At 66.6% G+C, this 42105-nt stretch carries 41 protein-coding genes (1 of these 41 running past the window's edge); 19 read left to right on the forward strand and 22 right to left on the reverse strand.

Features of this window, described 5'->3' with window-relative positions; genetic code table 11:
- Positions 1 to 691: the 5' portion of an MFS transporter gene (locus ACQR1D_RS27530; protein ID WP_315803254.1), read on the reverse strand. 548 nt of this gene lie to the left of the window's left edge; 691 of the gene's 1239 nt are visible here — the first part of the coding sequence; its start codon is at positions 689 to 691; the stop codon falls past the left edge of the window.
- A gap of 169 nt (positions 692 to 860) precedes the next feature.
- Between ACQR1D_RS27530 and ACQR1D_RS27535 the strand changes: the two genes are divergently transcribed.
- The 9 genes from ACQR1D_RS27535 (at position 861) to ACQR1D_RS27575 (ending at position 9958) form a co-directional block, all read left to right on the forward strand.
- Positions 861 to 1325: a hypothetical protein gene (locus ACQR1D_RS27535; protein ID WP_434894180.1), complete on the forward strand. Its 465-nt coding sequence runs from the start codon at positions 861 to 863 to the stop codon at positions 1323 to 1325.
- Between the two features lie 70 nt (positions 1326 to 1395).
- Positions 1396 to 1686: a hypothetical protein gene (locus ACQR1D_RS27540; protein ID WP_434840229.1), complete on the forward strand. Its 291-nt coding sequence runs from the start codon at positions 1396 to 1398 to the stop codon at positions 1684 to 1686.
- Positions 1687 to 1696: 10 nt separating this feature from the next.
- Positions 1697 to 3109, forward strand: a complete 1413-nt coding sequence (locus ACQR1D_RS27545; RefSeq protein ID WP_434840228.1) for a TolC family protein — start codon at positions 1697 to 1699, stop codon at positions 3107 to 3109.
- A 13-nt stretch (positions 3110 to 3122) separates the two neighbouring features.
- Complete coding sequence (locus ACQR1D_RS27550) at positions 3123 to 4457, forward strand: multicopper oxidase family protein (protein ID WP_434894179.1); 1335 nt, start codon at positions 3123 to 3125, stop codon at positions 4455 to 4457.
- A 43-nt stretch (positions 4458 to 4500) separates the two neighbouring features.
- Entirely contained in the window at positions 4501 to 4962 is a 462-nt protein-coding gene (locus ACQR1D_RS27555) for a cupredoxin domain-containing protein (protein WP_434894178.1), read from the forward strand.
- Positions 4963 to 5095: 133 nt separating this feature from the next.
- Complete coding sequence (locus ACQR1D_RS27560; RefSeq protein WP_434840225.1) at positions 5096 to 5392, forward strand: copper-binding protein; 297 nt, start codon at positions 5096 to 5098, stop codon at positions 5390 to 5392.
- A gap of 164 nt (positions 5393 to 5556) precedes the next feature.
- The gene (locus tag ACQR1D_RS27565; protein WP_434840224.1) at positions 5557 to 5850 is read left to right on the forward strand and encodes a DUF1330 domain-containing protein; all 294 of its coding nucleotides are present in this window, start codon (positions 5557 to 5559) and stop codon (positions 5848 to 5850) included.
- A 356-nt stretch (positions 5851 to 6206) separates the two neighbouring features.
- The gene (locus tag ACQR1D_RS27570) at positions 6207 to 8438 is read left to right on the forward strand and encodes a tetratricopeptide repeat protein (protein WP_316237623.1); all 2232 of its coding nucleotides are present in this window, start codon (positions 6207 to 6209) and stop codon (positions 8436 to 8438) included.
- A gap of 350 nt (positions 8439 to 8788) precedes the next feature.
- The gene (locus ACQR1D_RS27575) at positions 8789 to 9958 is read left to right on the forward strand and encodes a TAXI family TRAP transporter solute-binding subunit (RefSeq protein ID WP_316237624.1); all 1170 of its coding nucleotides are present in this window, start codon (positions 8789 to 8791) and stop codon (positions 9956 to 9958) included.
- A gap of 83 nt (positions 9959 to 10041) precedes the next feature.
- On the opposite strand, the gene maiA is transcribed toward ACQR1D_RS27575, so the two are convergent.
- Both maiA and ACQR1D_RS27585 read right to left on the reverse strand, forming a co-directional pair.
- Positions 10042 to 10713 (reverse strand): maleylacetoacetate isomerase, encoded by a 672-nt coding sequence (gene maiA / locus ACQR1D_RS27580; protein WP_434881241.1) that lies wholly within the window; start codon positions 10711 to 10713, stop codon positions 10042 to 10044.
- 33 nt (positions 10714 to 10746) lie between these two features.
- Positions 10747 to 11094: a MerR family transcriptional regulator gene (locus tag ACQR1D_RS27585; RefSeq protein ID WP_316177507.1), complete on the reverse strand. Its 348-nt coding sequence runs from the start codon at positions 11092 to 11094 to the stop codon at positions 10747 to 10749.
- 85 nt (positions 11095 to 11179) lie between these two features.
- Here ACQR1D_RS27585 and ACQR1D_RS27590 point away from each other — a divergent pair, with 85 nt between their 5' ends.
- Positions 11180 to 12190: a zinc-dependent alcohol dehydrogenase family protein gene (locus tag ACQR1D_RS27590; RefSeq protein ID WP_434894177.1), complete on the forward strand. Its 1011-nt coding sequence runs from the start codon at positions 11180 to 11182 to the stop codon at positions 12188 to 12190.
- Positions 12191 to 12415: 225 nt separating this feature from the next.
- Here the strand turns inward: ACQR1D_RS27590 and ACQR1D_RS27595 are convergent, their stop codons facing one another.
- Together ACQR1D_RS27595 and ACQR1D_RS27600 are read right to left on the reverse strand one after the other, a co-directional pair.
- Positions 12416 to 12931, reverse strand: a complete 516-nt coding sequence (locus tag ACQR1D_RS27595) for a cytochrome family protein (protein ID WP_315803236.1) — start codon at positions 12929 to 12931, stop codon at positions 12416 to 12418.
- Between the two features lie 82 nt (positions 12932 to 13013).
- Positions 13014 to 13181: a hypothetical protein gene (locus tag ACQR1D_RS27600; RefSeq protein WP_315803235.1), complete on the reverse strand. Its 168-nt coding sequence runs from the start codon at positions 13179 to 13181 to the stop codon at positions 13014 to 13016.
- Positions 13182 to 13917: 736 nt separating this feature from the next.
- Here ACQR1D_RS27600 and flhA point away from each other — a divergent pair.
- Positions 13918 to 16050, forward strand: coding sequence for a flagellar biosynthesis protein FlhA (gene flhA / locus ACQR1D_RS27605; protein WP_315803234.1), 2133 nt, complete (start codon positions 13918 to 13920; stop codon positions 16048 to 16050).
- Positions 16051 to 16411: 361 nt separating this feature from the next.
- Positions 16412 to 16612, forward strand: a complete 201-nt coding sequence (locus ACQR1D_RS27610; protein WP_315803233.1) for a hypothetical protein — start codon at positions 16412 to 16414, stop codon at positions 16610 to 16612.
- Between the two features lie 131 nt (positions 16613 to 16743).
- Here the strand turns inward: ACQR1D_RS27610 and ACQR1D_RS27615 are convergent, their stop codons facing one another.
- The 4 genes from ACQR1D_RS27615 to fliI form a co-directional block, all read right to left on the reverse strand.
- Positions 16744 to 17778, reverse strand: coding sequence for an anti-sigma factor (locus ACQR1D_RS27615; protein ID WP_434894176.1), 1035 nt, complete (start codon positions 17776 to 17778; stop codon positions 16744 to 16746).
- A gap of 53 nt (positions 17779 to 17831) precedes the next feature.
- Positions 17832 to 18380: a sigma-70 family RNA polymerase sigma factor gene (locus ACQR1D_RS27620; RefSeq protein WP_315714037.1), complete on the reverse strand. Its 549-nt coding sequence runs from the start codon at positions 18378 to 18380 to the stop codon at positions 17832 to 17834.
- Positions 18381 to 18533: 153 nt separating this feature from the next.
- On the reverse strand, positions 18534 to 18953 hold the full coding sequence (fliJ, locus tag ACQR1D_RS27625) for a flagellar export protein FliJ (protein ID WP_315714036.1): 420 nt from the start codon (positions 18951 to 18953) through the stop codon (positions 18534 to 18536).
- Positions 18954 to 19062: 109 nt separating this feature from the next.
- Complete coding sequence (gene fliI, locus ACQR1D_RS27630) at positions 19063 to 20385, reverse strand: flagellar protein export ATPase FliI (RefSeq protein ID WP_315803231.1); 1323 nt, start codon at positions 20383 to 20385, stop codon at positions 19063 to 19065.
- Between the two features lie 440 nt (positions 20386 to 20825).
- Between fliI and ctrA the strand changes: the two genes are divergently transcribed.
- Positions 20826 to 21527 carry a response regulator transcription factor CtrA gene (gene ctrA / locus ACQR1D_RS27635; RefSeq protein ID WP_012046382.1) on the forward strand — a complete coding sequence of 234 codons (702 nt, stop codon included), beginning with the start codon at positions 20826 to 20828 and terminating at the stop codon, positions 21525 to 21527.
- A 1300-nt stretch (positions 21528 to 22827) separates the two neighbouring features.
- Here ctrA and ACQR1D_RS27640 read toward each other — a convergent pair.
- From ACQR1D_RS27640 to ACQR1D_RS27665, 6 genes are all read right to left on the reverse strand, one after another.
- Entirely contained in the window at positions 22828 to 24915 is a 2088-nt protein-coding gene (locus ACQR1D_RS27640; protein WP_434840213.1) for a phospholipase D-like domain-containing protein, read from the reverse strand.
- Positions 24916 to 25410: 495 nt separating this feature from the next.
- Complete coding sequence (gene hydA / locus ACQR1D_RS27645; protein WP_434840212.1) at positions 25411 to 26814, reverse strand: dihydropyrimidinase; 1404 nt, start codon at positions 26812 to 26814, stop codon at positions 25411 to 25413.
- Between the two features lie 19 nt (positions 26815 to 26833).
- Positions 26834 to 27562 carry a maleate cis-trans isomerase family protein gene (locus ACQR1D_RS27650; protein ID WP_316177496.1) on the reverse strand — a complete coding sequence of 243 codons (729 nt, stop codon included), beginning with the start codon at positions 27560 to 27562 and terminating at the stop codon, positions 26834 to 26836.
- Positions 27563 to 27902: 340 nt separating this feature from the next.
- Positions 27903 to 28673, reverse strand: a complete 771-nt coding sequence (locus ACQR1D_RS27655; protein WP_434840211.1) for an ABC transporter ATP-binding protein — start codon at positions 28671 to 28673, stop codon at positions 27903 to 27905.
- 2 nt (positions 28674 to 28675) lie between these two features.
- The gene (locus ACQR1D_RS27660; RefSeq protein WP_316177492.1) at positions 28676 to 29485 is read right to left on the reverse strand and encodes an ABC transporter permease; all 810 of its coding nucleotides are present in this window, start codon (positions 29483 to 29485) and stop codon (positions 28676 to 28678) included.
- A gap of 1 nt (position 29486) precedes the next feature.
- Complete coding sequence (locus tag ACQR1D_RS27665; protein ID WP_434840270.1) at positions 29487 to 30494, reverse strand: ABC transporter substrate-binding protein; 1008 nt, start codon at positions 30492 to 30494, stop codon at positions 29487 to 29489.
- A gap of 204 nt (positions 30495 to 30698) precedes the next feature.
- Here ACQR1D_RS27665 and ACQR1D_RS27670 point away from each other — a divergent pair, with 204 nt between their 5' ends.
- From ACQR1D_RS27670 to ACQR1D_RS27695, 6 genes are all read left to right on the forward strand, one after another.
- Complete coding sequence (locus ACQR1D_RS27670) at positions 30699 to 31454, forward strand: GntR family transcriptional regulator (protein ID WP_316216659.1); 756 nt, start codon at positions 30699 to 30701, stop codon at positions 31452 to 31454.
- 69 nt (positions 31455 to 31523) lie between these two features.
- Entirely contained in the window at positions 31524 to 31928 is a 405-nt protein-coding gene (locus tag ACQR1D_RS27675) for a DUF350 domain-containing protein (protein WP_434894175.1), read from the forward strand.
- Positions 31929 to 31930: 2 nt separating this feature from the next.
- Entirely contained in the window at positions 31931 to 32326 is a 396-nt protein-coding gene (locus ACQR1D_RS27680; protein WP_316216658.1) for a hypothetical protein, read from the forward strand.
- A 339-nt stretch (positions 32327 to 32665) separates the two neighbouring features.
- Positions 32666 to 33826, forward strand: a complete 1161-nt coding sequence (locus tag ACQR1D_RS27685) for a glutathionylspermidine synthase family protein (RefSeq protein WP_434894174.1) — start codon at positions 32666 to 32668, stop codon at positions 33824 to 33826.
- 108 nt (positions 33827 to 33934) lie between these two features.
- The gene (locus ACQR1D_RS27690) at positions 33935 to 34327 is read left to right on the forward strand and encodes a response regulator (RefSeq protein WP_434894173.1); all 393 of its coding nucleotides are present in this window, start codon (positions 33935 to 33937) and stop codon (positions 34325 to 34327) included.
- A gap of 36 nt (positions 34328 to 34363) precedes the next feature.
- Positions 34364 to 35497, forward strand: coding sequence for a DUF2252 family protein (locus ACQR1D_RS27695; RefSeq protein ID WP_434894172.1), 1134 nt, complete (start codon positions 34364 to 34366; stop codon positions 35495 to 35497).
- A 12-nt stretch (positions 35498 to 35509) separates the two neighbouring features.
- Here ACQR1D_RS27695 and ACQR1D_RS27700 read toward each other — a convergent pair whose 3' ends face one another.
- The 7 genes from ACQR1D_RS27700 to ACQR1D_RS27730 form a co-directional block, all read right to left on the reverse strand.
- Positions 35510 to 36997 carry an HWE histidine kinase domain-containing protein gene (locus tag ACQR1D_RS27700; protein WP_434894171.1) on the reverse strand — a complete coding sequence of 496 codons (1488 nt, stop codon included), beginning with the start codon at positions 36995 to 36997 and terminating at the stop codon, positions 35510 to 35512.
- A gap of 11 nt (positions 36998 to 37008) precedes the next feature.
- Positions 37009 to 37305, reverse strand: coding sequence for a circadian clock KaiB family protein (locus ACQR1D_RS27705; RefSeq protein WP_012046401.1), 297 nt, complete (start codon positions 37303 to 37305; stop codon positions 37009 to 37011).
- Positions 37302 to 39056 (reverse strand): circadian clock protein KaiC, encoded by a 1755-nt coding sequence (kaiC, locus tag ACQR1D_RS27710; protein WP_434894170.1) that lies wholly within the window; start codon positions 39054 to 39056, stop codon positions 37302 to 37304. The genes ACQR1D_RS27705 and kaiC overlap by 4 nt, the downstream gene beginning before the upstream one ends.
- A gap of 235 nt (positions 39057 to 39291) precedes the next feature.
- Positions 39292 to 40161, reverse strand: coding sequence for a CheR family methyltransferase (locus ACQR1D_RS27715; protein ID WP_316237638.1), 870 nt, complete (start codon positions 40159 to 40161; stop codon positions 39292 to 39294).
- Complete coding sequence (locus ACQR1D_RS27720; RefSeq protein WP_316177476.1) at positions 40158 to 41348, reverse strand: protein-glutamate methylesterase/protein-glutamine glutaminase; 1191 nt, start codon at positions 41346 to 41348, stop codon at positions 40158 to 40160. Before ACQR1D_RS27720 ends, ACQR1D_RS27715 begins: the two co-directional genes overlap by 4 nt.
- A 74-nt stretch (positions 41349 to 41422) precedes the next feature.
- Entirely contained in the window at positions 41423 to 41788 is a 366-nt protein-coding gene (locus ACQR1D_RS27725; RefSeq protein WP_006613312.1) for a response regulator, read from the reverse strand.
- A 68-nt stretch (positions 41789 to 41856) separates the two neighbouring features.
- On the reverse strand, positions 41857 to 42105 hold a 249-nt coding region (locus tag ACQR1D_RS27730), incomplete at its 5' end, for a chemotaxis protein CheW (RefSeq protein WP_434840541.1).

Below are 42105 nucleotides of genomic sequence, written 5' to 3' on the forward strand. Positions count from 1 at the left end.
TGAGCAGCACGGTCAGCGCATTGGTCGAGATCGGCAGCTCCAGTTGCGGCGGCGCCGCGCCGGCATGGTTCTGCGCGCCGGCACCGTCCATGCGGGCGCGCAGCACCAGCAGCAGCGCGCTCATCGTCACCGCGCAGAAGACGCCGAGTGCGACATGGCTGGCGCGCCAGCCGATCTGCTGCACGCCCCAATTCACCAGCGGCGGCCACACCGTGCCGGCGACGTAGTTGCCGGAGGCGACGATGGTGACGGCGAGGCCGCGATAGCGCACGAACCAGTGCGACGCCTCCGCCATCAGCGGCGCGAAGGTGACGGATGAGCCGAGACCGATCAGGAAATACACCGCCTGAAACTGCCACAGCGTCACCGACGCGCCGGCGAGCAGATAGGCCGCGGCGGTCGTGGCGATGCTGAGCGCCATCGCGGTGACGATGCCGAAGCGGTCGGTGATGCGGCCGACGATGACGCCGCCGAGGCCGAAGCCGAACATCGTCAGCGTATAGGCCAGCGAGACCGCGCCGCGGCTGGCGGCGAACTCGGCCTGCACGACCGGGAGAACGACGACGACGGTCCACATCCCCGCGCCGCCGATGGAACCGATGACGAGCGCAAGCGCCAGCCGCGCCCAGGCCTGGCGCGAGTCCGGAATGAAGTGAGGCGCTTCCTCGAATCTTGTCTGGGGTCCGTGCACGATGGCAGCAACTTCGTTGCCGCACCGCATCAGGTCAAGCCACATTGCTGCGGCATTGGGCATGCAGAAGCAGCGCAACAGGAGGGACCTGCACGATCACGGTTCGGCCCTCTTGGCGGCGCGACACTTTGTCATTAGGTTGCGCCGGAGTGGAGAGATTTGGGCACGCATGTCCCTGGGACTGACACGAAAGATGCTGATGGTGGCAGGACGGCTGCTCGTCCTGGCCTACATCATCTGTGTGGTCAGCCCGGGTGTGGCGCTCGCGCTCGGTAGTGGGGCGCCCTGTCTCGACGAGCCCGTCGTTGCCGCTGTTGTCTCCCCTCATGACGCGGCTCGCCACGGGATGGTCATGACGGCGATGCCGCAGACCATGGCGGCGCACGCCCATCATAACCATCACCCTGTCGCCGACGCCGCGATGCACGCTCCGGCTCCCGCGCCGTCGCACCACGATCATGGCAAGATGCCGGGCCCCTGCTGCGCCATGATGTGCGCGGTGGGTCTGGCTGCCGCGCTGCCGGCGGTCGCCCTCCCCGCCTCGCTCGCCGCCGCCAGCGTGACGCCGCGCGACGAAGGCCTGCCCGGTCGCACGCCGCAGGGCCTGTATCGCCCCCCCATCGTCCGGGTCTGAGCGAAAAACGCCGGCTTCGCGCCCAGGTGGCGCGGCCGCTCGCGATTCATCGACAGACCAAGGATACCTCATGTTGTCGCAATCCATGGCGACGCCCGCTGCCGCATGTCCGGCGCGGCGCGGCCTGCCATTCTCCATCGTCGCCAGCGGATTGACACTGCTTGCCGCGACGAGCCTCGCCGCCTGCCAGCCGCGCACGGTCGCATTGGCCGGGGCTGATCCGGCCGATCCGGCGGCGAGCGTCGCGCCGGTGCGCGTGTCGGGGGTCGTCGGGCCCTACACGCCGCTGCGCCCGGCGGCGCCGGCCGCCTGGGGCCAGCGCACCGACCCCGGCGCATCGCGCGCCGAGCCGAGCCGCTAGGGAGCGCCGCATGCAGGGGATCATCAGGCTCGCGGCGCTCGCCGCAGCACTTGCGCTCGCAGGCTGTGCCTCGTTCTCGCCGGACGGCGGCATGAGCGCCGTTGCGGACATCACCGGCCATACCACCGGCAAGGAGGTCGCCTCCGTGAGAGGCGATGACGACGCTGAGCGCGTCCGCGCTGCGACGCGCCGCCTGCTCGCCCGGCCCTTGTCGGCCGATGCCGCCGTGCAGGTCGCGTTGTTCAACAACAAGGGCCTGCAGGCCGTCTACAACGCGCTCGCGCTCAGCGAGGCTGACATGGTCGAGGCCAGCCTGCCGCCGAACCCGACCTTCTCCCTGATGCGCATCAGCGGCGACGGCGCGCTGGAGGCCGAGCGCCAGGTCGCCGGCGACATCCTGGCGCTCGCCACCTTGCCGCTGCGCTCGGAGATCGCGCGTGAGCGCTTTCGCCAGGCCCAATTGAAGGCGGCGCTGGCGACCTTGCGGCTCGCCGCGGAGGTGCGCCGCGCGCATGTGCGCGTCGTCGCCGCCAACGAGCTGGTGTCGCTGCTGGTCGAGGCGCAATCGGCCGCGGAGGCGACCGCGAAGCTCGCCTCCAAGCTCGGCGAGACCGGCGCGCTCAACCGGCTCGATCAGGCGCGCGAGCAGGTGTTCTATGCCGAGACCACCGCCGAGCTCGCCACCGCGCGCCGCGCGGCGGGAAGCGCGCGCGAGCGGCTGATCCGGCTGATGGGGCTGTGGGGCGACGAGCTCGCTTTCCGCCTGCCCGACCGGCTGCCGGCGCTGCCGCGCCGCCCGCTGAGCCAGCCCTTCGTCGAGGCCGATGCCGTCGGCCATCGCATCGATCTACAGATCGCCCGCCTCGAACTCGCGGCGCTTGCCGCCTCGCTGCAGCTCACCGACGCCACACGCTTCGTCACGCTGCTCGATCTCGCCGGCGTCGACCGCAAGACCATCGAGCCCGACGGCCGCACCATCCGCGAACGCGGGTACGACGTGCAGTTCCAGATCCCGATCTTCGACGGCGGCGAGGTGCGCGTGCGGCAGGCGGCCGAGACCTACAACATCGCCTTCAACCGCCTCACCGAGCGCGCCGTCACCGTCCGCTCCGAGGCGCGCGACGCCTATCGCAGTTACCGCGCGGCCTTCGACATCGCCGGCCACTACGCCCGCGAGGTGCTGCCGCTGCGGCGGATCATCAGCGAGGAGATGCAGCTGCGCTACTCCAGCATGCAGGTCGACATCTTCGCCCTGCTGCTCGAGGCGCGGCAGCGCCTGGCCTCGCGCCGCGCCGCGATCGATGCGGTCAGAGACTTCTTCCTCGCCGAGGCCGAGCTGTCGGCCGCGGTCAATGGCGGGGGCACCGGCGGCGAAGACGGTGCACAGCAGACCGCGAGCGCGATCGCGCCAAGCAACGACTGAGAGGAGAGCCATCATGTTGTCACGCCGAACCCTGCTCGGCTCCGCGGCGCTGGCCGGCGCCTCCGCCGTCTCCGGCCGCGTCCAGGCTGCTTCCATTCCGGAGGCGCCGACCATGGACAAGGCGGTGATGCAGCCGCCGCTGCATCCCAGCGCCGGCCCGGACTATCAGCCGGTGGTCACGCTCAACGGCTGGTCGCTGCCGTTCCGCATGAACGGCGACTGGAAGGAATTCCATCTCGTCGCCGAGCCGGTCACGCGCGAGTTCGCGCCTGGCATGACCACGCATCTGTGGGGCTACAACGGCCAGTCGCCGGGTCCGACCATCGAGGCGGTCGAGGGCGACAAGCTCCGCATCTTCGTCACCAACAAATTGCCGGAATACACCACCGTGCACTGGCACGGCGTGATCCTGCCCTGCGGCATGGACGGTGTCGGCGGCCTGACCCAGCCGCACATCAAGCCCGGCAAGACCTTCGTCTACGAGTTCGAGATGAAGCATGCCGGCACGTTCATGTATCACCCGCACGCCGACGAGATGGTGCAGATGGCGATGGGCATGATGGGCATGATCGTCGTGCATCCGCGCGACCATGTCCCGCCGCCGGCCGACCGCGACTTCGTGTTCGTGATGTCGACCTACCGCATCGAGCCCGGCAGCTATCTGCCGAAGGTCAACGAGATGACCGACTTCAACATGTGGACCTGGAATGCGCGGGTGTTTCCCGGCATCGACCCGTTGCCGGTGCGGCTCGGCGATCGCGTCCGCGTCCGCATCGGCAATCTCACCATGACCAACCATCCGATCCATCTGCACGGCCACAAGTTCAAGGTGATCGGCACCGACGGCGGCTGGCTTCCGGAAACGGCACAACTGCCGGAGACGACGACCGACGTGCCGGTCGGCGCGGTGCGCGTGTTCGACTTCATCGCCGACAATCCCGGCGACTGGGCGTTCCACTGCCACAAATCGCATCACACGATGAATGCGATGGGCCACGACATGCGCAACCTGATCGGCGTGCCGCGCAAGGAGCTGGCCGCCGCTGTCGGCAAGCTCGCGCCCGACGGCATGGTGATGGGCAACACCGGCATGGCGATGGGCAACATGGAGATGCCCTCGCCCGACAACACGCTGCCGATGATGACCGGCAGCGGCCAGTTCGGCGGAATCGAGATGGGCGGTATGTTCACGGTCGTGAAGGTGCGCGAGGGCCTCGCCCGCGACGACTACCGCGATCCCGGCCCGTATCAGTTCCCCAAGGGCAGCGTGGCCTATGAGGTCGCGAGCGTGCCGGAGCCGCCACCACGAACCGGGAGTGCCGCGACGCAGATCCGAACACAACGCTGACGACAGATGCACTAAACGCCACACAACGAGCTGGAGACTACGAATGAAGATTCCGACCGCGATCGGCGCGGCGCTGGCCACCGCCATGATCATCGCCGCACCGGCCCGTGCCCATGAGGCGCACGGATCGCGCGGCTATTCCGCCGGCGAGCCGGGCGATCCCAAGCAGCCGTCGCGCACCATCGAGGTGCTGCTGAGCGAGATGGAGTTCACGCCGGCGCGCATCGAGGTGAAGCGCGGCGAGCAGATCCGCTTCGTGCTGCGCAACACCGGCAAGGAGGATCACGAGTTCCTGCTCGCCACCAAGGCCGAGAACCTGAACCACGCCGCGGTCATGAAGAAGCATCCGCACATGGAGCACGACGAGCCCAACGGCACCCGGCTCGCGCCGAACAAGACCGCCGAGCTGCTGTGGCGGTTCACCAAGCCGGGAACGTTCGAATATTCCTGCCTGATCCCCGACCACCGCGAGTTCGGCATGACCGGCCACGTCACCGTCAAGTGACGGCAGGTTCGTAGTTCGTAGGGCGGATCAGCGAAGCGTAATCCGCCATTCGGCACCCCCTCAGAAACGCGGCGGATCACGCTTCGCTGATCCGCCCTACGCATCGAGTCAATTGAAGCAGAAGGAACGACACATGAAGACATTCGCTCAGCTCACGACCGCTGCCGCGCTGGCCCTTGCGCTTGTTGCCCCCGCCTTCGCCGCCGAGGCGATCAGCGGCGACGTCAAGAAAGTGGACGAGGCCAACGCCAAGATCACGCTCCACCACGGCCCGGCCAAGAGCCTCGGCATGGACGAGGCCATGACCATGGTCTACCGCGTCAAGGACGCCGCGCTGCTGAAAGGCCTCAAGGCCGGCGACAAGGTGAAGTTCGAGGCGGTCGAGGACGCCTCCGGCTACACGGTGACCAAGATCGAGAAGGGCAAGTAGGCGGCAGCGATTCGAGCCATCCCTCTCTCCACCGCCATTCCGGAGCGCGCGGCAGCGCGAGCCCGGAATGGCCTGCGGAGGGATCCGGTCACGCACCGGCGGGCGGATGGGTTTGCACTCCAAGTTTGGATCGTATGATCGCAGCTCCCTGCGTGGAGCATGTCATGAAAGCCTATCTCGTCCTCGATCTCGCCGTTCACGACTTCCCGGCGTTCAAGACCTACATGGAGAAAATCCCCGCCTTCATCGCCAGGCATGGCGGCCGCTACATCGTCCAGGGCGCGGTGCCAACGCCGGTCGAAGGCGGCTGGATGCCAGAGCGCATCGTAATCCTGGAATTCCCGTCGCGCCAGCACGCCACCGACTTCCTCGCTGATCCCGAGATCCAGGACCTGTTCGCGGTCCGGCACCGCACCACGGCCAGCCGGCTGGTGCTGGTCGATGGGTGCACCGAGTGAGCGCGCGTTGCAATGTTGTGCCGGACGGCAGTGCCCGGCTAGGGCGGCGCCCTCTCGTCGGCGTGACATCGGCAGCGGGCGGATGACGCGGCGCTGATCCGCCCTGCGCGACCTGCCACCGTCGTTCTCCGGGCATTCGCGGGCGCAAAGGCTCCTCCCCGCCACCCCGTTAACCATTTGCTAACCATGGCGCGGGCAAGCTTTGCCGCGTCGCGCCCGCGCGTGGCCGGCGACCGGACGACCACAGGACATCCTGGGCTTTGCTGCCGCCGGGCATGGCGGCGGCCCGGTTGCCGGCCGCAGCGCGTCGCTGCATCCGACGCCCTGCCGTCCTGTCTGTCCGGAGACCCAAGTCCTTGAGCACCGTCGGTTCGCGCGCCTTCCAGAAGGCGCGGCAGGAAAAGAAGCAGAAGAAGCTCGTCGAGACGCAGTTGGCGGCGGCGTACAAGGCGTTCCAGGCCGGGCGCCAGGCGGAGACGCAGGCGCTGTGCGCGCAGCTGCTGCAGGAGGTCCCCGGCTGCTTCGATGCCATGCATCTGCTCGGCGTGTCGCTGGTGTCGTCGGCGCGCTTCGCCGAGGCCACCGCCTTCCTGACCCAGGCCGTGGCGATGGAGCCGAATTCCGCCGACGCGCAGTCCAATCTCGGCTGGGCGCTGATCAATTGCGAGCGCTACGCGGAGGCGCGCGCCGCGCTGGAGCGATCACTGGCGCTGCGGCCGAACGCGCCGATCACCCTGCGCAACCACGCCATCGCGCTGCTGCGGCTCGGACAGGGCGAGGCCTCGCTCGCCGCCGCGACACGCGCCCTCGAGCTCAAGCCCGACGACGTCGACGCCTGGTGCAATCGCAGCGTCGCCGAGCTGATGCTGCGGCGCTGGGACGCCGCCGCCGCCAGCGCCGAGCGCGCGCTGGCGTTCAATCCGAACCATTTCGAGGCCACGGTCAACAAGGGTCTCGCGCATCTCGAGTTGCACCATTACGAGCTGGCGGAAGCGACCTTGAATGCGGCGCTGGCCGCACGCCCGGCCCATGCCGAGCTGCGGGCGCATCGCGGCCGGCTCTACATGATCTCCGGCCGCACGGCGGAAGCCGAGGCCGATTTCGATGCCGCCGTGACGCTCGATCCTCATCTGCAGATCGGATGGCAGGGCAAGGCGCAGATCTGCATCCTCAACGGCAACGTCGCGCAGGCGATGGCCGCCTGCAAGCGCGTGCTCGACACCAATCCGAAGGCGCAGGTCGCGCTCACCCTGCTCGGCGCCTGCCGCGGCCGGCTCGGCGACGTCACCGGCGCCATCGCGCAATTCGACCAGGCGCTCGCGGTGCAGCCCGACTATGACGAGGCGATCACCAAGAAGATCTTCTATCTCGACTTCCTGCCCGGCGCCGATTTCGCCGTCCAGCAGGCGGCGCGGCAATATTGGTGGATGGCGGTCGGCTCGAAATTCCCCCGCCGCAAGCTTGCGCCGCGCTCGCTCGATCCCGACAGGCGCATCGTCGTCGGCTACGTCTCGGCCGATTTCCGCATGCATTCGGCGGCCTTCGCCTTCCTGCCCGTGCTGCGCGGCCACGACAAGACGCAGGTCCAGGTCAACTGCTACTCGACCTCGCCGCGGCACGATTCCTACACCGCGACGTTCCAGTCGATTGCCGACGTCTGGGTCGAGGCCTCCAGCCTCTCCGACGACGAGCTGGCCGACCGCATCCAGGCCGACGGCGTCGACATCCTGGTCGATCTCTCCGGCTACACCACGGGCACGCGCATGCCGGTGTTCGCGCGCAAGCCGGCGCCGATCCAGGTCACGGCCTGGGGCAGCGGCACCGGCACCGGCCTTGCCACGATGGACTACTTCTTCGCCGATCCGGTCACGGTGCCCGAGAGCGTCCGGCCGCTGTTCGCCGAGCACGTCCACGACCTGCCCTCGGTGATCACGATCGATCCGGTGCGCGACGTTCCGCCATCGCCGCTGCCGATGCTGACGAACGGCCACGTCACCTTCGGCGTCTACAACCGCATCGACAAGATCTCCGACGCGGCGATCGCGCTGTGGGCACGGCTGCTCGCCGAGATCCCGGACGCGAAGCTCGTCATCAAGCATCTCGCGCTGAACGATCCCGCGGTGCGCGACGGGCTGCTCGCCCGCTTCGTCGCCCAGGGCGTGCCCGAGGCGCGCATCCTCTGCCTCGGCGCCAGCGAGCGGATCGAGCATCTCAAATCCTACGAGCGCATCGACATCTCGCTCGATCCGTTCCCGCAGAACGGCGGCATCTCGACGTTCGAATCGCTCTACATGGGCGTGCCGGTCGTCGCCAAGCTCGGCGCCGGCGCGGCATCGCGCGCCGCGGGCGGCATCCTGACCGCGGCCGGCCTCGCCGACTGGGTCGCCGGCGATGACGACGGCTACATCCGGATCGCCAAGCGCTTTGCCGCGCAGCCCGAGCTGCTGGCAAAGCTGCGGCCCGAGCTGCCCGGCCTGGTCGCGCGCTCGCCGGCCGGCGACGTCGCCAACTACACGCGCTGCGTCGAGGCCGGCTACCGGCAGTTCTGGCGGGACTATTGCGCCAAGGCCGGCAAGACCGGCGCCTGATCGCGCCGGCATCGCCGAGGTCGGCATCTCGCAGCAGGCCGGGAAGCTCCGCCGCACGAACGTCCAGCGACAAACGGCCCCACAACCGCAAGCTGCACCGGTTTCCACTGTGCCATTTCGGCCGGGTGCGATCAGGCGACGACTCGCGGACTGATACCGCGGCGTTTCTCCGTCCAGACCGAGGCGCAATCAAGCCTATGGCTTTTTGGTGGCGATGATGCGCCTCGCAGCAGACCCGGCTGCGACCAACCGGCGAGTAGTAGACCTCATTCGTCAACCAAGGAGATAATGCGCGAAAATCGGCCGTGCCTCACGATCGCCGTGTGGCCGGCAACGGAGGAATTTGGGGCATGCGGGTCGCGGTGTTGAGTTGCGTCGTTGCGGCGGGATTGAGTCTGGCGGCACCTTTGCTGCCAGCCATGGCACAGACGGCGCGGACCGGAAGGCCGGCGGCGGCGACGGCCGTCGCGGCCGGCGAAGGCGGCAAGCTGCAGGAGTCCAACGAATGGACGGTCGGCATCGCCGGCGGCCTGCTCGAAGGCACCAACATCCGCTTCGCCGCCGAGATGGCCAAGGTGCTCGACGACCGGCCGAACCTGCGCGTGCTGCCGATGGTGACCTACGGCGCGCTGGGGAACATCGAGGACCTGCTCTATCTGCGCGGCGTCGACGTCACGATCACCTCGGCCGACGTGCTCGACGAGTTCGTCCGCAACGGCACGCTCGCCAACATCAAGAGCCGGATCCGCTACATCTGCTCGTTCTACATCAACGAGATGCATGTCTATGTCCGCCCGGAGATCAGGACGCTGGAGGATCTCGCCGGCAAGAAGGTCTCCTTCAACACCGTGGGCAGCGCCGCCAACCTCACCGGCGGCATCGTGTTCGACCGGCTCAAGATCGGCGCGGAGAAGGTGTTCATCAACAATTCGCTGGCGCTGGAGAAGATGCGCAGCGGCGAGATCGCCGGCGTCGTCCACGTCACCGGCAAGCCGACCGATCTGTTCGCCAAGTTCAAGCCCGAGCCGGGCTTCCACTTCCTGCCGATTCCGTTCGCGCGCAGCCTGCAGGACTACTACGTGCCGACCAAGCTGACCTCGCAGGACTATCCCAATCTGCTCAAGCCCGGCGAGAGCGTCGAGACGATCGGCGTGCCGCAAGTCCTGGCGGTCTACAACTGGCCGCCGGAGACCGAACGCTACCGCCGCGTCGCGCGCTTCGTCGATTATCTGTTCAAGCGGTTCGACCAGTTCAAGCAGCCGCCGTTCCACCCGAAATGGAATGAGATCAACCTCGCCTCCTCACTGCCCGGCTGGACCCGCTTCCGCGCCGCGGAGGAGCTTCTGGCCAGCACGCGCCCGCCGCAGGCCGACGGCGCCGCCGTCAAGCAGCAGTTCGACGCGTGGATGAGCACGCGGGCGCCGACCGGCGGCCGGCGGATGAGCGAGGACGAGACCAGGGTCCTGTTCGAGCAGTTCCGCGACTGGATGAAACGGGACGGCAGCCAGCCGGCGCGATAGCGCTGCTGGTGGTGGCGTAGAGCATGATCCGGAAAAGTGGAAACCGGTTTTCCGAAAGGATCATGCTCAACAAAGAGAGGAGGCTACGACGCCGCCGGCTTGCCGCGCAGCGCTGCCGGCGTGTCCGGCTGCGCCAGCGGATGGGCGGAGGCGAAGGCCGGCAGCGCCATCGCCGCCTCGAACACGCGCTGCACCGTCGGCGTCGCGCCGAGGTCGAGGCCTTGATTACGCGCGAAGACGGCGTGGCCGGCGAGGCAGATGTCGGCCATCGTCGGCGCATCGCCATGGCAGAACCGGCCGGTCGCGGCATGGCCGGCGAGCTGGGCCTCGACTGCGGCCAGCATCTCCGCGGCCCAGTGCCTGAGCCAGGCCGCGCGCGCCGCGTCGTCCACGTGCAGCACCTCGGTGAGATAGCGCTGCACCCGCGGCGTCGTCAGCGGATGCGCATCGCAGGCGATCATCGCCGCCAGCGCCCGCACCCGCGCGCGCCCCTTGGCGTCGCCAGGCAGCAGCGCAGCGCCAGGACAGGCCTCGTCGAGATAATCGAGGATCGCCAGCGACTGCGTCAGCACCGTGCCGTCATCGAGCACCAGCGCCGGCAGCGCCATCTGCGGGTTGAGCGCGGCATAGCCGCCGCCACGATGCTGCTGCCGGTCGATATCGACCGCCACCTGCTCGTAGGCGACGCCCTTCAGGTTGAGCGCGATGCGGACGCGAAAGCTCGCGAGCGACCGCCAGAACGAATAGAGCTTCATACGGGCTCTCCTGGGCAGGCGGGTGAATGGCGATCAGTTCACGCTCGATAGAAAGCCTGCGAGGACCGTCCGACTCTGGCTGAGCGCCGCGATGCGTTGATCGATGAGGCCGACCTGCTGCGCCAGCACGCGTCGCAGATTGTCGCAAGGCCGGAAGTCCGGACGGGTGTTGCGCACGCACGGGAGCAACTGCTTGATCGTCTCGAGGGTCAACCCGGCGGCGCCGAGCAGTTTGATCCGGCGCACGGCTTCCTCGTCCGCCGGCCCGTAGTCGCGATAGCCGGACGCGGTCCGTTGCGGCGCAAGCAAGCCCTCGTCCTCGTAGTATCGCAGCATCCGGATGCTCACTCCCGTCCTCCGGGAGAGTTCGCCGATCTTCATCTGAAACCCTCTTGACCCTGACAGTGCTGTCAGACCTTACAGATCGTGCTCATGCAAGTGGAGTCCACTTGTGAAGGGAGCAACGATGAAAGCCTATCATTTGAAGGGCCATGCGGGCGCGGGTCGCCTGGTGCGCACCGAAATCATCAAGCCCGAACCCGCCAGCGGCGAGGTCCGCATCCGGGTCGAGGCGGCAAGTCTCAACTACCGCGACCTCCTGATCCTGGACCGAGCAGGTGAAGGCGGCTTCGACGGCCGCGTTCCGCTGTCCGACGGCGCAGGCGTCGTCGATGCCGTAGGCTCCGATGTCGATCGATGGCGCCCGGGCGACCGCGTGGCCGCATCGTTCTTTCGCGATTGGATCTCCGGGCCGTTCAAGGCGAGCTACGTTCCGTCGTCGCTGGGCGGCAGCACGATGGATGGCATGCTGGCGGAGTACGTGGTGCTGCCGGCAACGGCGCTGGTCGCGGTGCCGGCGCACCTGACGTCGATCGAAGCCGCGGCCCTGCCCTGTGCCGCCGTGACGGCCTGGCACGGCCTCGTCACCCGAGGCGGGATGGGCGAGGGCGCCACCTTGCTGGTCCAGGGAACCGGCGGCGTCGCCCTGTTCGGCCTTCAGTTCGCCACCGCGCTGGGCGCCCGCGCGATCGTCATCTCGTCCTCGGACGAGAAGCTCGCCCGCGCCAGGGCGCTCGGCGCCTCGATCCTCATCAACTACCGCGACACGCCCGATTGGGATGTCGCGGTGATGACAGCGACGGATGGCGAAGGCGCCAGTCATGTCCTCGAACTCGGCGGCCCCGGCACCTACGACCGCTCGCTGCGGTCGGTCGCGTCAGGTGGCAAGATCGTCCAGATCGGTGTCTTGACGGGGTTCGGCCCCAAGCCCGATCTCGCCCGCCTGCAGTGGGAGAACGCCGACATCATCGGCGTCACCGTCGGCTCGGTCGAACATTTCACGGCGATGAATCGCTTCCTGTCCGAACACGCGATCCACCCGATCGTCGATCGGATCTACGACTTTGATGACGCTCCCGAAGCGTTCGCCCATCTCCAAACCGCCTCGCACTTCGGCAAGATCGTTTTGAAACTATGAGCGAGAGGATGTGAGCGCTGCGCCGATCTGCGACGCCGGAAAGCGCATCGCCGCGGAGTTGCCACCTGCCGACAAAGACCGGCCGGAAATCTCTTCCGGTCAGCCTCAACCCAGGCGACAAACCGAGAGGGGGATCACGCTTCGCTGATCCGCACGCGCGTCCCTTGGCCCCCGGCCGGCAGCAACAACGGACGACTCTGATCCTGTCTCACTGTCCGCCCGCGATCACTCCGAGCCGGGCGTGAAATCCTGGTCGGCAACGCTGGCGGTCTGCGGCACCTTGATGACCACGGCGGCGCGATTGAGCGCCTGGTGGCACGAATTGCAGGCCGCCGTAAGGTCGGCATAGGAGCGCTCGAAACGGCCGATGTCCTTCTGCTTGATGGCCTGCGCCAGTTCGTCGAAAGGCTGCTGCGTCACGGCCGTCGTCATGTCGGCGAACGAATTGCCCTCGACCAGCGGCTGCGCCCGGCCGACGCGATTGAACGCGCCCTTGAGATTGCCGAGCTCATAGGCACTGAACGCCCAATTGCCGCTATGGCCGGCGATCCAAAGCCTGAGGTGGCGCGGCTGGATGGTCGCGATCATCAGGTCGCTGATGGTCGGGAGGTAGGCCGGCGCTGGGGGAGGTGTCGGCGTCTCCGCCTTGGGCGCAGCGACCCCGATGAGCGATGCAAGCCCGACGAGGCCAGCGGCTGTCACTGTAAGCCGCAGACGACGGCGGAGCTTCGTTGGATGCATCTTCGGTTCTCCTGAATTTAATTTAGAAGACTTCTAAAGAGCGACGTGCCTCACCGCCAATCGCAAACGCTGATCGCAGCGATCAGAAAAGTTTGATGCCGCCCGCCGTGCCACCCGCACGATACGGCCACATTGCTTTGCGCGACGCGCGCAGCCGTCCCACGCGCGAGCGCGGAGCTCTACCGGGTGAACCCGAAAACCTGAATTTCGATTTGACGAAATATTCCTCTTTCATTTTTTCCGAAATCATGTATATCTCTCCCCGTCCTGCTTCCGCCGGAGGGGCGTGTCGCGACCGTCACGAGACGTGGGAGGTGGGATGCGATGGGCGCAGCGAATCGCAGCGTGGCCTCGTGCCGCGCGGACGAACGGTTGGTTGCGCACGGCGAAATCGTGCGGTCCTGATACCCCGACGCTGGTATCAACTTACGACGAAGCTTTGCTTCGCGTGGGGATGGTGGCCAACAAGCCCGGCGCACCAGGGAGACCACGTATAAGCCGTTCCAACCGTCGCGCAGGGAAGGCCGGGTGATTCGGCCAGACCTGTGGTGACTGCCGCCTGCTTTTTTTCTGCAGGCGGGCCACGGGCGCGGCCAGCGCCCGGCCTTCCCTGCGCCCTCCATCTGTTTCGAGGGCGGACCTGACGCACAGCTCGGGCGCGATGCGCCGCGAGACCGCGGGCGCTCGCCGACCAGTCCGATCAACAGCCATGCCGATCAAGGAGGCCGGCCGATGTCGTCCAGCTTTCGCCCGCCCGGTTCGCTGCCCCTGCCCGCAACCTTTTGTTAACCGCCATTAACCGAACGCTAACCATACACCGGGCAAAAATTGCCGGGTGGAACGTGCGTGTCGTGGGCGGGTGCAGTTGACGGAGGAGAGCTTCCGTGGACGCCGGCGCGGTACCTCAGGTTCGGAACGGCGGCCCATCGGCCGCCGCGCAGTCGTTTGGGGCCGGCAGACGCGGCCCGCGGGAAGGGGCGAAAGCCATGGTCGACGTCACGGCGGGTCAAGGCGCGGGGTCTCCGGCCGGCGGGTTCTCATTCGCTGACCTCAAGACAGCAGTCCTGCGCGGCGACATCGCGCTGGCGCTCGGCATCCTCACCATCCTGGTGGTGCTGATCCTGCCGCTGCCCTCGCTGGTGCTCGATCTTTTCCTGGCGATCTCGATCACCCTGTCGATCCTGATCCTGATGACCGCCCTGTTCATCCAGGCGCCGCTGGAATTCTCGTCCTTCCCGACCATCCTGCTGATCTCGACGATGCTGCGGCTGTCGCTCAACCTGGCCTCGACCCGGCTGATCCTGTCGCGCGGCCACGAGGGCACCGATGCCGCCGGCCACGTCATCGAGGCGTTCGGCAACTTCGTGATGGGCGGCAATTTCGTCATCGGCATCATCGTGTTCGCGATCCTGGTGACGGTGAACTTCGTCGTCATCACCAAGGGTTCGGGCCGCATCGCCGAAGTCGCGGCGCGCTTCCACCTCGACTCGATGCCCGGCAAGCAGATGGCGATCGACGCCGACCTCTCCGCCGGCCTGATCGACGAGAAGGTCGCCAAGGTCAGGCGCAAGGAGCTGGAGGACGAAAGCGGCTTCTTCGGCGCCATGGACGGTGCGTCGAAGTTCGTCCGCGGCGACGCGGTCGCCGGCCTGCTCGTCGTCTTCATCAACATCATCGGCGGCATCATCATCGGCGTCGCCCAGCAGGGCCTGGGTTTTGCCGAGGCCGCCCGCACCTACACCACGCTGACCGTCGGCGACGGCCTCGTCACCCAGGTGCCGGCGCTGATCGTCTCGACCGCCGCAGGCCTGCTGGTCTCCAAGGCCGGCGTCAGCGGCGCCGCCGACAAGGCGCTGATCAAGCAGTTCTCCGGCTATCCGCAGGCGCTCGGCATGTCCGCCGCGGTCATGCTGGTGCTGGCGGCGCTGCCGGGCATCCCGACCATTCCGTTCCTGGCGCTCGGCGGCGGCGCCGCCGCGCTCGCGTTCAAGGCGCGCAAGCAGAAGCAGGTGGCCAAGGCGGAGGAAGCCGCCGCAGAAGCTGCGGCCCCTGCCGCCGCCGCCGCAGCAGCCGCGGCCGCCGAAGAGCCGATCTCCGCCGCGCTCAAGATCGACGACCTCAAGATCGAGCTCGGCTATGCGCTGCTGCCGCTGGTCAACGCGCCCGACGGCACCGACCGCCTCACCGACCAGATCAAGGCGCTGCGCCGCTCGCTGGCAATCGAAATGGGCTTCGTGATGCCGTCGGTGCGCATCCTCGACAACGTCCAGCTCGAGGCCAACACCTACATCATCAAGATCAAGGAGGTCGACGCCGGCTCCGGCAAGATCTGGCCGAGCCAGTTCATGGTCATGGACCCCGGCGGCAACCAGGTCGCGGTGCCCGGCATCCACACCACCGAGCCGACCTTCGGCCTGCCCGCCACCTGGGTCGACGCCGGCCTGAAGGAAGAGGCGACGCTCAAGGGCTACACGGTGGTGGACGCGGCGACCGTGCTGTCGACGCACCTGACCGAGCTGCTCAAGGCCAATATGAGCGATCTCTTGTCCTACGGCGAGGTGCAGAAGCTCCTGAAGGAGCTGCCGAAGGAGCAGAGCGAGCTGGTCAAGGACATCGTGCCGACGCAGATCACGATCTCCGGCATCCAGCGCGTGCTGCAACTGCTGCTGTCGGAGCGGATCTCGATCCGTGATCTCTCGACCATCCTCGAAGGCATCGCCGACGCGCTCGCCTTCTCGCGCAACCCGGCCACGATCGTCGAGCATGTCCGCGCCCGCTTGGCACGCCAGATCTGCGCGCAGAACACCTCGCCGATGGGCTACCTGCCGCTGATCGCGCTGTCGGCGAAATGGGAGCAGGCGTTCGCGGAATCGCTGATCGGCCAGGGCGAGGAGCGCAGCCTCGCGATGCAGCCGTCGAAACTGTCGGAGTTCATGACCGCCACGCGCGACGCCTTCGAGCGCGCCGCACGCGAAGGAGAGTCGCCGGTGCTGGTGACGTCGGCGGCGATCCGGCCCTTCGTCCGCTCGCTGGTCGAGCGCTTCCGCGCCCAAACCACGGTGCTGTCGCAGGCGGAGATTCATCCGCGGGCGCGGCTGAAGACGGTGGGCAGCGTGTGACGGAACCGAGGATTCCCGAGCGCGTTTCATCCGGGGAGCCGGCGCTAGGCGCCGGCTTGTGCCGTTTTTACCGGCAGGACCACCCCTTGCTTTACCGCCACAGGCAAACGTTTTCTTAATTTTGCGTTAGGTGGCCGAAGTTTCATCCGTACACCGCACAACAATTTAAATTATTGATATAGCTATAAAAAGTGACATTTCAGCGATTTTCGATCGCGAGACATCACGCATTATCACACACTTGTGATGCGGCCTATGAAACAGAATTGAGGTTTCCTACGTTAGTTGACGCGAGACGATGAACCGGAACGCTCCCGGTTCACACGAATCAGCGAAGGACGGAAGACGGCAGGAGGCTTCCATGAACCACTCGATTTACAGCGCGGATCGGACGACCCACCTCAAGATCGTGGTGGTTGCGCTCGTGGCTGGCATCGCGGTGGCCGGCCTCGGCATCTCGGCCCGTCTCAACGCGGAGCCGAACTACACGCAGACGGCAAAGGTCATCAAGGCCGGCAAGCCGATTGCGGTGACGAGCTCGGAGACGTCGCTGGTTCGCTGACAGGAATTCCCGGAATTCACGCGGTTCTCACAGCCCCCCAACTGGCCGCGTGGATATGTAGTAGACCCAACCCCAAGTCGACTACTGAAAACGCCCGCTCCCCACGGGCGTTTTCTTTTTGGCCGCTTGCCTCAACGCGCCGGCGGCACGGTCTCGATCAGCTTGCCGGTAAACACGATCGGCCCGGTCGCCTGCCCGGTCGGCGACCCGCCCTCCGGCTCGACCGTGACCGCGTAGGTCGCGCGACTCACTGTGTCCGCGTCGTAGGACGAGAGAACGGGACGGCTGGTGAAGTCGCTGCCGCCGATCACGCCGAGCGAGCGCGGCTTCTGCAGCTTGTCGGACACGAGCCACAACTCGAAGCTCTTGCCCGGCTCCGGCGCGGCGCCGACCCGGCGCACGGTGTAGCTCTTGCTGGCGGCATCTACGGTCAAAATGAACGCCGGCGACGCCGCGTCCTTTTGCAGGAGGGCAACGAACTGGGCCGAGGGCTGCACGGCCGGCACCTTGACCTCGACGGTCTGGATCCGCGGCTTCGGCTGCAATGGCCGCGGCAGCAGGTCGGGGCGGTAAACCTGGACACCCACCAGCGCGAGCAGCACGGCGGCGATCGCGGTCATGATGTTGGCGACCGCGCGCAACTGCCGGACCTTGGACGAGAGGCGAACGATGTTCGCGTCGTCGTTCGCAACCTCGTCCGTCGCAGGCGCATTTCGCTGGGCTGCGATGGCCGGGGCTTCGACACCGATGTCTCGCGGAGCGACCTGAATCGCGGGAGCGCCGATCTTCGCGGCTTCGACGGTTGGCGCCTCGAGCTTGGGTACATCGGCCGGCGGAGCTTCGGCGACGAGCGCTGGAGCCTCGGCAGTTTCCGGCTCCGGCGGAGCGACGACGACCGGAACCTCGGCAACCGCCGCAGGCTCGGCCGCGGCGTTCGCGCGCAACTGCGCGATCTCGGCCTTGATGCGCTCCCACAGCTCGGGGCGCGGCTCGACCAGCCCGACCATCTGGTTGAGCGGACCGAGACGGAATTCCCACGCCTGGACCAGCGCGACAAAATCGGTGTCGACCGCCATCATGGTCTCGACCTGCGCCCGTTCGGCGGCGTCGAGCGTCCCGAGCGCATATTCCGCCGCCAGCGCGATATGGTCTTCGCTATACGCCATCACAGGTCCAGATCACGTCACCTACAAGATCTCTCGCCGGCTCGAACAGCACCTCATCCGAGACCGAGACATTGGCGGATGTCCATCATGCTCCGCCGCAGCCAGGTCTTCACCGTGTTCACCGGCGCCTCGAACTTGGTCGCCAATTGCTCGCGGCTCCAGCCGTTGTAGTAGGCAAGCAGCACGAGCTTCTGGCGGTCGGGCTCGAGCTGGCCGACGCATTCCAAAAGACGCTTGAGCTCCTCCGACATCTCGCGGCGCGCCAGCGGGTCCGGCGTCTCGGCAGCCACCTCGAGCGCGGAGGGCTCATCCTCCAACGACAGCTCGCCGCGCTTGCGCACCAGATCGATGGCGCGGTTGCGGGCGATGGCGGCCATCCAGGTGATCGGGGAAGACACGGCCGGGTTGAACTGCGCGGCGTTGTTCCAGACCTTCACATAGGTCTCCTGGACGACCTCCTCGGCGAGGTCCTGTCGGTGCAAGATACGGAGCACGACGCCATAGAGTTTCGCGCGCGTCGCCGCGTAGAGGCGCTCGAAGGCGGCCTCGTCCCCTTTGGCAACAGCGGCAAGCAACCAGACCAGCTCTGCCGGCGTCAGCATTCAGCGTCCCCGAAAATCGCCCCACTCCCTCGTTCGAGCCTACGTCCTCCCGTAGCACAAGTCCTGGGCAACTCTCCACCGGGGCGGGCGCGACGAAAAACCCGGACCTCGCGGCCCGGGTTTTCGAAAGCTCAAGCCGTGACGGCGACAGGCTCAGGCGATGACGCCGAGCCGGGCGCGCATCAGGCCGATCGAGTCCATGTCCGCCTGCTCGCGGGCGCTCTCCTCGGCCTTCTCGCGGGCCTGGTCACGCTCGTCGAGCAGCTCGACCTTCTTCATCTCCTCGAACGCCTCGGACAACGCGGCCTTGGCGTCCTCGAGCTGGGTGCGCAGCTCGTCGGCCGAGCGCGTCAGGTTTTCCCGGCGCTGGATCGCGGCCTTGGCGTAGGTCGGATAGGCAAAATGGGTCGGGTCGTTGATGCCGGCCCGCTCCTGCTCGGTCTGGATCTCCCGCTCGAGCTCGGCCGACATGCGCTGGAAGTCAGCGATCATGCCCTCGATCTGCGTCACCCGGCGGCGTTTCTCATCCACCTGAAATTTCTTCAGACGGATCAGCGTTTCGCGCGACTTCATCGACTCATACTCCCCAGAAGTCCCGTATACGGCGCGGGACAGGGCCGGCCGCCCGTGCTGGGCTCGCCGACTAGGCTCGTTACATGGAGGGGATGATTACCCGACAAAGTTAGCTTTCCGTTTCCAAGCGCCCCAGGATCTGTTCCAGCTCCCGATACCCGCTCTGCAGCGTCGAGACCTCGTCCTTGCGCTGGCGCAGGAACGCCTCCAGCGGCTCGTGCAGCCGGATCGCCTCGTCGACCTCCGGGCTGGAACCGGCGCGATAGGCGCCGAGCCGGATCAGCTCCTCCATGTCGGCATAGGTCGCCATCACCTGGCGCGCCCGCATGATCGTCGGCAAGAATACGGGGTCGGCCGATTTCGGCATCGTCCGCGACACCGATTTCAGGACGTTGATCGCCGGATAGCGGCCGCGTTCGGCGATCGAACGCTGCATCACGACGTGGCCGTCGAGAATGCCGCGCACCGCATCCGCCACCGGCTCGTTGTGATCGTCGCCATCGACCAGCACCGTGAAGATCCCGGTGATGGTGCCCTCGCCGCTCCCTGGCCCCGCCCGCTCGAGCAGTTTCGGCAGCTCGGTGAACACGGTCGGCGTGTAGCCCTTCGCGGTCGGCGGTTCGCCGGCCGACAGCCCGATCTCGCGCTGCGCCATCGCAAAGCGCGTGACCGAGTCCATCAGACAAAGAACATCCTTGCCCTCGTCGCGGAAATATTCGGAGATCGCGAGCGTCAGATACGCCGCCTGCCGTCGCATCAGCGCCGGCTCGTCGGAGGTCGCGACCACCACGACGGAGCGCGCGAGGCCCTCATCGCCGAGATCGTCCTGCAGGAACTCCTGCACCTCACGGCCGCGCTCGCCGATCAGTCCGATCACCGACACCGCCGCATCGACGTTGCGCGCCAGCATCGACAGCAGCACCGATTTGCCGACGCCGGAGCCGGCGAAGATGCCGAGCCGCTGGCCGCGGCAACAGGTGAGAAAGGTGTTGAGTGCGCGAACGCCGAGATCGAGCGGCGCACCGACACGCCGTCGCGAATGCGCCGGTGGCGGATTGTTCCGATAGGGAACCGGCGAGGCGCCCTGCGGCAGCGGCCCCTTGCCGTCGATCGGCTCGCCCATCGCATTGATGACGCGGCCGAGCCAGGCCGGCGACGGCCGCACCTGATTGGCGGCATTGGCGATCACGGCACGGCAGCCGCGGCGCACGCCCTCCAGCCCGGCGAACGGCATCACCACAGCGTTCTTGCCGGAGAACCCGATCACTTCGGCAGGGATGTAATTGTTGCCGGTCTCGATCACGATGCGCGCGCCGACCGACATCGCATGAATCGGCCCGGCGATCTCCACCATGAGTCCCTTCACGCCGACGACACGCCCATAGGTGTTCACGGCGTCGATGTCGCTGATCTGCTCGGCCAGAGCCTTCATTGCGGAAGAGCCTTCATTGCCAAAGCGCCTTTATTGCGAGAGAGAGGGCATTGCACCAGAGCCTTCATTGCGAAAACCTTAAGTAGGGGCAGATTCGCGTCGTCGGTTTAACTCTGTGTTTACTCGCATCATTAATCATTACGTCATGGTCTGGAGTGACTGACGTGCTTCGCTTTGCCGCCCTCAAAAAGCGGTGAGATCCGAGAGTCGGTTAGGTCCATCTCTTAACATGGAGCTTGAACGAGAGCGGCTAAGAAAAACTGCTTCATCGCAACACCTTACGGCGATTCGATAAAAATTGCACGGATAGAGCTTGCGGAGGGGAATCAGGATTTGTTAACCATCTCTCGTCAGGATCCGAATCAGTTGTTCAAAGGCGTTTTGAGTGCCGCAGATGGCGGCCGACCTGACGCCCGGAGCGGCGACTATGGGGAACTGGCATGCGCGTTTTGCTGATTGAGGATGACAGCGCCGTCGCGCAGTCGATCGAACTGATGTTGAAGTCCGAAAGCTTCAATGTCTACACGACTGACCTGGGCGAGGAAGGCGTCGACCTCGGCAAGTTGTACGACTACGACATCATCCTTCTCGACCTCAATCTGCCCGACATGTCCGGTTACGACGTGCTCAAGCAGCTGCGCGTGTCGAAGATCAAGACGCCGATCCTCATCCTGTCCGGCCTCGCCGGCATCGAGGACAAGGTCAAGGGTCTCGGCTTCGGCGCCGACGACTACATGACCAAGCCGTTCCACAAGGACGAGCTGATCGCCCGCATCCACGCGATCGTCCGCCGTTCCAAGGGCCACGCCCAGTCGGTCATCCAGACCGGCGACCTCGTCGTCAACCTCGACACCAAGACGGTCGAAGTCGGCGGCCAGCGCGTGCACCTGACCGGCAAGGAATACCAGATGCTGGAGCTGCTTTCGCTCCGCAAGGGCACCACCCTCACCAAGGAGATGTTCCTCAACCATCTCTACGGCGGCATGGACGAGCCCGAGCTGAAGATCATCGACGTCTTCATCTGCAAGCTGCGCAAGAAGCTGGCCAACGCCTCCGAGGGCCGCAACTTCATCGAGACCGTCTGGGGCCGCGGCTACGTGCTGCGCGAGCCGCACGACATGGACGAGCGCATCCCCGCCTGATCTTTCACTGGGTCCTCCGGCAGGCCTCACGGCTTGCTCCTCCCAGACTGGGCCCCGCCGCAAATGGCGGGGTTTTTGTTTGTGGGGGTGGTTGTTCATGGAGCGGGCGCCTCCGACGGAACGAGCGCCTCGCGCCTGGCAATCGGCGATGGAGCCAAGCTCTCGCCACGCGCCCGCTGCGCTCCCCTCCCCCTTGCGGGGAGGGCGATCGCATTTGGTGAAAGAGGCAGGGCGCGCAGTCTTTCCGCGACCATCCTTCGAGACGCCCGCCTTCGGCGGGCTCCTCAGGATGAGGGCCTTCTCCGCCGCAAAGCTGTTGATCCTCATGGTGAGGAGCGTCGCTCTTGCGACGCGTCTCGAACCATGAGGCCATGAAAAGGTCCACCCAGGAAAACCATATGCGATCGCCCTGCCGCAAGGGGGAGGGGAGCGCGCCGCGCTCGCACGCCTCAAACGACCGGACACGGCCGCCCTCGCCTTTCATCAGGCAAAGGGCGCCTGGTCCCCGTGCGCCATCGCCCGCCATCGATCTCTCCAAAATCCATCATCCCATGTCATCATCCCATGTCATCGCGATCTCGCAGCGCCCCGCGCCCGAGTGATGTGCCATTCTCACCGCCCTCTACCTAACTGAGGGCGCAGGGAAGGCCGGGCGCTGGCCGCGCCCGTGGCCCGCCTGCAGAAAAGAAAGCAGGCGGCAGTCACCACAGGTCTGGCCGTAACACCCGGCCCTCCCCGCGCGATGGCTTTACGATTTATACGCGATCTCCCTGGGGACCGGCTGTCTTGCCCCCATCACCCGCAGGCAGCGCTTGACCGCAACGCCCACGCGCTTGGCCTCAGCACCGGGAGGCCAGGACCACGCGATTTCACCGTGCGCCGGGGATCGTTCGTCGGCACGGCCAAGCCATGCTGCGATCTCCAACGCCCATCGCATCCCACACCCGACGTCCGTGACGACCGCGAAGCGTCCCCTCGTTGGGGCGGGACGGGGCGAGTAAAACACAAATTCTGCAAAAGCGAAAGAAGAATTTTTGAGAAACCGAAATTCGTCCGGTCGAGCACGAAATGACAGGCTTGCGTTGGGGTCAGCGCAGACCGCAAGCCGTGTCCGCGAAAGTTTCCTGCCGGTTTTCGCTGCATCGGCCCATGTGCAGAAGACTAATCGGCGTCGGAAGCAACCTTTCACCCGACGCCGAAGTGGGAACAGCTTACGAGAAGGCCGACGGCAGCATCGAAGCCAAGGAGCCGGTCGCAAGGATCGAGATGGTCGGCACCTCGCAGCGCAGGCCGAGTGCCATCAGCGCCCCTTCCTCGCCCCGCTCTTCGTTGCTCGCTTAGCGCTCTTTGCCGTCTTCTTCTTGGCCGCCTTCTTGCTCGCCTTCGCTTTGGCCTTCTTTCCAGCGACCTTCTTCGTCGCCGTCTTTGCGGCTTTTTTCTTCGTCGTCTTTTTGCCGCCTGCCACGGTCTTCGCTGCAGCGGCAGCCTTCTTCGCGGTCTTCTTGACGGGCTTGTCGGACGTCGTCGAAGGGTTCGTCTTTGCAGCCGGCTTCTTCGCCGGCACCGTCCCCGCGGCCGGAGCCCCACTCCCACCCGCCGCCGACAGCCAGAACCGCAGCTCCGGTGACTTCTCCTCGGCGCCCTTGATGTACCGGTCCTGCCAGCTGTCATCGCCCTGCAGCGGCTTGCCGAAGATGTCGGGGTGCTGCTGCAACAGGAAGCGCCAGGCGTAGTGGTCGTAGAGGTCGAGGACGTGGCAGGCATAGGCCTCGGCGAGACCGCGGTGGCCGCGGATGATCAGCATGTTCTCGTCGTTGTTGTGCGAGGCGCGGAAGCCGAGATTGTGCGAGCCGGTGACGACGACGCAGTCGTCGCTGAACGGATCGATCACCACGATCTTGCTGTGGATGATGGCGAAGCCGTATTTGCCGAGCTCCCGCTCCCACTTGCCGAACGCGTCCTGCACCGCGCCGGCCGGCACCGCACGAAAATCGATGCTGCCCGTGGCGCCCGGCTGCTTCGGCTTGCCGGCCTCGCCGACCACCGTCACCTGGGGCGCCGAGTCGTCCGCGCCCGCCTCCGCCGGACGTTCCGAATGACCGCCGGAATGCAGCGCGGCGGAGAAGTTCGTCGCGCGCACCGGGCTGGTCAGCGCGCCGCGCACGAACAGATCGGGCTTGTCCTTGAGCAACTGGCCGGCGACGTCGAGGATCGAGTTGTTGCCGGGGTCGAAGGCGAGGAACAGCACGGCGTGCTTGGCGCCCTTCATCAGTTCGAACACGCGGCCCATGTCACCGGGCGTATCGGGATTCTTGCCGAGCTTGCCGTGGGTGTTGGGCGAGAACATCGGCTCGACGGTGACGCCGTGGCCGAGGTCGACCGGCGCCTGGATCGCGTCGGCATTGTTGGCATGGGCGAAGTCGCGCAAGGTCTGCGACTGCAGTGCCGCCTCGTTGCCGGCGGCGGCGGCGGCGACGTCGGCCTTCAGCGCGTTCCAATAGCCGAGGTAGCGCTGCGCCAGCACCGGGCTTTCCACCACCAGCGCGTTGTTGGTCTGGGTGCACAGGCCGGTCGAGGTCCAGTTGGTCGAGCCTGACAGCACCGCGCTCGGCTTGCCGTTCTCGGTGAGCACCATGAACTTGTTGTGCGGGATGCTGCCCTTGTCGAGGATGCGGTCGATCACGGCGACGCCGGCCGCCTTCAGATTGGCGCGGTTCTCGGCGTCGGCATCGTCAGAGTCCTTGCCCTGCTCGTTGCCGAGAATGACGGTGCGGCTTGCCGGGTTCCGGTGGAGCTGCTTCTCCAGGCCGTTGGGATCGTTGAGCTCGTAGAGCGCGGCGTGGATGGTGCCGCCGCCGGCATCGGCGCGCGCGAGCAGCGAGGTCAGGCCGTCCTGGAGCTGGCCCATCAGACGGATGCGAATGGGATCGGCGGGATCGAGGATGTGCGGCGCCAGCGCCGACACGCTCGGCTTGTCGTTCAGCGCATGGCTGAGCGCCTGGGTCGCGGTGATGCCGCGGTTGAAATAGACGTGGAACGGCGGCCGCTCCGGCGTCAGCGTGACCGCATTGCTCTCCAGCGGCGCGACGCCGGCGAGCGGCGTCAGCGTCTGGCCGGGCGTGCCGCCCATCGGCACGACGCGATATTTGTAGGTGCCGCCGCGTTTGGCATAGAGGTCCTTCCACCAGAACTTCTGCACCGGCGCCTGGTCGGTGGCGAGCCTGTCGGCGGTCTGCCCGGCAAACCGCGCCAGCGCCGGCAGCACCGTGTCGGTGTTATCGGCGATGTCGATGCGGTGAATGGCGAAGCCCAGGCAGCCATCGAGGCGGCGGTCGAAGGTCCAGGCGACGACGGCGATATCGTTGTTGGAAAATGCAAGCGCGGGCATGGCGGCACTCCTCGTCTGACAAGGATATGTCTCCGGGTTGCAACAACGGTTCGATGCATCCGGGGCAGGAAAGGGAAATCGAGGGCACGGCAGTGCGGTGCGGGAGGGCGAGGATCGTGACCTGCGAGCTCACGCGGCACGCGAGGTCAGCTCCCCTCCCCCCTGCGTCGAGGGGTTGGGGGTAGGGATCCGCCGGCGCTGAAGGTCGTGGGACGCGCTGATGGATCCGGGTGTTCATGTGGAATGCTGATGGCGCTTGCACGACACGTGCTCTCACCGAGAGAGCGGAATGCGTGGACCCCCACCCTCGACCTCTCCCCGCAAGGGGGGCGCACCGACGCTGCCGCGAGAGTTTGGCGCCAGACGGCGATGAGTTCGGCGCGATCCATCCTCGCGTCATTGCGAGGAGCGAAGCGACGCGGCAATCCAGGGCTACGCCCGCGACACTGGATTGCTTCCTCCTTCGCTCGCGACGACGCGAGGATCGAGCGTGCGTTAGGCCACGGCGCCGGGCTTGCCGCGGCTGACGTAGCGGCCGTCGCCCTTGGCGCCGACCAACTCGCCGTCGCGGACGACGAACTTGCCGCGCAGCATGGTCGCGACCGGCCAGCCCGTGATCTCGATGCCTTCATACGGCGTGTAGTCGGAGCCGTGGTACAAACCGGCCTGGCTGATGGTCGCCGTCTTGTTCGGGTCCCACAGTGCGATGTCGGCGTCGTAGCCAATGGCGATGGAGCCCTTGCCCTTCAGGCCGTAAGTCTTGGCGTGGTTGGTCGCAGTAAAAGCGACGAACTGGTTCAGGGTGATGCGGCCCTTGCTGACGCCTTCGGAGAACAGGATCGGCAGCCGGGTCTCGACGCCGGGGATGCCGTTCGGCACCCAGCGGAAGCTGGTGCGGCCCTTGGGCGTCAGCTTGCCGGCCTCGTCGTCGTAGCGGAACGGGCAGTGATCTGACGAGAACAGCGAGAACACGCCGGTCTGCAATCCTTCCCAGCACGCCTGCTGGCTGGCGTGATCGCGCGGCGGCGGCGAGCAGACATATTTGGCGCCTTCCATGTTGAGGCCCTGCATGTCCTCCTCGGTCAGCACCAGATATTGCGGGCAGGTCTCGCCGTGGATCTTCAGGCCGCGCGCCTGCGCGCGACGGATCTCCTCCATCGCCTCGCGGTTGGAGACGTGGACGATGACGATGGGAACGTCGATCAGCTCGGCCAGCGAGATCGCGCGATGGGTCGCCTCGCGCTCGACCGGAATTGGCCGCGACTTGCCGTGATAGTATGGCGCGACCTTGCCGGCGCGCTCCAGCCGGTCGGTGAGGAAGCGGATGGCGTCGTAGTTCTCGGCGTGGATCTGCACCAGGGCGCCTCGCTCGCGCGCGACCTGAAGAACGCCGAGAATCTCGTAGTCGTTGAGCGCGAGACCCTCATAGGTCATGAAGATCTTCAGCGACGAATAGCCGTCGGCGACCAGCGCCGGCAGCTCCTGGCCGAGCACGGCATCAGTGGGATCGGCGATGATGAGGTGGAAGGAGTGGTCGACATAGCAGGCCTGCTCGGCCAGCGCGTGATAGTCCTTCAGCGCCGCGCGTAGCGGCTGGCCCTTCTCCTGCAGGCAATAGGGCATCACGAAGGTGTTGCCGCCGAACGCCGCGGCGCGCGTCGCGCTCTCGAAATCGTCGGCCATGACGATGCCCGGGCCGGACGGCTGGCTGATATGGACGTGGCTGTCGATGCCGCCGGGCAGCACCAGCAGGCCCGATGCATCGACGATCTCATCGGCATCGGTGATGGCTTCGCCGATCGCGGCGATGCGGCCCTGTTTGATGGCGACATCCGCCTGATACGTGTCGCTCGCGGTGGCGACGGTGCCGTTGCGGATGACGGTGTCGAATGCAGCCATGTGACGCGCTCTCCCAATCTCAGGCGAATCTCTGAAACAGCGATCCCCACCCGCTAACGCCGCGGGGATCCGTACCCGCCAATTTCAGCGACTTCCATACCACGGTGGCGATGGTGTCGAGGATCGGAATGCCGGTCTCCAGCTCGAGCCGCGCCGCCAGCGGCGCGGCGCGCATGTTGGTGCAGACCACCGCGATGGCATCCGGCTTCTCGCGCGCCACCTCGCGGATCATGGTCTCGATCTCCGCGGGCGTCACCTCGGCGAAGGAGAAATTGTCCTGCAAATTGAGATGCCGGTCGCCGCGGCAGGCAATGCCGAGCTTTGCATAATTGGCGATGATGCGCGCCTGCACGTCGTCGCGATAGGGGGTGACGAGGCCGAGCGACGTGGCGTTCGATGACGCCAGGATCTCGTTCAGCGCCAGCATCGAGGTGGTCGCGGGAATGCCGGTCGCGGCCGTGATCTGCTCGCACAGGCGGACGTCGGTCTCGAAGCCGAGCCAGCCCGAGGAGGTGCCGTTCCAGCCGATGACGTCGACCTTGGCATGGGCGAGCAGCTCGGCGGCACGCAGGATGTTGCTGATGTCGAACTGCGCCAGCGCGTCGGTGGACAGCGCAATCTCGGTGACCTTGAAGCGGGAGAAATGCGCCGAGACGTTGGGCAGGCTCGCGACCATCGCCGAGGTGATCGGCTCCAGCGCGGTGTTCGACGACGGCGTCAGCATGCCGAGAAGCGTGCGTTTGGTCATGGGTGAGTGAATCCCTTTGCCATAGCCAACTCCGGCCCATCGGGAAATACTTGAACAGCAGAAGCGGGCGATCCGCCGGTGACTATGCCCTCTCCCCTTGTGGGAGAGGGCATGCACGAACGTGCAGCGGCCTCGCTCGGGTGAGGGGTCTGCCTCGACAGATGAGACCGCGGAGAGAGACCCCTCACCCGGTTTCTCACTTCGTGAGAAACCACCCTCTCCCACAAGGGGAGAGGGTGCACCGCCCGTGCCGCGACAGCACGCGTCATCGGTGATGCGGCGGTTCGGCGCCACTGTGAGAGTAGGTTCAGAATCTCCGCACCATGGAGACAGGCGCCAATCATGCCGGCGCCCTCTCCCGCTCCCCACGCAGCAACGCGAGAATATGCCGCTTGAGCGCGTTGAATTGCGGGCTGGTGATATCCCGCGGCCGCGGCAGATCGATCGGGATGATCTCGACGATGCGCCCCGGCCGTGCGCTCATCACCGCCACATGGGTGCCCAAGGTCAGCGCCTCGTCGATGCCATGGGTGACGAACACGATCGTGCCCTGGTGCTGCTGCCAGATCCGCACCAGCTCGGTCTGCATGTCCATGCGGGTCTGCTCGTCGAGCGCACCGAACGGCTCGTCCATCAGGATGACCTGCGGGTTCATCAGCAGCGCCCGCGCGATGCCGACACGCTGGTTCATGCCGCCCGACAGCTCGGACGGATAGTGGTTCTCGAAGCCGGTGAGCCCGACCATGTCGATATAGACCTGCGCGCGGGCGCGGCGCTCAGCCTTCTGGCCGCCGCCGAGCAGCAGATGGAAGGCGACGTTCTCCCACACCGGCAGCCACGGCATCAGATTGGCGTGCTGGAACACCACGCCACGGTCGGCGCCGGGCGCGGTGACCGGCCGTCCGTCGACCGTGACGCTGCCGGCGCTCGGCTGCTCGAAGCCGGCGATCATGTTGAGCAGCGTGGACTTGCCGCAGCCCGAGGGCCCGAGCAGGCAGACGAATTCGTTGCGGGCGATGGAGAGGTCGATCTCGCTCAGCGCGGTGACGTCGGCGTTGCGCTTCCTGTCGGTGAAGATCTTGGAGACGCCGGAGATCTCGATCGTGGCCATCGTTACTCTCCGCCGCGAAGCGTGGTGTTGCGCTGCCAATGCAGCACGCGCGCCATCACGGTGCGGATGGCGAGATCGCTGCAGAAGCCGAGCAGGCCGATGCTCGCCATCGCCGCCAGCACCAGATCGTAGCGCAGGAAGTAGTAGCTGTCCCACAGCACGTAGCCGAGCCCGCTCTTCACCGCGACCATCTCGGCGGTCACCGTCAGCATCCAGGCCGAGCCGATGCCAATGCGCAGACCTGCAAAGATGCTCGGCATGGCCGCTGGGACCACGATGTAGCGCAGCAGCTTGCGCTCGCTGCCCCCGACCATGGCGCCGGCGCGGATGAGGTTGCGGTCGCAGGTCTTCACGCCGTGGATGGTGTTGAGCAGGATCGGAAAGAACGCGCCGAGGAACACCAGGAAGATCGCCGGCTTGTTGGCGATGCCGAACCAGATGATGGCGAGCGGGATCCACGACACCGGCGGGATCGGCCGGAGCATCTGCAAGGTCGGCTCAATGATGAGCTCGGTCTTGCGCGACCAGCCGATGGCGACGCCGAGCGCGACGCCGAGCACCGTGGCGATGGCGAAGCCGGCGGCGACGCGCGACAGGCTGGCCAGCATGTCGGCCAGCCAGTGCGCGCTGTAGGTCTGGGTGTTGCCGTCGGTGCCGACCAGCCAGTCCGCCCACGCCCACACCACCGTCGACGGCGCCGGCAGCAAGGCCGCCGGCAGCGCGCCGGAGCGCGAGAACGCCTCCCAGCCGGCGAGCACGAGCACGGGAACGATGGCGCGGTCGAGCTTCCTGAGCTGGGCGAGCGCCGTCATCTCAGTAGCCGAGCTCGGTCTTCGGCTTGCCGGTGGCCGCTTCCAGGAAGCGGTAGTCGAGATTCTTCTCGACGGCGGCCGTGACGTCCGAGTTGATGTATTTCAGGTCGCGCATCATCGATGCGATCGCGAGCGCCGAGGCGCGGTACATCTTCGGATCGGGATCGAGGTTTTCGACCGCGCCGGTGGCGATCGCCTTGTCGAGGCCGGTGACCTTGGAGATCACCTCGATCAGCGCCGGCTTGTCGGCGGCGATGTGCGCGTCGACCTTGACCACCGCGCACACCACGCCTTCGAGCGCCTTCGGATTGGAGGCGATGACGTCGGAGCGGGTCAGGATCAAATTAGTCAGCTTGCCGGCGGCCTGATCATAGGGGAAGCCGAAGAACTTCGCCGCCTTGGCCTGCATGATCTGGGTGGCGAACGGCTCGACCGTGCAGATCAGCTCGACCTCGCCGCGGCGCAGCGCCTGCAGATGATCGGACGGATTGGGAATGTTGACGAACTGCACGTCCTTGTTGATGTCGATGCCCTGCTTGGCGAAGGCGCCGCGCATGTGGATGTCCTGCGCATTGCCGCGCGAGGCGGCGACGCGGAACGGCTTGCCGTCGGCCTTGTACTTGGCGATCAGCGCCTTCAAGGCGCTCCAGTCGCCCTGCGGAATCTCGATGTCGTTGGCGAGCAGCATCGCCGAGCCGCCATTGACCTGGCCGGAGATGGCGACGACGTCAAAACCTTTGTCGAGCGCGATGGCGTAATGCAGATAGGTCACCTGCGCGACGTCGATGTTCTTCGACACCAACGCGGTCAGCGCGTCCGTGCCGGTGTTGAAGCTGACGGCATCGATCGCGACGCCCTCCGCGAATTGCGGCGTCAGCGACATCGGCGTGCAATGCGCGCATTTGGCGTAGCCGAGTTTGATCTTGGGCGCGTCGTCGGCGAAGCTGAGCGAGGGCAGCGCGAGCGCGAGCAGGGCAAGAATGGGCAGCACGAAACGTTTCACATCCATCTCCAGGGCAGGTCGATCCACGGGCTTGTCTCTCATGGCTTGGGCTCTCATCAGCAAGCGACGTGCCAACTGGATGCGATATGCAATGTTGATTTTATGCAATAAAATCAGTATGTAATGACACTCCAGTTTTGAAGAACCTGCCTGATCCGCGGGCGCATCGCCCGAATTTCAGGCATCTCGCAGCGGAGCAGCCGCGCCCCCATGACCCCACCGGCACCCCGGCCCAGACTGAAGACGCGCTTCAAGCCGGCCCGGCTGAAGCTGTCGTCCGACCACTCCAAGCGGCCGCTCGAGCGGCTGTCGCTGCACGATCAGGTCGTCGCCAGGGTGCGCGAGATGATCGTGGACGGCGAGCTCGCCGCCGGCGCTGCCTTGCCCGAGCGCATGCTGTGCGAGACCTTCGGCGTGTCGCGCACGCCGCTGCGCGAGGCCTTCAAGATCCTCGCCGCCGAAGGCCTCATCGAGCTGCGGCCGCATCGCACGCCCGTGGTGACGCCGATCGACGCAAACGAGATTGCCGAGATCTTCGACGTGATGGTGTCGCTCGATGCCGCCGCGGGCCGTGCCGCGGCCGCGCGTGCGACGGCGGACGACCTTGCCAGGCTCGACGCCCTACATGCCGAGCTGGTGGCGCTGCATCGTGCCGCCGAGCGCGCCGCCTATTTCCGGCTCAACCAGCAGATCCATGCCGAGATCACCAGGCTCGCCGGCAACGCCGTGCTGCTCAACATGTGGAGCACGCTGCACGCGAGCGTCTTCCGCGCCCGCGCCGTGGCCAACTACGACGCGCGGCGCTGGGACGAGTCGATCCGGGAGCACGAGGCCTTCATGGCGTTGCTGCGGGCCCGAGACGGCGCCGGCTTCGCGCAGGCGCTCTCCGAGCACACCCGCAAGACCGGCGATTCGGTGCTGCAGATGCTGGACCAGGCCAGGCAGGACCTGGCGAAGGGCGGATAGACTTTGTTCACGTCGAACCGGGCATGCTGGCATCGCGACAGATGAGAGCTCCTCACGCCTGGCCCGATCATGATCCTGCAATCGCTCGCCGGCCTGCCGGCCTTTCTGGTGTACTTCTGTACCGCGCTGGTCGCGGTGACGGCCTACCTGTTCGTCTACACCCGCGTCACGCCCTACAATGAATTCCAGCTGATCCGGGACAATCACCCCTCGGCCGCGATCGCGCTCGGCCTCAGCCTGCTCGGCTTCACCCTGCCGCTGGTCAGCGCCATCGCCCATTCCGCCAACGTGCTGGACTGCCTGATCTGGGCGCTGATCGCGCTGATCGTCCAGGTGATCGTCTACTACCTCGTCCGCATTCCGGTGCCGGATCTCGCCCAGCGCATCGTCGCCGGCGAGTTGGCGTCGGCGATCTGGCTCGGTCTCGCATCGCTTTCCGCCGGCGCGCTGAACGCCGCCTCGATGATCATCTGACCATGGCCGAGAAACGCCGCGAATTCGGCAAGCGCCGGCCGATGCCGCCCCCGCCCGCGACGCCGCCGGTGAAGCGCTCCGGCCATGTTGCGCTGCTCTTGATGGGCACGCTCGCCGTCGGCAGCACGGCCTATGCGCTGATGCCGCGGCAGCAGAGCTGCCCGCAGCCAGGCGCCGAGACGCCGACGATGGCCGGCCAGCCGCAGACCGGCGAATGCACGACACGCCGCTCGAGCGGCGGCGGTAGCGGCGGCAGCGGCTCCGGCCGCTGGGGATTCTCCAGCAGCGACGGTGATTCCAGAAGCAGCGGCTCGGGCCATGTCGCCGAGGCCTCCTCCACCCATGTCTCGCGCGGCGGCTTCGGCTCGTTCGGGCACGGCTTCGGAGGCGGCGGCTGATTTTCGTCGCGCCGGCGCCGTGAAAACACCGCGTTCATGCTGCTATCTTGGATTCGGATCTTTGACACAGACTCAAAATCATAAAAAACTGGCCTACCGACTCATCGGAAATGATCCGATGCAACGTCCGCACCGGGTGGTGCGGGCGACGATCAGGGCCGCGGTGACCGCCGCCGCCTTGCATCATCTTGCTGGCAAGCGATCGCGTGGTCACCGACGCGGGACGGCGCCGGGACCGCGCGGGCGTGATCATGGCCGCATCATCGATGACGGCCGCGGCCGTGCTGCGCCCTGTTGCAATGGGCACGGCATGCCTGCCGATGCCCGGGGCTGACGCCGATGCAGCGCATCCCCTGTCCCGAGCGTGACGACTGGCGCGAGACGGCGGCGCGGTGCGGATTCGACTTCTGCGAGCTCGACGGCGAGCGCTATTGGGACGAGCGCGCCTACTACGCATTCACGATCGCCGAGATCGAGCTCGGCGTCGAGGAGCCGACGGCAGAGCTCGAGCAGATGTGCCTCGCGCTGGTCGCGCGCGTCGTCGGCGACGAGGCGCTGCTGCGCCGGCTGAAGATCCCGCAAGCGGTCTGGCCCCTGCTGGCGGAGAGCTGGCGCCGGAGGGACGGCAGCCTCTACGGGCGGTTCGACCTCAGCTATCAGGGCGGCCGTACGCCGGCGAAGCTGCTCGAATACAATGCCGACACGCCGACCTCGATCTTCGAGGCCGCGGTCTTCCAATGGACCTGGCTCGAGCAGGCGATCGAGCGCCGCATCCTGCCGGGGCGCGCGGACCAGTACAACTCGATCCATGAGCGCCTGATCGAGCGCTGGTGCGCCCTCGGCAAGCGGCGCCGCGTGCATCTGGCCGGGCTGACCGCCAACGCCGAGGACGCCACGACCCTGGCCTATCTGGCCGACACGGCAGCCCAAGGAGGCCTGACGACAACCATCCTTGACGTCGCCGACATCGGCTGGCGCGAGACCGGCGGCTTCGTCGATCTCGACGACGAGGACATCGCGCTCGCCTTCAAGCTGTATCCCTGGGAATGGATGTTTCGCGATGCGTTCGGCGCCAAGCTCGCGCAGGCGCCGACGCAATGGATCGAGCCGCCGTGGAAGGCCATCCTGTCCAACAAGGGCATCCTGCCGCTGCTCTGGCAGATGCACGAAGGCCATCCGAACCTGCTGCCGGCCTATTTCGAGGACGATCCGAAGGCCGCCAGCCTCGGCCCGAGCTTCGTGCGCAAGCCGATCTATTCGCGCGAGGGCGCCAATGTCAGCCTGGTGTCCGACGGCGTCGCCGTCTCGGCGCAGGACGGGCCCTACGGCGCCGAAGGCTTCATCCGCCAGGCGCTGGCGCCGCTGCCGGATTTCGGCGGTGTGTTCCCGGTGATCGGCAGCTGGCTCGTCGACCATCAGCCCTGCGGCCTGTCGATCCGCGAGGACACGAGCCCGATCACCGGCAACCGCTCGCGCTTTTTGCCGCACGCCATCCTGTAGGATATTAACGACAGCCGGCGAAAACGCCTCGACACGCCGGTCGAGAGCATTAGATAGGACCGAGGGCGAATTCCCTGCGCGATTGGGCGCGCATGGCCGGGACGAGGCATGGCGACGGACAAGACCGAACTCGAAGGCTTGCGCATCCTGGTCGCCGAGGACGAGGGCCTGATCGCGCTCGAGCTGGAAACGGTGTTGCAGGGGTTCGGCTGCGAGGTGGTCGGTCCCGTCTCGCGCGTCGGCGACGTGCTGCGCGAGGCCGAGCGCGGCGGCCTGGACGGCGCGCTGCTCGACGTCAACCTGCGCGGCGAGCAGATCTTCGCCGTGCTGCCGCAGCTGATCGCGCGAGAGCTCAAGATCGTCATCACCTCCGGCTATGACGATGCGACGCTGTTTCCGCCGGAGTTCCGCAGCCTGGCCCGGCTCGCCAAGCCGTTCGACGAGCGCGCGCTGCGCGCGATGTGCGAGGCCACGTTCGTTCGGCGTCAACGCAACTCATAGCGCTTCGCTCACGCCCGGCGCATCGGGAGGCATCGCGTGTCCATCATCGAAGATACCGCGGCCTACGAGGCCTGGCTTCGCAGCCAATGCAAGGTGATCGAGGACGACCTTCGCACCAAGCATCAGCGGATGCGAAAGTCTCCCTTCGCCCTGCTGCGCGCCACCTACTATCGCTGGGCGCGGCGCATCGAGGAGATCTGCCCGGAGCTGGCCGAGGCGCCGGTCGCGCTGTGCGTCGGCGACATCCATCTGGAGAATTTCGGCACGTGGCGGGACGCCGACGGGCGCTGGGTGTGGGGCGTCAACGATTTCGACGAGGCCGCGAGGATGCCCTACGCCTTCGATCTGGTCCGGCTCACGACCAGCATCGAGCTCGCGCCCGACATGGCCATCGACAGCAGCGACGCGGCTGACGCGATCCTCCAAGGCTATCGCGACGGCCTCGAGAATCCGCGGCCGGCGCTGCTCGACGAGCACGAGATCTGGATCAGGCGCTACGTAAAATGCTCGGATGATTGCCGCCGCGCGTTCTGGAAGGAGATCGACGGCCTCGCGGCCGCCGATGCGATACCATCCGCGGTGCGGAAGCTGCTCACCGCCAGCCTTCCGGAGCAGGTCGAGACCGCCGGGTTCTTCCGCCGCTTCGCTGGCGGCGGCAGCCGTGGACGTCCGCGCTACGTCGTCGCCGCGACATGGCGCGGCGGCCGCATCGTCCGCGAGGCCAAGGCGCTGGTCCCTTCGGCCTGGACCTGGGCCAAGAACAGCACGGAGAACAGGACGAAGGGCAGGTTGCAGCCAAAGCCGGCGCCGCCGCACAGATTCGTCGCGCTGTCGACCGGGACCTATCGCGCGCCCGATCCATTCCTGCACGTTCACAGAACCACCGACGGAGACTACGTGGTTCGGCGCCTGTCTGCGGACTCGCGCAAGATCGATCTCGGCAAGGAGGCCGGCGCCGATCTCAAGCTCGAGCTCCTGCGCGGCATGGGCACCGACCTCGCCTCCATCCATGCCGCCGACCGCCGCGCCAGCGCCGAGATCGCGGCGGACCTCAGGGAGCGCGGTTCAGGCTGGCTGCGCAAGGCTGCGCGCGCCGCGCGCGAGGCGACGGAAAAGGATCACGACGTCTGGCGCCGCAAGGCGGCAGGCTTGATTCCGATCGCGCGCTGAGGCGGCATCCGATCAGTCCGGCTGCACGGCCGATGCCGGCAGATGTTCGGGAGTCGTCTCCGCGGTCAGCGCAAAGGTCAGCGAGCAGCGAATTCCGGCTGGCTCGAAGTCCAGCAGGGCTTCGCCATCGAGATCGAAGCGGACGACGCGGTCGATCAGCGTGGTGCCGAAGCCCCGCGCGCCGCCGCCTTCGATCAGCGGTCCGCCGCGCTCCAGCCAGACCAGCTCGAGCCGGCGGCGATCGTCGCGCAGGCGCCAGGAGATCGTGACCTGGCCGTGGGGGGCGGACAACGCGCCATATTTGGAGGCGTTGGTCGCAAGCTCGTGCAGCACCATCGAGAGCGGCAGAACGAGCCGTGCCTCCAGCAGAACCGGCGGGCCGTCGATGGCGATGCGCCCTTCGCCGATGCCGTAGGGCGCCAGCACGGTCGTGAGCAACTCGTTCAGCCCGATGCCGATCCAGCGGGTCTGCGTCAGGATGTCATGCGCGATCGAGACCGCCTGGATGCGCCCGGAGAACGCCTTGTTGAACGCCGGCAGCGACGGCGAGGTCCGCAAGGTCTGCCCCGCCACCGACTGCACGATCGCCAGGATGTTCTTCACCCGGTGATTGAGTTCGGCGACCAGCACGGTCTGCTGCTCCTCCGCGCGCTTGCGCTCGGTGATGTCGGTCAGGGTGACGATCGAGCCGACCGTCTCCTTGAGATCGTTCACCAGGGGTCCGCCGGACAGCAGGAACGACCGTCCCGACGCCTGCGGATTGCGCAAGGCGACCTCGACGCCATGGAAGGGCTTGGTCGCCAACGCCTGATCCAGGCTCTCGCGCGAGAACCGCGTCAACGTACTTTCCTGGCTGGCGCTCTGCCCGTCGAGCGGGAACGCCTCCGAAAACAACTGCCCGACCGGCGGCCGCTCGGCAAGCTGCTCGGCGACCCAGCTCGCATGGGTGATCCGGCCGTCGAGCGCCAGCACCACGACCGCATCGGTCGCCTGCTCCAGGATCGAGCGCGCGAAGCGCTCGGCATTGGCGACCTCCTCGGCGCGCCGCTGAATCGACATGTCCGTCAAGGTCACGAGCGTGGCGACGACGCCGCCCATCGCCATCTGCCGCATCCAGACCGACACCGGCAGCTGGCCGCCATCGGCGCGGCGCAGCTGCGCGTCGGTCATGGCATCGTCGGCGCGCTGCTCGGGCACTGCTCCAGCGAACAGCGAGGCGAAGCTGCGTCCCACCAGCTCCTGGGCGTCGAGGCCGGTCAGCGCGCACAGCCTGGAATTGACATAGACGATGCAGCCGTCGGCATCGAGCGTCAGCGCGCCGTCGCTCATGCGCTCGACCAGCACATGATAGGGCGCGTCCGCGCCCTGCAGCATGATGACCTGGGGTCCGGTCGGGCCCTGCACCACCACGGCATCGACGTTGCCGCGATGAATGGCCTCGACCGTCTCTTCCGCCTCGTTACGCGGCCGTCCCGCCTGCATCGCGTCTGTTGATGCCACGCGTCCTCCGTTCAGCTCGGTGCGATGTCCAGACCAACCAGCACCTTCTCCGCATTGGAGAGATCGCCGATGATTCGCTTGAGGGGCTCGGGCAGTTGACGGATCAAGGTCGGAATCGCGACGATCTGGTCACGTTGCGCGAGGGCCGGATCCTTCATCAGGTCGATCACCTCGATGGTATAGCGGCCCGGCAGATGCGTCTCGCACAGCTTCTTGAGATTGGCGAGCGCCGCCAGCGATTTCGGGGTCTGGCCGGCAACATAGAGCCGGAGATTGTAGCCATCCTGTTCCATCGGAGCCGCCGTCACTTGCTGGATGTCAGCGGGTTGGCTGGGGAGCTCGGACCAGGCCTGGACGAACGGCTCTCGATCTGCGCTAGGCGAGCGGCTGCGCGCTGATCCTCGCGGGCAGCGCCTTCCAGATTGATGAGCTCCATCTCGCTCTCCTCGTTGGCCAGCTGAGCCTTGAGCGTTTCGATCTGAGCCGCGAGGTCGCGGCGGCGACGTTCGATCTCGCGCGTGCGGCGTTCCGTATCCTGCGTGCGCAGCAGGCGCTCGACGCGATCTCGTGCCTCCTGCGCCACCCTGGCCGATCCCGTGAGCACGCCCTCCGGGCCGACATAGACCTCGCGCAGCGAGATGCCGTCGGCACCCATCAGGAATTCGCGGACCTGGTTGGAATGCGCCATGCCGCGCGACTTCAGCAGATAGAGCTGGCGGTTGTGCTCGCCGTTGCTCTCGCGATTGTAGAGCAGCAGCCAGGTGTCGGTGAGCGACGAGATCTGCATCTCGGTCGTCGCCGTCTCCGCGCTGCCGGCGCCGAGATTGGTGAACAGCGCCGTGACGCCGCGCGCCTTCAGGAAATCGATGAGGCGCAACGTCATCGAATGCACGTCGCCGGCGACGCCGGCGCCCATGAGCGCCGAGATGGGATCGACCACGACGGCGGCGGGATCGAACTCCTTGACCTCGCGATGCATGGCGGCGAGATGCGTTTCCAGGCCGTACAGATTGGGACGCCGCGCCGAGAACCGCAGCAGGCCGCGATCGACCCATTGCTGCAAGTCGAGACCGACCGACTTCATGTTGCGGATGATCTGCTGCGGAGATTCCTCCAGCGCGAAATAGATGCAGCGTTGCCCGCTCTTGCAGATCGAATTGGCAAAGTGTGCCGACACCGTCGACTTGCCCGAGCCGGCCATGCCCGAGATCAGGATGCTCGACCCCTTGTAGTAGCCCTGGCCTTCGAGCATCTCGTCGAGATCGGCAATGCCGGTGGAGACCCGCTCCGTCCACGCATCATGCGCGAGGCCCGACGAGGTGATCGGCATCACCGTGATGCCTTCCTGGTCGATGATGAAGGGATATTCGTTGGTGCCATGCGCCGTGCCGCGATACTTCACGACGCGCAGCCGGCGGGTCGAGAGCTGATCGTGCACGCGGTTGTCGAGCAGGATGACGCAGTCGGCGACGTATTCCTCGAGGCCGTAGCGCGTCAGCGTACCGTCACCGCGCTCGCCGGTGATGATGGCGGTGACGCCCTTGCTCTTCAGCCATTCGAACAGCCGGCGCAACTCGGAGCGCAGCACCGCCTGGTTGTCGAGGCCGCCGAACAGGGTCTCGATCGTATCGATCACGACGCGCTTGGCGCCGATCGAATCGATCGCGAAGCCGATGCGGATGAATAGGCCGTCGAGATCGTAGTCGCCGGCCTCCTCGATCTCGTTGCGATCGAGATGGATGTGGTCGACCACGATCTTCTTCTGCTCGATCAGCCTGTCGATGTCGTAGCTGAGCGAGCCGACGTTCTTGATCAGGTCCTCGGGCTGCTCCTCGAACGCGATGAACACGCCCGGCTCGTCATAGGCGACTGCGCCATTATAGAGAAACGTCATCGCGAACAACGTCTTGCCGCAGCCGGCCGCGCCGCACAGCAGCGTCGGCCGCCCTTGCGGCAGGCCACCGAAGGTGACCTCGTCGAGGCCGTCGATCCCGGTCGGCGATTTGGCGATGACAGGGAGATCCCGCGTCACGATTCGAGGACGCACACTCGTTTTCATCCAATCCCCCGCCATCAATTCAACACGCATGAGCCCGCACCAAGGCGAGTAAACGCGTCGGGAACCTAAAAGTTCCATGGGGCCGGCGAGATTTGCTCCGAAAGGCGGCCTGCGGGCGCAGAAAGGGCTGGGCGCCCGCGCGGGACGGACGCACGCGGGACGGACGCACGCGGGACGGAACGGCCGGCCGCCCGACCGGTCGAAGCGCCCCGGTCATAGACGGTGCTGGCCGGCCTCAGCGCGCCGCGACCACCTTGAGGCCGGGCAGCAGCGCCGCGCCGCCGCGCGGACTGCGCACCGGATTGATCTGGTACAGACCGCGGCGCTCCTGGTTGGGCCGGAACGCGTCGGTGATGCCGACGACCGATTCGGCGGCTCCCAGCAACAGCGTGCCGTCCGGCTCCATCACCTTGGCCATCCGCTCGAAGATCGAGGCCTTGGTGTCCTGGTCGAAATAGATCAGCACGTTGCGGCAGAAGATGATGTCGAACTTGCCGAGATGCGAGAAGTCCTGCAGCAGATTGAGCTGGCGATGCTGGACCATGCCGCGAATGTCGGCGCTGAGCTGCCAGAGCTCGCCGAGCTGCGTGAAATATTTCACCAGCAGCTGGATCGGCAACCCACGCTGCACCTCGAACTGGCTGTAGAGGCCGGCCTTCGATTTCTCCAGCACCTCCTGCGACAGGTCGGTGGCGACGATCTCGATGCGCCAGCCGGCCAGCGCCGCGCCATGCTCCCGCAGGCACATCGCGATCGAATACGGCTCCTGTCCGGTCGAGCAGGCGGCCGACCAGATGCGCAGGGACCGACGATTGGCGCGCGACTGGATCAGCGCCGGCAGTATGCCCTCACGGAGATGATCGAACGGAATCTTGTCGCGAAAGAAGAACGTCTCGTTGGTGGTCATCGCCTCGACCACCTGCGTCGTGAGCTGCTCCGCGCCGCTCTTGATCTTCTGCACCAGCTCCGTGATGCCCGGCAGGTTGGAGCGGCGGGCCAGCGGCAGCAACCGGCTTTCGACCAGGTACTGCTTATCGGCCGACAGATCGAGGCCGGAGCGATCCTTCAGGACCTTACGCAAGAACTCATAGTCCAGGGGTGTCACGAACGGTCTCCAGCAAACAGACGAACCAGCTTCGGTCCAATCTGATTCAAGGGAAGGACGGCCGCGCAGATGCCGGCATTGGCGGCTGCGCCCGGCATGCCCCAGACCACGCTGGTCGCCTCGTCCTGCGCGATCACGCTGCCGCCGGCGGCGACGATGTCCTTGCCGCCGCGCATGCCGTCGGATCCCATGCCGGTGAGGATCACGGCCAGGGTCGAGCCCTGCCAGACCTCGATCGCCGACATGAACAAGGGATCGACGGCGGGCTTGCAGAAATTGACCGGAGGACCGTTGTCGAGCGCGATCACCACATCGGCGCCATGGCGCGCCACACGCATGTGGCGGCCGCCGGGCGCAAGGTAGATCTGACCCGGCTTCACCACTTCACCGTCGACGGCCTCGTGGGCCGGCCGGCGGCTCGAGCGCGCCAGATGTTCGGCGAGGATGGTGGTGAAGGTCGGCGGCATGTGCTGGGTGATCAGCACCGGAAAGCGATCGATCACGGGGCCGAGCTCGGTCACCAGCGACATCAGCGCCTGCGGGCCGCCGGTCGACGATCCGATCAGCAGCACCTTCGGCATCTGCGAGCTGAATGAGCGGCGCGCCAGCTGGGTCGGCACGGCGGGCGCCACGGGGGCGACCATCGGCCGCGCCGTGGGCGCAGGCCGGAGCCCCTGGACTTGCGGGACGATCGGCGAGGCGGCCGGCGCATGCGGAGCGGGAGCGGCGCGGCGCGCCTTGGCGCCGAGATTGCGGATCTTCTGAATCAGATCGTAGTGGAAATTGTCGGCCGCCGAGGCCTCGCGCGTGCTCTCGGGCTTCGGGATGTAGTCGGCCGCGCCGAGCGACAGCGCCTTGAAGCTGATCTCCGCGTTGCGGCGGGTCAGCGTCGACGCCATGATGACGGCGAGGTTCTTCTTCTTGGCAAGCAGCTTCGGCAGGGCGGCGATGCCGTCGAGCTCGGGCATTTCGATGTCGAGCACGGCGACGTCGGGATTGACGCGATCGATCTGGTTCACGGCTTCGAGGCCGGTGCGCAGCGACGCCGCCACGACCATGTCGGGCTCAGACGCGATCCAACGCGAGATCATGCCGCGGATGACCACGGAATCGTCCACGACCATCACCCGGAGAGGTTCCTGCCTGGTCGAACTTGGGATCGAAGAACTGGCCAACGCGACGCTCATAGTTCACCAACAGGACAGAGGCACGGGGTGACGGCAAGCCCGGATGACCACGGGACCGACGCACGCGACGGAGATCAGATCAGCCCGACTTCCTGAAACTTCGCGGTCACGATGTCCTTGTCGAAGGGCTTCATGATGTACTCGTTGGCCCCGGCGTGCAGCGCGCGCGCGATGTGCGCGACATCGTTCTCGGTCGTGCAGAACACCACCTTCGGCGCGTCGCCGCCCGGCATGCGCCGGAGGTTGCCGAGGAACTCGTAGCCGTCCATGACGGGCATGTTCCAGTCGAGCAGCACCGCATCCGGGAGGCCCCGCTTGCAGATCTCCAGCGCCTGCTCGCCGTCCTCCGCTTCCACGATCTGGAAATCCAGACCTTCCAGAATGCGTCGCGCCACCTTTCGAATGACGCTGGAATCGTCAACTACCAGACAAGTTCTCATTTCAGCCTCACGAGATCAGGGTCCAATGCAACGACGCCTGATGCGCCGCTGCCCTCACGTTGCAGTGTTCAGGCCGCCATCTTGTCGGCGGCGAGCTCGAGCACGCGATCGACGTCGAGAATGACCATCAGCTGGCCGTCGAGGCGGTGCACGCCGCCGGCAAGCTTCGCCATGCGCGGGTCGAGGTTGACGGGGTTCTCCTCCCGGCCCTCCTCGGGCAGCCGCAGCACCTCGCCGATCTGGTCGATCAGGAGACCATAGGACTCGCCGCGCAGATCGACGCCGACCGCCATCGGCGGCTTGCCGTCCTCGGCGCG

Source organism: Bradyrhizobium sp. HKCCYLRH2047 (genome assembly GCF_051168175.1).
Taxonomy (GTDB): Bacteria; Pseudomonadota; Alphaproteobacteria; order Rhizobiales; family Xanthobacteraceae; genus Bradyrhizobium.

Bases quoted from the DNA above. Each gene is read 5' to 3' on its own strand.
- ACQR1D_RS27535 (WP_434894180.1), top strand. From the start codon at position 861: ATGTCCCTGGGACTGACACGAAAGATGCTGATGGTGGCAGGACGGCTG.
- ACQR1D_RS27540 (WP_434840229.1), top strand. From the start codon at position 1,396: ATGTTGTCGCAATCCATGGCGACGCCCGCTGCCGCATGTCCGGCGCGG.
- ACQR1D_RS27545 (WP_434840228.1), top strand. From the start codon at position 1,697: ATGCAGGGGATCATCAGGCTCGCGGCGCTCGCCGCAGCACTTGCGCTC.
- ACQR1D_RS27550 (WP_434894179.1), top strand. From the start codon at position 3,123: ATGTTGTCACGCCGAACCCTGCTCGGCTCCGCGGCGCTGGCCGGCGCC.
- ACQR1D_RS27555 (WP_434894178.1), top strand. From the start codon at position 4,501: ATGAAGATTCCGACCGCGATCGGCGCGGCGCTGGCCACCGCCATGATC.
- ACQR1D_RS27560 (WP_434840225.1), top strand. From the start codon at position 5,096: ATGAAGACATTCGCTCAGCTCACGACCGCTGCCGCGCTGGCCCTTGCG.
- ACQR1D_RS27565 (WP_434840224.1), top strand. From the start codon at position 5,557: ATGAAAGCCTATCTCGTCCTCGATCTCGCCGTTCACGACTTCCCGGCG.
- ACQR1D_RS27575 (WP_316237624.1), top strand. From the start codon at position 8,789: ATGCGGGTCGCGGTGTTGAGTTGCGTCGTTGCGGCGGGATTGAGTCTG.
- maiA (WP_434881241.1), bottom strand. From the start codon at position 10,713: ATGAAGCTCTATTCGTTCTGGCGGTCGCTCGCGAGCTTTCGCGTCCGC.
- ACQR1D_RS27585 (WP_316177507.1), bottom strand. From the start codon at position 11,094: ATGAAGATCGGCGAACTCTCCCGGAGGACGGGAGTGAGCATCCGGATG.
- ACQR1D_RS27590 (WP_434894177.1), top strand. From the start codon at position 11,180: ATGAAAGCCTATCATTTGAAGGGCCATGCGGGCGCGGGTCGCCTGGTG.
- ACQR1D_RS27595 (WP_315803236.1), bottom strand. From the start codon at position 12,931: ATGCATCCAACGAAGCTCCGCCGTCGTCTGCGGCTTACAGTGACAGCC.
- ACQR1D_RS27600 (WP_315803235.1), bottom strand. From the start codon at position 13,181: ATGATTTCGGAAAAAATGAAAGAGGAATATTTCGTCAAATCGAAATTC.
- flhA (WP_315803234.1), top strand. From the start codon at position 13,918: ATGGTCGACGTCACGGCGGGTCAAGGCGCGGGGTCTCCGGCCGGCGGG.
- ACQR1D_RS27610 (WP_315803233.1), top strand. From the start codon at position 16,412: ATGAACCACTCGATTTACAGCGCGGATCGGACGACCCACCTCAAGATC.
- ACQR1D_RS27615 (WP_434894176.1), bottom strand. From the start codon at position 17,778: ATGGCGTATAGCGAAGACCATATCGCGCTGGCGGCGGAATATGCGCTC.
- ACQR1D_RS27620 (WP_315714037.1), bottom strand. From the start codon at position 18,380: ATGCTGACGCCGGCAGAGCTGGTCTGGTTGCTTGCCGCTGTTGCCAAA.
- fliJ (WP_315714036.1), bottom strand. From the start codon at position 18,953: ATGAAGTCGCGCGAAACGCTGATCCGTCTGAAGAAATTTCAGGTGGAT.
- fliI (WP_315803231.1), bottom strand. From the start codon at position 20,385: ATGAAGGCTCTGGCCGAGCAGATCAGCGACATCGACGCCGTGAACACC.
- ctrA (WP_012046382.1), top strand. From the start codon at position 20,826: ATGCGCGTTTTGCTGATTGAGGATGACAGCGCCGTCGCGCAGTCGATC.
- ACQR1D_RS27640 (WP_434840213.1), bottom strand. From the start codon at position 24,915: ATGCCCGCGCTTGCATTTTCCAACAACGATATCGCCGTCGTCGCCTGG.
- hydA (WP_434840212.1), bottom strand. From the start codon at position 26,814: ATGGCTGCATTCGACACCGTCATCCGCAACGGCACCGTCGCCACCGCG.
- ACQR1D_RS27650 (WP_316177496.1), bottom strand. From the start codon at position 27,562: ATGACCAAACGCACGCTTCTCGGCATGCTGACGCCGTCGTCGAACACC.
- ACQR1D_RS27655 (WP_434840211.1), bottom strand. From the start codon at position 28,673: ATGGCCACGATCGAGATCTCCGGCGTCTCCAAGATCTTCACCGACAGG.
- ACQR1D_RS27660 (WP_316177492.1), bottom strand. From the start codon at position 29,485: ATGACGGCGCTCGCCCAGCTCAGGAAGCTCGACCGCGCCATCGTTCCC.
- ACQR1D_RS27665 (WP_434840270.1), bottom strand. From the start codon at position 30,494: ATGGATGTGAAACGTTTCGTGCTGCCCATTCTTGCCCTGCTCGCGCTC.
- ACQR1D_RS27670 (WP_316216659.1), top strand. From the start codon at position 30,699: ATGACCCCACCGGCACCCCGGCCCAGACTGAAGACGCGCTTCAAGCCG.
- ACQR1D_RS27675 (WP_434894175.1), top strand. From the start codon at position 31,524: ATGATCCTGCAATCGCTCGCCGGCCTGCCGGCCTTTCTGGTGTACTTC.
- ACQR1D_RS27680 (WP_316216658.1), top strand. From the start codon at position 31,931: ATGGCCGAGAAACGCCGCGAATTCGGCAAGCGCCGGCCGATGCCGCCC.
- ACQR1D_RS27685 (WP_434894174.1), top strand. From the start codon at position 32,666: ATGCAGCGCATCCCCTGTCCCGAGCGTGACGACTGGCGCGAGACGGCG.
- ACQR1D_RS27690 (WP_434894173.1), top strand. From the start codon at position 33,935: ATGGCGACGGACAAGACCGAACTCGAAGGCTTGCGCATCCTGGTCGCC.
- kaiC (WP_434894170.1), bottom strand. From the start codon at position 39,056: ATGAAAACGAGTGTGCGTCCTCGAATCGTGACGCGGGATCTCCCTGTC.
- ACQR1D_RS27720 (WP_316177476.1), bottom strand. From the start codon at position 41,348: ATGAGCGTCGCGTTGGCCAGTTCTTCGATCCCAAGTTCGACCAGGCAG.
- ACQR1D_RS27725 (WP_006613312.1), bottom strand. From the start codon at position 41,788: ATGAGAACTTGTCTGGTAGTTGACGATTCCAGCGTCATTCGAAAGGTG.